Annotated in this window: 48 protein-coding genes (2 of these 48 cut by a window edge); 26 read left to right on the top strand and 22 right to left on the bottom strand. The window is 71.2% G+C overall.

Annotated features, from left to right (window positions below; translation table 11 throughout):
- A protein-coding gene (locus tag ACZ4TO_RS30935) for a lectin (protein ID WP_468025928.1) crosses the window boundary here: on the bottom strand, nucleotides 1–1,258 show its beginning. Its footprint begins 1,517 nt before the window's first position; 1,258 of the gene's 2,775 nt are visible here — the first part of the coding sequence; it begins with the start codon at nucleotides 1,256–1,258; its stop codon lies beyond the left edge, outside the window.
- A 293-nt stretch (nucleotides 1,259–1,551) separates the two neighbouring features.
- On the opposite strand from ACZ4TO_RS30935, the gene ACZ4TO_RS30940 reads away from it, so the two are divergent.
- Together ACZ4TO_RS30940 and ACZ4TO_RS30945 are read left to right on the top strand one after the other, a co-directional pair.
- Nucleotides 1,552–1,731 (top strand): DUF6480 family protein, encoded by a 180-nt coding sequence (locus tag ACZ4TO_RS30940; protein WP_382778529.1) that lies wholly within the window; start codon nucleotides 1,552–1,554, stop codon nucleotides 1,729–1,731.
- Between the two features lie 181 nt (nucleotides 1,732–1,912).
- A complete protein-coding gene (locus tag ACZ4TO_RS30945) occupies nucleotides 1,913–4,006 on the top strand; it encodes a hypothetical protein (RefSeq protein ID WP_468025929.1) in 2,094 nt (697 codons plus the stop codon).
- Between the two features lie 170 nt (nucleotides 4,007–4,176).
- Here ACZ4TO_RS30945 and ACZ4TO_RS30950 read toward each other — a convergent pair whose 3' ends face one another.
- Nucleotides 4,177–4,362, bottom strand: a complete 186-nt coding sequence (locus tag ACZ4TO_RS30950) for a hypothetical protein (RefSeq protein ID WP_468025930.1) — start codon at nucleotides 4,360–4,362, stop codon at nucleotides 4,177–4,179.
- 378 nt (nucleotides 4,363–4,740) lie between these two features.
- On the opposite strand from ACZ4TO_RS30950, the gene ACZ4TO_RS30955 reads away from it, so the two are divergent.
- A complete protein-coding gene (locus ACZ4TO_RS30955) occupies nucleotides 4,741–8,571 on the top strand; it encodes an nSTAND1 domain-containing NTPase (protein ID WP_468025931.1) in 3,831 nt (1,276 codons plus the stop codon).
- A 51-nt stretch (nucleotides 8,572–8,622) separates the two neighbouring features.
- Here the strand turns inward: ACZ4TO_RS30955 and ACZ4TO_RS30960 are convergent, their stop codons facing one another.
- Both ACZ4TO_RS30960 and ACZ4TO_RS30965 read right to left on the bottom strand, forming a co-directional pair.
- Nucleotides 8,623–9,297 (bottom strand): hypothetical protein, encoded by a 675-nt coding sequence (locus ACZ4TO_RS30960; RefSeq protein WP_468025932.1) that lies wholly within the window; start codon nucleotides 9,295–9,297, stop codon nucleotides 8,623–8,625.
- 110 nt (nucleotides 9,298–9,407) lie between these two features.
- Nucleotides 9,408–10,493, bottom strand: a complete 1,086-nt coding sequence (locus ACZ4TO_RS30965; protein WP_468025933.1) for a DUF5937 family protein — start codon at nucleotides 10,491–10,493, stop codon at nucleotides 9,408–9,410.
- A 100-nt stretch (nucleotides 10,494–10,593) separates the two neighbouring features.
- Between ACZ4TO_RS30965 and ACZ4TO_RS30970 the strand changes: the two genes are divergently transcribed.
- From ACZ4TO_RS30970 to ACZ4TO_RS30985, 4 genes are all read left to right on the top strand, one after another.
- Nucleotides 10,594–11,913, top strand: coding sequence for an MFS transporter (locus ACZ4TO_RS30970; RefSeq protein ID WP_468025934.1), 1,320 nt, complete (start codon nucleotides 10,594–10,596; stop codon nucleotides 11,911–11,913).
- 729 nt (nucleotides 11,914–12,642) lie between these two features.
- Nucleotides 12,643–13,893 (top strand): alpha/beta fold hydrolase, encoded by a 1,251-nt coding sequence (locus tag ACZ4TO_RS30975; protein ID WP_468026142.1) that lies wholly within the window; start codon nucleotides 12,643–12,645, stop codon nucleotides 13,891–13,893.
- A complete protein-coding gene (locus tag ACZ4TO_RS30980) occupies nucleotides 13,890–15,482 on the top strand; it encodes an alpha/beta fold hydrolase (RefSeq protein ID WP_468025935.1) in 1,593 nt (530 codons plus the stop codon). Before ACZ4TO_RS30975 ends, ACZ4TO_RS30980 begins: the two co-directional genes overlap by 4 nt.
- Nucleotides 15,483–15,628: 146 nt before the next feature.
- A complete protein-coding gene (locus ACZ4TO_RS30985; RefSeq protein WP_385041550.1) occupies nucleotides 15,629–15,958 on the top strand; it encodes a hypothetical protein in 330 nt (109 codons plus the stop codon).
- A 124-nt stretch (nucleotides 15,959–16,082) separates the two neighbouring features.
- On the opposite strand, the gene ACZ4TO_RS30990 is transcribed toward ACZ4TO_RS30985, so the two are convergent.
- The 4 genes from ACZ4TO_RS30990 to ACZ4TO_RS31005 all read right to left on the bottom strand — a co-directional run bounded on the left by ACZ4TO_RS30990 (nucleotide 16,083) and on the right by ACZ4TO_RS31005 (nucleotide 19,183).
- Complete coding sequence (locus tag ACZ4TO_RS30990; protein WP_385041547.1) at nucleotides 16,083–16,844, bottom strand: hypothetical protein; 762 nt, start codon at nucleotides 16,842–16,844, stop codon at nucleotides 16,083–16,085.
- A gap of 218 nt (nucleotides 16,845–17,062) precedes the next feature.
- A complete protein-coding gene (locus ACZ4TO_RS30995) occupies nucleotides 17,063–17,578 on the bottom strand; it encodes an AMIN-like domain-containing (lipo)protein (RefSeq protein WP_382778538.1) in 516 nt (171 codons plus the stop codon).
- Nucleotides 17,579–17,703: 125 nt separating this feature from the next.
- On the bottom strand, nucleotides 17,704–18,384 hold the full coding sequence (locus ACZ4TO_RS31000) for an adenosylcobinamide amidohydrolase (protein ID WP_468025936.1): 681 nt from the start codon (nucleotides 18,382–18,384) through the stop codon (nucleotides 17,704–17,706).
- Between the two features lie 223 nt (nucleotides 18,385–18,607).
- Nucleotides 18,608–19,183, bottom strand: a complete 576-nt coding sequence (locus ACZ4TO_RS31005) for a hypothetical protein (RefSeq protein ID WP_468025937.1) — start codon at nucleotides 19,181–19,183, stop codon at nucleotides 18,608–18,610.
- 369 nt (nucleotides 19,184–19,552) lie between these two features.
- Between ACZ4TO_RS31005 and ACZ4TO_RS31010 the strand changes: the two genes are divergently transcribed.
- Nucleotides 19,553–19,972, top strand: coding sequence for a VOC family protein (locus ACZ4TO_RS31010; protein WP_468025938.1), 420 nt, complete (start codon nucleotides 19,553–19,555; stop codon nucleotides 19,970–19,972).
- Nucleotides 19,973–20,156: 184 nt separating this feature from the next.
- Here ACZ4TO_RS31010 and ACZ4TO_RS31015 read toward each other — a convergent pair whose 3' ends face one another.
- From ACZ4TO_RS31015 to ACZ4TO_RS31025, 3 genes are all read right to left on the bottom strand, one after another.
- Nucleotides 20,157–21,293, bottom strand: a complete 1,137-nt coding sequence (locus ACZ4TO_RS31015; protein WP_468025939.1) for an ABC transporter substrate-binding protein — start codon at nucleotides 21,291–21,293, stop codon at nucleotides 20,157–20,159.
- A 151-nt stretch (nucleotides 21,294–21,444) separates the two neighbouring features.
- Nucleotides 21,445–24,645 carry a TIM-barrel domain-containing protein gene (locus tag ACZ4TO_RS31020; protein WP_468026143.1) on the bottom strand — a complete coding sequence of 1,067 codons (3,201 nt, stop codon included), beginning with the start codon at nucleotides 24,643–24,645 and terminating at the stop codon, nucleotides 21,445–21,447.
- Between the two features lie 466 nt (nucleotides 24,646–25,111).
- Entirely contained in the window at nucleotides 25,112–25,855 is a 744-nt protein-coding gene (locus ACZ4TO_RS31025) for a TetR/AcrR family transcriptional regulator (protein ID WP_468025940.1), read from the bottom strand.
- A 126-nt stretch (nucleotides 25,856–25,981) separates the two neighbouring features.
- Between ACZ4TO_RS31025 and ACZ4TO_RS31030 the strand changes: the two genes are divergently transcribed.
- Entirely contained in the window at nucleotides 25,982–27,205 is a 1,224-nt protein-coding gene (locus ACZ4TO_RS31030) for a saccharopine dehydrogenase family protein (RefSeq protein WP_468025941.1), read from the top strand.
- Nucleotides 27,206–27,275: 70 nt separating this feature from the next.
- Nucleotides 27,276–27,872: an RNA 2',3'-cyclic phosphodiesterase gene (thpR, locus tag ACZ4TO_RS31035; protein WP_468025942.1), complete on the top strand. Its 597-nt coding sequence runs from the start codon at nucleotides 27,276–27,278 to the stop codon at nucleotides 27,870–27,872.
- A 13-nt stretch (nucleotides 27,873–27,885) separates the two neighbouring features.
- Here thpR and ACZ4TO_RS31040 read toward each other — a convergent pair whose 3' ends face one another.
- From ACZ4TO_RS31040 to ACZ4TO_RS31050, 3 genes are all read right to left on the bottom strand, one after another.
- Entirely contained in the window at nucleotides 27,886–29,580 is a 1,695-nt protein-coding gene (locus ACZ4TO_RS31040) for an LCP family protein (protein WP_468025943.1), read from the bottom strand.
- Nucleotides 29,581–29,874: 294 nt separating this feature from the next.
- On the bottom strand, nucleotides 29,875–30,195 hold the full coding sequence (locus ACZ4TO_RS31045) for an ArsR/SmtB family transcription factor (protein ID WP_382778547.1): 321 nt from the start codon (nucleotides 30,193–30,195) through the stop codon (nucleotides 29,875–29,877).
- Nucleotides 30,196–30,242: 47 nt separating this feature from the next.
- Nucleotides 30,243–30,767, bottom strand: coding sequence for a hypothetical protein (locus ACZ4TO_RS31050; RefSeq protein ID WP_468025944.1), 525 nt, complete (start codon nucleotides 30,765–30,767; stop codon nucleotides 30,243–30,245).
- Between the two features lie 174 nt (nucleotides 30,768–30,941).
- Here ACZ4TO_RS31050 and ACZ4TO_RS31055 point away from each other — a divergent pair, with 174 nt between their 5' ends.
- Entirely contained in the window at nucleotides 30,942–32,222 is a 1,281-nt protein-coding gene (locus ACZ4TO_RS31055; protein ID WP_468025945.1) for a hypothetical protein, read from the top strand.
- Between the two features lie 172 nt (nucleotides 32,223–32,394).
- Nucleotides 32,395–33,666, top strand: coding sequence for a serine hydrolase domain-containing protein (locus ACZ4TO_RS31060; protein ID WP_385041519.1), 1,272 nt, complete (start codon nucleotides 32,395–32,397; stop codon nucleotides 33,664–33,666).
- 93 nt (nucleotides 33,667–33,759) lie between these two features.
- Here ACZ4TO_RS31060 and ACZ4TO_RS31065 read toward each other — a convergent pair whose 3' ends face one another.
- Nucleotides 33,760–34,404 (bottom strand): GAP family protein, encoded by a 645-nt coding sequence (locus ACZ4TO_RS31065; protein ID WP_468025946.1) that lies wholly within the window; start codon nucleotides 34,402–34,404, stop codon nucleotides 33,760–33,762.
- Between the two features lie 484 nt (nucleotides 34,405–34,888).
- Complete coding sequence (locus ACZ4TO_RS31070) at nucleotides 34,889–35,362, bottom strand: NUDIX domain-containing protein (RefSeq protein WP_468025947.1); 474 nt, start codon at nucleotides 35,360–35,362, stop codon at nucleotides 34,889–34,891.
- A gap of 131 nt (nucleotides 35,363–35,493) precedes the next feature.
- Here ACZ4TO_RS31070 and ACZ4TO_RS31075 point away from each other — a divergent pair, with 131 nt between their 5' ends.
- Nucleotides 35,494–35,649: a DUF6131 family protein gene (locus tag ACZ4TO_RS31075; protein ID WP_382778553.1), complete on the top strand. Its 156-nt coding sequence runs from the start codon at nucleotides 35,494–35,496 to the stop codon at nucleotides 35,647–35,649.
- 106 nt (nucleotides 35,650–35,755) lie between these two features.
- Here ACZ4TO_RS31075 and gcvH read toward each other — a convergent pair whose 3' ends face one another.
- A complete protein-coding gene (gcvH, locus tag ACZ4TO_RS31080; RefSeq protein WP_451075677.1) occupies nucleotides 35,756–36,139 on the bottom strand; it encodes a glycine cleavage system protein GcvH in 384 nt (127 codons plus the stop codon).
- A 193-nt stretch (nucleotides 36,140–36,332) separates the two neighbouring features.
- Here gcvH and ACZ4TO_RS31085 point away from each other — a divergent pair, with 193 nt between their 5' ends.
- The 7 genes from ACZ4TO_RS31085 (at nucleotide 36,333) to ACZ4TO_RS31115 (ending at nucleotide 46,594) form a co-directional block, all read left to right on the top strand.
- Nucleotides 36,333–37,031: a hypothetical protein gene (locus ACZ4TO_RS31085; RefSeq protein ID WP_451075678.1), complete on the top strand. Its 699-nt coding sequence runs from the start codon at nucleotides 36,333–36,335 to the stop codon at nucleotides 37,029–37,031.
- 101 nt (nucleotides 37,032–37,132) lie between these two features.
- Entirely contained in the window at nucleotides 37,133–39,124 is a 1,992-nt protein-coding gene (locus ACZ4TO_RS31090) for a HEAT repeat domain-containing protein (protein ID WP_468025948.1), read from the top strand.
- A gap of 915 nt (nucleotides 39,125–40,039) precedes the next feature.
- Nucleotides 40,040–42,742, top strand: coding sequence for a class III lanthionine synthetase LanKC (lanKC, locus tag ACZ4TO_RS31095; protein WP_468025949.1), 2,703 nt, complete (start codon nucleotides 40,040–40,042; stop codon nucleotides 42,740–42,742).
- Nucleotides 42,743–42,845: 103 nt separating this feature from the next.
- Nucleotides 42,846–42,983 (top strand): SapB/AmfS family lanthipeptide, encoded by a 138-nt coding sequence (locus ACZ4TO_RS31100; RefSeq protein WP_107065889.1) that lies wholly within the window; start codon nucleotides 42,846–42,848, stop codon nucleotides 42,981–42,983.
- Nucleotides 42,984–43,136: 153 nt separating this feature from the next.
- Complete coding sequence (locus tag ACZ4TO_RS31105) at nucleotides 43,137–44,897, top strand: ABC transporter ATP-binding protein (RefSeq protein ID WP_468025950.1); 1,761 nt, start codon at nucleotides 43,137–43,139, stop codon at nucleotides 44,895–44,897.
- Between the two features lie 162 nt (nucleotides 44,898–45,059).
- Nucleotides 45,060–45,692 (top strand): glyoxalase, encoded by a 633-nt coding sequence (locus ACZ4TO_RS31110; RefSeq protein ID WP_451075682.1) that lies wholly within the window; start codon nucleotides 45,060–45,062, stop codon nucleotides 45,690–45,692.
- Between the two features lie 80 nt (nucleotides 45,693–45,772).
- On the top strand, nucleotides 45,773–46,594 hold the full coding sequence (locus tag ACZ4TO_RS31115; protein WP_468025951.1) for a YwqG family protein: 822 nt from the start codon (nucleotides 45,773–45,775) through the stop codon (nucleotides 46,592–46,594).
- A gap of 147 nt (nucleotides 46,595–46,741) precedes the next feature.
- On the opposite strand, the gene ACZ4TO_RS31120 is transcribed toward ACZ4TO_RS31115, so the two are convergent.
- Complete coding sequence (locus ACZ4TO_RS31120) at nucleotides 46,742–47,452, bottom strand: hypothetical protein (protein ID WP_382778561.1); 711 nt, start codon at nucleotides 47,450–47,452, stop codon at nucleotides 46,742–46,744.
- 226 nt (nucleotides 47,453–47,678) lie between these two features.
- Here ACZ4TO_RS31120 and ACZ4TO_RS31125 point away from each other — a divergent pair, with 226 nt between their 5' ends.
- Nucleotides 47,679–48,713 (top strand): YrhB domain-containing protein, encoded by a 1,035-nt coding sequence (locus ACZ4TO_RS31125; protein ID WP_468025952.1) that lies wholly within the window; start codon nucleotides 47,679–47,681, stop codon nucleotides 48,711–48,713.
- Nucleotides 48,714–48,768: 55 nt separating this feature from the next.
- Here ACZ4TO_RS31125 and ACZ4TO_RS31130 read toward each other — a convergent pair whose 3' ends face one another.
- Nucleotides 48,769–48,990, bottom strand: a complete 222-nt coding sequence (locus tag ACZ4TO_RS31130; RefSeq protein WP_385041485.1) for a DUF7489 domain-containing protein — start codon at nucleotides 48,988–48,990, stop codon at nucleotides 48,769–48,771.
- A 191-nt stretch (nucleotides 48,991–49,181) separates the two neighbouring features.
- Between ACZ4TO_RS31130 and ACZ4TO_RS31135 the strand changes: the two genes are divergently transcribed.
- The 3 genes from ACZ4TO_RS31135 (at nucleotide 49,182) to ACZ4TO_RS31145 (ending at nucleotide 51,240) form a co-directional block, all read left to right on the top strand.
- Complete coding sequence (locus ACZ4TO_RS31135) at nucleotides 49,182–49,874, top strand: VOC family protein (RefSeq protein ID WP_468025953.1); 693 nt, start codon at nucleotides 49,182–49,184, stop codon at nucleotides 49,872–49,874.
- A 29-nt stretch (nucleotides 49,875–49,903) separates the two neighbouring features.
- Complete coding sequence (locus ACZ4TO_RS31140; protein WP_468025954.1) at nucleotides 49,904–50,425, top strand: hypothetical protein; 522 nt, start codon at nucleotides 49,904–49,906, stop codon at nucleotides 50,423–50,425.
- Nucleotides 50,426–50,610: 185 nt separating this feature from the next.
- Entirely contained in the window at nucleotides 50,611–51,240 is a 630-nt protein-coding gene (locus ACZ4TO_RS31145) for a hypothetical protein (protein ID WP_468025955.1), read from the top strand.
- Nucleotides 51,241–51,356: 116 nt separating this feature from the next.
- On the opposite strand, the gene ACZ4TO_RS31150 is transcribed toward ACZ4TO_RS31145, so the two are convergent.
- Nucleotides 51,357–52,052 (bottom strand): TetR/AcrR family transcriptional regulator, encoded by a 696-nt coding sequence (locus ACZ4TO_RS31150; protein WP_468025956.1) that lies wholly within the window; start codon nucleotides 52,050–52,052, stop codon nucleotides 51,357–51,359.
- A 103-nt stretch (nucleotides 52,053–52,155) separates the two neighbouring features.
- Here ACZ4TO_RS31150 and ACZ4TO_RS31155 point away from each other — a divergent pair, with 103 nt between their 5' ends.
- Nucleotides 52,156–53,532 carry a serine hydrolase domain-containing protein gene (locus ACZ4TO_RS31155; RefSeq protein WP_468025957.1) on the top strand — a complete coding sequence of 459 codons (1,377 nt, stop codon included), beginning with the start codon at nucleotides 52,156–52,158 and terminating at the stop codon, nucleotides 53,530–53,532.
- Here the strand turns inward: ACZ4TO_RS31155 and ACZ4TO_RS31160 are convergent.
- Nucleotides 53,529–53,981, bottom strand: coding sequence for a GNAT family N-acetyltransferase (locus ACZ4TO_RS31160; protein WP_468025958.1), 453 nt, complete (start codon nucleotides 53,979–53,981; stop codon nucleotides 53,529–53,531). The two genes, ACZ4TO_RS31155 and ACZ4TO_RS31160, sit on opposite strands and share 4 nt — an antisense overlap.
- A gap of 81 nt (nucleotides 53,982–54,062) precedes the next feature.
- On the opposite strand from ACZ4TO_RS31160, the gene ACZ4TO_RS31165 reads away from it, so the two are divergent.
- The gene (locus ACZ4TO_RS31165) at nucleotides 54,063–54,569 is read left to right on the top strand and encodes a DUF6584 family protein (protein WP_468025959.1); all 507 of its coding nucleotides are present in this window, start codon (nucleotides 54,063–54,065) and stop codon (nucleotides 54,567–54,569) included.
- A gap of 101 nt (nucleotides 54,570–54,670) precedes the next feature.
- On the opposite strand, the gene ACZ4TO_RS31170 is transcribed toward ACZ4TO_RS31165, so the two are convergent.
- Nucleotides 54,671–56,916, bottom strand: partial view of a beta-L-arabinofuranosidase domain-containing protein gene (locus ACZ4TO_RS31170; protein WP_468025960.1) — the 3' portion only. It continues 154 nt past the right edge of the window; only the last 2,246 of its 2,400 coding nucleotides appear in the window; its start codon lies off the right edge, out of view; its stop codon occupies nucleotides 54,671–54,673.

Here is a 56,916-nt window from a genome sequence, read left to right on the forward strand (position 1 = left end):
TGTCCGAGGCGACTTGGGGGGCCACCAGTGCTTCGAGCTGAGCCTGCGAACGGTAGATGTCCCAGCCGGAGTAGTTGGCGTAGGCCGCCTTGTGGCCGGCGTCCACGGTGTGGGTCCTGCCGTCGAAGCCGTAGTACTGGCCGTTGGTGTCACTGATGACGTTCGGGTGCAGCAGCGAGTGGTAGAGCGCGGTGTAGAAGGTCTGCTGCTGCGCGGCCGTTCCGCCCGCGATCTGTATCTTGCCCAGTGCGCTGTTCCAGGCGTCCTGGGCGGCGGTGCGGGTCGCGTTGAAGTCCCACCCCGTGTTCTCCGCCGCCCGGTTGGCCGCCGCGTTGGCCACCGAGACGTACGAGACGCCGACCTTGGCCTGCACCACCGGGTTGGCGGTGGTGTTGAAGGTGACGTATCCGTTCGAGGCGGCGGCTTCCGGCGCGGCGCTGTCCTTGGCGGTCTTCGGGGCCGCCGCGGTGGGCATCTTGCCGTGGAGCACGGGCTTGTTGGGCTTCTCGGCCGCGTTCTTGGACGCCGTACGGGGTTTCGCGGGGGTGGCGTCCGAGGTCTTGGCGACCGAGCTTCCCTGCGAGGCGAACGGCTGGTCGAAGACCATGTCGAAGTACACGGTGTACGTGTTCCCGGCCCCGCAGAAGCGACCGCTGGTGACCTGTCCGCTCACCTCGGTGTTCGAGACCTTGGTGAACTGCGTCGCCGAGGCGCCGTTCTGACTGCCCGTGAGCTTGAAGATCAGGTTGGCCTGGCTGGTCGAGGGGAACGTGAAGCGCGCCATCCCGCTGCGGGTCGTGGTGGTCAGCTCGGTGGTCACCTGGTTGTTGAGCGCGACCTTGTACGAACCGGCGCTCGCCGACTCGTTGGCGTGCGAGAACGCGTCCGTGGCGCCGGTGTTGACCGTGCCGACCGTCGGCAGCACGGGTACGTCCCCCGCGGCGCCGCAGCCCGGCCCGGCGATGTGGGTGAGGCTGAAGCCGGTGATGGACGAGTCGTTGTACTCGTAGCCGCCGCCGGGGGGCCGTGACGTCGTGTCGGGGCTCCACTGCACCATGCCGAACGGAACGTCGGCCCCGGGGAAGTCGTTGGCCTCGTTCGACGTGCCGATGAACGGGTTGACCACGGTGGCCGGCGAGGCGACGAGCGCGGCCTTCCCGGCCGCCGACGCGGGTGCGCACAGCCCGGCCACGGCCAGTGCGGTGGCCGCGAGTAAACCGATCGCGGCCGTTCCGGGGGGTCTCGACAGTCGTGTCACGGGGTTTCTCCTCTACTCGGGAGCGGGAGCTGAAGACTGACAACGTTGTCTTCCTGCGAGGTGCGGCATGTGGGCAGCAGTCGAGTTGGACAACGTTGTCGCATCGTCGAGACGGGGCCTGGCGATGCGAACGCACGGACGGGACCCCTGGGCCGCGAGCACCTGGGGGCACGGACGGGAAACTGTCCGTGAAGCTAGCTACAGGGCAGGGTCATGTCAACGATTCGCGCAGGGGCGACCCCGACGTCCGCCACGAAGATGCGGCGCCGATCCATCGGACGGACCGTTGATATATGACGCATCCACTCGTACCCCCGGGCGAGACCCCTCCCGTCGAGGGCTCCATCGCCGAAGCGCACCAGGAACAGCCCGACGGCGGGATATGGGAACACCCCTACCTCTGGCTCGGTTTCATCGTCGTCGGCTCAGTGATCGTGGCCGGGTACTTCGTGGCCCGGATCAGCGGGTACTGAGCCGGACGGCCAGGTGACAGAAGAGAACCGGAGGCACGGACCGGTGGAACGCCGCAAGCGGGCAGACCCGTTGAGCGCCGGGAGGACCGGGCGCGGAAGGTGATGTCAGTGCCCTGTGACAGGGTGAGTCCCGGAAGCAAGATTCGTCCGGGACGGATCCCGAAGAGCCAGGGAGCAGCACGTGACCAGCCCCGACACCGCCCCGCCCGGGCAGCGTACGACGCGGCGACACTCGGATCTCGGCACGATCAAGGCCTGGTGGCGGGATCTCGGAGGGGACGGGTTCCTCGTGCTGCCGCCGCCGAACCGGGCCCGCTACACCCAGTCCGAGGGCCACGGTGACGCGGCGGAACTCATCGAGGCGAGGGGACTGGGCGGCCCCGTCTCCTTCGCGTACTGGCACTGGCAGTCCCACCGGCACGCCTTCGACCGCTCCGGTTCCCTGACGGGCGAGCTGCTGCTGCACTGGGGCGGCGATCACGCCGCCGTCGCCGCCGGACTCGGCGAGGGGCCGGCCGGATTCCGGGTCGTCGACGGCGGTCCGAAGAGCGCCTTCCGGCTGGACCGCATCACCGCCCGGGACGAGGCGGGCCTGCCCGACCCCGAAGACCCCGACGGCGTGCGCCAGTTCCTCGCGGCGCTCGACGAACCACTGGACCGCAGCGCTCTCTCGGTCCGGTACCGGCCGCTGTCACCGGCCGAGGCCGCATGGCTCCACGAACGGCTGAGCGACTCCCTGGACCTCTCCGCCGCGATGCGCTTCGTGGTCGCCCTGGAGCGGCGGGACGCACTCACGATCGAGGAGGCGGAGCGGCTGCTGGCCGCCTGGCGACTGGAGCGTGAGCGACCGCTGACGGAGTGGAGCGCCTGGCGGGAACTGCTCCACGCGCTGCTGCGCCACGACCGCGAGGAGGCGTGGGAGATGGTCACCGGCCTCGGCGCCGGGGCGTCCGGTGTCCTGCGGCGGGTGCCGTCGGAACGTGCCTTGGCCGCCGTGCGGGCGTTCGCGCTCGCGGGCGACCGTGCTTCGGTCCACGCCTGGCTGGCGTTGCACCGGTCCATCCGCGAGCCGGACGCGGTGCTGGCCGCGGCCGACCTCGCGGCGGAACTCGCCACGTCCGCCGCCCCGGAGAATTCCCTGCGCGGGTTGTACGACGCGCTGGTCGGGGCCGTCACGGCCGACTGGCGCCGGGAGACGGGGGCGGATCACCGCGCCGGCCTTTCGTACGCGGCGCTCGCGGCCGTCCGCTTCGGCACGGACGAACGGCTGCCTCACGCCCTGCGCGTCCTCGCGGCGAGTGCTGCCCGCGACCAGGCGGATCTCGTACGGGAGGAGGCGCTTCGGCCCGGCGGCTCCGTTCTCGTCGGCACCGACTCCGCCGAGGTGCTGGCCGCCGTGGAGCGCTACGAGGCCGTCCGGGACGGGCTCCTGTCCGGTACCGGCACGGATCTCACCGCCTCCGAGGGGGCGCTGACCCGCCTGTGGCACCGGTATCGGACGCTCACCGACACCGATGTGCGCTGGTTGCGGGAGCGGGTCGCCGACCCGGCCACCGGTCTGCAGGGGCTCGGCTTCTGCCTCGAACTCCTCCTCGCCCACGGCAAGGCCACCGAGGCCGATGTCGAGGCGCTGCTGCCGGGCCGGTTCAAGGACCTCACCAAGACGTACCGGACCACGTACACCGAGTGGCGCCACCCGCTCGTCACCTTGACCTGCCTGGCCCTCGACCTGGGCCATCCGGCCGCGGGGAAGCTGGTCTCCTGGTGGAACGGAGCCCGGCCGGTGTGGAAGGACAAGGTGCGGCTCCTGACCCACCTCGGCGCTCCCGACGAGGCCAAGGCCGCCGAACTGTGGGACTTCGTCACCAGACCCTCCCACGACGTCGGCCAGTTGATGACCTGGGTGCTGGTCAGGGCCCGCCTCGACGGGGAACATCCCCTGTTCGTGGCCGACCGGCTGCTCGGCACCCCGGGCGTCAACGGTCACGTCCTGCGCCGGGTGCTGATCGGTGTGGCCGACCCCGAACAGCCGCTGTGGCACTACTCCGTCAGCCCGTACAGCCGGAGCTGGTGGCAGCGAGCCGTGGAGGTCGCCGATCACCCCGGCCTGTCGCCGGAGGCCCGCGCCATCGGACTGCACGTCGCCCGCGAACACCTCCTGATACGCAACCCGGACCAGTTGGACCCGAAGCCGACCCAGGCCGAACGCGAGGCGGCTCGGGCGTGGCTCGACGGTCACGTCGACGACCAGGCCTGGGCCACGACGTCGCGTTGACGGGATGCCTGCCCTCCAGGGGGCGCGACCGCGAGCAAGGCCTGAACGAACCTGTGCTGAACCGGCTTGCGCGGCCTTCCTTGTGGTCCAGAGGCCGGGAGGCGGCTCCCATCGGTGCCACGACGTGTCGCGGTGGGTCCACACGAGGCGCCACGGACCACCGCGGGAGGTCAATGGTTCCGCAGCCACCACGTGATCCCGGCGACCAGCGCCGAACCGGTCGCGGTGGCGATCCCGCGCACCAGGCCGAGCAGGGCCGTGCGGCCGAGGCGCAGTGCGGTGGGGCTGGCGCCCTGGCCGCGGCCCTTACCGGATTCGGCGGCCCCGTTCGCCTGGTCGTTCATTCCGTGGTTCATATTGACCCCTTTGTTTGCGGCGGCTGCCGGTCGCTGTGAAGCAACCGGCGAAAGGGAGCACGCGAAGCCCCTTTTGTGGCGAACCGAGATGCCTGAGCGGGTCCAGCGCATACGCTCCTGACGGCATCACGTGAGCGGCGGGAGGCAGAGCGTGGCTGTTGGCATTCCGTTCCACCGAACACCCGTGAACGCTCGCCGGAGTTCGGCTGGACTCAGGCTGCACCGGGGCGTGGAAGGCCGGCCCAGGTTGCGGTCGAGGCCGGAATCACCGGGTGAAGGCACAGGCGGAAGGCAGTTTCGGCGCGATCGCTCCGGAGTTCGCCGGAGCTCCGGCCGCCGGAGGAGCGCATGACGCCGCGCCCAGGCGGGAGTGACGAGGTGAGCACGCGGCGCGCCCTGCTGGGGCGGCGTCTGCGTGACCTGCGTGTCGAGGCGGGTCTGACCCAGGAGGCTGTGGCCCGCCGGAGCGACTGCGCCGGTTCGACCATCTCGGACCTCGAGAACGGCCGAGGCACCAGGGTTCCGGACCGCGCCCTGTTCGACGCGTACGTGAGCACGTGCTTGGCCCGATTGAAGATCGATCGATGGGAGAGGCAGAGCCGCGCGGAAAACCTGCTCGGCGACTATCTGGCGTTGAAGAGCCTGCTGGCCGGCCCAACCGGTTCCGAGCGTGGATCCGGCGGTACCCGAGGTCGTGCGGCCGAACGATGCCCCTATCCGGGACTGCACTCCTTCACCGAAGACACCGCCGCCTGGTTCTTCGGCCGCACCGCTCAGGTCGAGGAACTTCTCAGACTCTTGAAGAGCCGCCTCGACGGTGGACCGCCGCTCTTCGTCACCGGAGCGTCGGGGGCCGGTAAATCCTCCCTCCTGGGTGCCGGCCTGGTACCGGCGCTGCGCCGAGGGGCGCTGTCCCCACACAGCGCCGACACCTCGACAGCGCTGCTTGTCACCCCCGGCCCGCACCCGCTCGAGGCGCTGCGGCGGCTGGACGAGCTCGATCGGCCGCTGGACGACGAGAACGGTCGGACCAGTCGACCGGTGCTGATCGTCGACCAGTTCGAGGAGATCTTCACCCAGTGCGCCGACCAGGACGAACGTTGTCGCTTCGTGGCCCGGCTCATCGAGCGAGCCGCCGGCCGGGCGGACGGCCGCGGACCGGCTCCGGTGGTGGTGGCCGTGCGCGCGGACTACTTGCACCGATGCATCGCCGTACCCGGACTGGCGGGAGTGGTCGGCTCGGGCAGTCTCGTCCTGGGACCGATGAGCGAACCGGATCTGCGCGAAGCGGTCGTGGGCCCGGCGCGCACCGCGGGACTGGAACTCGAACCGGGGCTCTTGGAAACCCTGTTGCGCGACCTGGGCGTCCAGGGCGGCGGTCACGATGCCGGATCCCTGCCGCTGCTGGCGCACGCGCTGCGGGCGACCTGGGCACAGGGCGACGGCCGCCGCATGACCCTGACCGGCTACCGGGCGTCCGGCGGCATCCGGCACGCTGTGGCCAACACGGCCCAGGGGACGTACGACGCCCTCGACCCGGAGCAGCGGCGGGCGGCCCGGAGACTGCTGCTCCGGCTGGTCACGGTCGACGACGGCGGTGAGGCGCTGCGCCGCAGGGTACGCGAGGACGAGTTGGCCCACGAGGGCGGTCCGGCTCGGGTCGCTCTGGAACGCCTGGTGGACAAACGCCTGGTGACCGCTGACGACGGGGTCGTCCAGATCACGCACGAGGCTCTGGTACGGGCCTGGGATCTGCTGCGGGGCTGGCTCGCCGAGGACCGTGACTGGCTGCGGACGCACCGCGACCTCACGGCCGCCGCCGAGTCCTGGCAGGCTCTCGGACGCGATCCGGGGAGCCTGTACCGCGGCCACCGGCTCATCCGTGCCGCGGACATGGCTCAGGGGCGGGGTGCCGACCTCAATCCGCTGGAGAGCACGTTCCTGGCGGAGAGTGAGGCGGCAGCGCGAGCCGAGATCGAGGCCGCGACGGCGCGGGCCGAAGCGGCGCTGCACAGCAATCGGCGATTACGACGTCTCACATCCGTCCTGGCACTGTTGGTCGTCTCCGCCCTGACCGCCACGCTGCTGGCGGGCTGGCAGTGGCGCACCGCCGAGACGGAACGCAGGACGGCCGAGGGCGAGCGCAGGACAGCCGACGAGCAGAGTCGCACCGCCAGAGCCAGCAGCCTCGCGGCGGACTCCCGCGCGGCACTCGCGACCCGGCCCGAGCTGGCGGGCCTCCTGGCCTTGGCCGGCCTGGGTTTCCGGTCGAACGCCACGACCACCGGGAGCGCGCAGGACGCCCTGGCGGCACCGGTGCACCCTGTACGGCCGCTGATCGGCCACGCGGGCGCGGTCACCGCGGTGGCGTACAGCCCCGACGGCCACACGGTGGCCACCGGCGGCAAGGACCACACCGTCCGGCTGTGGCGTGCCGACCACGGCTGGAAGGCGACCGTTCTCGCCGGGCACTCCGGCGAGGTCACCGACGTGGCCTTCAGCCCCGACGGGAAGACCTTGGCAACGGGCTCCCTCGACGGTTCCGCCCGCCTCTGGGACATACGCACAGGTGAGAGCGTCATCCGGTTGAAGCAGCACACGGGTCCGGTCACGTCCGTCACGTTCGGCCCCGACGGGAGGACCCTGGCCACCGGCTCTGCAAGCGGTACCACGCAACTGTGGGAATCCCGTACGGGCCGAGCGCTCGCCACCCTGGCCGGACACACCGGCAGAGTGGGCTCGGTGGCGTTTAGTCCCGACGGCAACACGCTGGCAACAGGCAGTTGGGACGACACCGCCCGACTGTGGGACCTACGGAGCGGAAGGAGCATCGCTGTCCTGAAGGGGCACGGGAGGGAGGTGTTCTCTGTGGCGTTCAGTCCCGACGGCAGGACGCTGGCGATGGGCTCCGCCGACGGCGACGCCCGCCTCTGGGACGTACGCAGCAGGCGTCCCTCTGCGACGCTGCACGGGCATACACGTGTGGTGACCTCGGTGGCATTCAGCCCCGACGGTCGCACGCTGACGACCGGTAGCCGGGACGGCACCGCCCGGCTGTGGGACTTGCGCACCCGGAAGAGCTCCGTCCTGGAGGGTCATACGGACGCCGTCAACGCGGTGGCCTTCGGTGCGGACGGGGAGGCCGTCGCGACGGCCTCCTCCGACGGCACCGCCAGGGTATGGGGCATCTCGCTCCGCCGCGCGGCCAGGGAACTGACCGGTCACAGCGGCTATCTCGATGCCGTGGCGTTCGCCCCCGGCGGCGGCACACTGGCGACCGGGAGCAGGGACGGCACCGCCAGGCTGTGGGACACGGACAGCGGCCGTACGACAGCCGTGCTTCCTCATGGGCCGCATGTGCTCGCGGTGGGCTTCAGTCCCCGCGACCCCGTGCTGGCGACCGGGGACGAAGAGGGCCGTACGCGTCTCTGGGACACCCGCACCCGCCGTGCCCTCGCCACCCTGAGGGGGCACATCGCCGCCGTGGACTCGGTGGCCTTCAGCCCCGACGGGAGGACCCTGGCGACCGCGTCCACCGACGGCACGGCTCGGTTGTGGGACACCCGCACCCACCGCTGCCTCGGCATCCTCTACGGCCACGACGGCTGGGTGGACGCCGTGCGGTTCAGCCCCGACGGGAGGACCCTGGCGACCGCGTCCACCGACGGCACGGCCCGCCTGTGGGACCTGCGGACTCACCGCACGACCGCGCGCTTCGATGCCGGCGCCATCGTCAACGCGGCAGCGTACAGCCCTGACGGCAAGACCCTGGCCACGGCCGCAAGCGACGGCACCACACGCATGTGGGACATCGAGACCCACTCCGTCCTGCGTACCCTCGCGAAGCAGAACGACCCGGTGACAGCGGTGGCGTTCAGCCCGGACGGCGGCACGATCGCGATCGGAAGCCGGGACGGTGCGGCGCCCGCACGCCTCTTCGACACCCGGGACGGACACCTCTTGACCACCCTCGGCGCCACGGCCGGCTGGGTCACCTCGGTGGCGTTCAGCCCGGACGGCAGGCTCCTGGCCACGGCATCCTGGGACAGGGCCGCGAGGATCGTCCCCGTACCCGGGCGATGGGCCGGCGAACTGTGCCTCAGGGCGGGCCGCAACCTCACGCACCAGGAATGGAAACGACACGTCGGAGACACACCGTACCGGCGCCTGTGCCCGCAGTACCCGCCCGGACGCACCAAGATCCGGTGACCACTCCGGGCTCAACGAGCTTTCGCGACACCGACTTTGGGCCAACGGCCCTCAGCGACGGTCTCCCGCCTGCCCCTGTCGACCCGCCGGGTCCTGGCCCGCGCGGAGCAGCAGCTCGGCGGCCTGCAGGGTCCCGGCTGCCTCCGCCGGGTTGAACCTGCTGTCGATGAGGCCGGCCACGGACGCCGCGGCGGTGGCGTAGTCGCCGGTGCCTCGCCGCAGCGTGCTCAAGGCGATGTTCAGCCTCTCGTTGAGGGCGGCGATCCGGAAGCCGCCGCCCAGCTTCCAGGGTTCGGCCAGGGCCATCGCGGCCAGGTCGGCCACGTACGACGCGTCGAACTCGGCGCGGCACTCGTCGACGGTTTCGAGGAGGCGCGGGATGCCCCAGACGACGAAGGTGAAGTCCTGGGTCCCCGTGTGCACGGTGATCTGGCGTGTGGCCGCGAACGAGGAGTCGCGGACCTCCTCGACGCACGGCAGGAAGATGCTGAACGAGCCACGCACTCGGTTGAAGCGGTGGGAGGTGAAGACCAGGCGGTAGTTGGTCAGGTAGAGCCGACCGCCGATGGCTTCCTTGTTCCGCATCCCGACGAGCCACATGAGGTCGTCGAAGGCGAAACGGGACAGGCCGGCCTGCCGGACGTCGATGACCGCGTTGGCGTTCTTGCGAAGGATGATCCCCTCGCCGGGCAGCAGGTCCTCGGGCTTGAACGGCGCTATCGCCACGACTCCCCCTTCATGTCGGTTGCGCAGCGGAGAGGGCATCGTAGGTGTACCGGCCACCGGCCCGTGCACCCGGGGGCCCCATGACGGCTGACCGCGGACGCCTGAGCCGCTCAACGCAGCACGGCCGCCAGCAGGTCGGCTCCCAGCGCCGTCAGATCGGGCAGGTTGAGGGTGTAGCGGACGTAGCGCCCCTGGCGTCGGGACGTCAGCAGACCGGCGCGCCGGAGGACGGCCAGGTGCCGGGAGACCTCGGGGGGTGTGAGTTCCCAGGCGTGGGCCAACTCGCGGGTGGTGTGCGGGCCACGGGCCAGGGTGCGCAGCAGCCGGAGCCGCACGGGATGACCGAGTGCCTCCAGTCGCAGGGTGACCGTTTCCAGCGAGACCGGCTCCGACGGACGTGGTTCGGCGACCGGATACTGCACCACGGGCTGCCAGCCGGGCGCGTGAACCACCGCAAGGTGCGGGCTGCCGAACACGCTGGGGATGAAGGTGACTCCGGTGTCGTGGGCGGAGGTCGCCTTGTCCTGGACCTTGTCCACCACGATGCACCGGCCGTCCGGCGCCAAGGTGATCGCGCCGGAGACCGACGCGAGCGTCGACTCGAGGCCCTGGCGCCTCAACAGGTCGTGTTTCAGGCGCAGATCGGTGGCGAGCCGTACGGCGACGTCCGACCAGGCCGTGTCGAAGAACGCCTCGGCGCACTGTTCGAGCGTGTCGCGCACCCGTGCCCGCACCGCGGCGGGATCCGCGAGCAGCCGTTCCGCGAAGGCCTCTTGCCGGACACCGCGGGCCTGGGCCACGTCCAGCGCCCGCTCCCGCGCGCTCGCGTCGGTCAGCGGTGAAGGCGTGCCGAAGTAGAGCCGGTTGCTGCCGCACGTGGTGACGAGCGCGGCGGTCACATAGGTCTCGTCGTCGATTCCGTCCACGTCGTCCAGTTCCTCGGCGAGGGTGGGCCGGGGCCGGGCGGGAAGCAGGAAGTCGGCCTGCGAGGAGCGCCACAGGAAGTCGGCCTCCCGCAGCCGCTCGGCCAGTTCCGGCCGCATCGCGGCCCAGACCTGGCCGGCCCAGTCGGCCAGGTGTGGATGGTGTCCGGGCTCGGCCAGTACGTGCAGCATCGCGGTCAGCTCGGCCAGCGGGGACGCGGCGAAGCGCAGGCGCTCGTACGGCAGTCCGCCGATGTCGATCCTCAACGTCACGTCCTCAGGATCCCCGACGAGGAGGCCGGCGGCCCCGCCGGTTGACGATCTCCGTCAACTCACGTGCCCAACCTTCCCGACCGGCCCTCCTCTTGACGTCATGGCAATCACCGGCAAGACCCGTTACCGGGCGTTCGTCCGCGCCTCGGGAGGCCCCCGCTATGTCGTCGCCCTGACGGTGGACGCCCTGGGCACCGGCCTGTTGCGCCCCTTTCTGCTGCTGTACGGGGTGACGGTGTCGAAGTTGTCGGCACCGGTCACCGGCACGGCCATGACGGTCGGTGTCGTCGCGGGTCTGCTGTGCATGCCCGCGGTGGGCCGGTGGCTGGACCGGGGAGCACGCAGCACGGTCGTCGCGGCGTCGATGCTCGTGCGCGTGCTCGGTGTCGTCCTGCTGCTGGCCGACTCGGCCGGGCACGCATGGCTGTTCGCGACGGCGGCCCTCTTCCTCGGCATCGGCAATCAGGCCTGGCCGGCCGCGCACGCGGCTCTCGTGGCCACGGTCGCCGACGGCCGGGAACGGGACGCGGCACTGGCCGCGGGCCGCGCCCTGCGCAACGCCGGACTGGGCGCGGGCGCGCTCGTCGCCACCGCGTGCCTGACGGGCGGCGTCGAGGCGTTGCGGGTGCTGGCGGTCGTCACCGGACTCGCCTATCTCGTGGCCGCGGCGCTGGCCTGGTCGGTTCACGTTCACGCACGTCAGGCACCTGCTCCGGCCGAGGTCGGGAGGCGCGAGTCCGTGCCCCGGATGGGCGCGCTGCTGGCCGCGAACGTCGTCTACGTCTTCTGCCTCAACGTCCCCGAGATCGCGCTCCCGCTGATCCTGGTGACGCAGTTGCACGCGTCCCCCGTATGGTCGGCAGCCGTCTTCGTGGCCAACACGGTGCTGGTCGTCACCCTGCAGATTCCGGTCACCGTGTTCCTGTCCCGTTTCCCGAGGAGATCGGTTCTGGGGCTCGGCGGGGTGGTGCTGACCGTGTCGTACCTCGGCTTCCTCACGGCCGCTTCCCTGGGGGCCGGATGGGGTGCCCCGGCGGTCGCGGCGGTGTCCGTGGTCTGCACCGTCGGCGAGATCGTCTACGCGGGCAGCGCGACCGCGCTCGTCACCGCTCTCGCCCCGGACCGGGTCCTGGGACGCGTCCTCGCCCGCTTCCAGCTCTCCACGGGGTTCGGCCTCGCCGTCTCCCCCGCGGCCATCACGGCGCTCGCGCCGCACGGTCCCGCCGCCCTCTGGGGCAGCCTCTCCGCCGCGACGCTCCTCGCCGCCGGCGCCGTGGTCACCGAGAAGGGCCCGGTGAAGCCGCCGTCGGCCGGCGTGTCCGCCGCGAAAGCGGGCTCCGTCCCGAGCGGAGGCTCCGTCGCGGCCTCGCGCGGGGGAACGCGCTCCTCGATCAAGGACTGCTCCGAGTGGAGCCCATGAGTGGTGGACGTCTGTCCACGCACCGAGGCTGACCCACGTGGTGCCCGCCCGCAGCAGGCAGTGGCGGGCGGAGCCCTGCCTTGCGCCGCGACATCGGCGTGGTCGGGGACGTCAGAGAAACGGGATCTCATGAGGGAACAGCGCATCAGAACGGGCTGTCCGCCGACCGTTCGCGGGAGCGGTGACGGCGGGAGCGCACGGAACGGCAGCGGTGGCGGACGCGGTGGCGGTGGCGGTGGCGTTGGCGTTGGCGGGGAGAACCGCAGTAGCCGGCACGGCGGCCCCGGGCACGGCGACGGCGGTGACCGTCGCAAGGGGGATGACGACGGCCGTCGAAGCGGCGATGGCGGCGGCCCTGGCGAGGGTGGAGGACACCGCGGCGGCTCCGCATTCGACCCCGGGCGGACGCCGCCGTACCCCTCCACCCGCCGACGCTCCCGCCAGGCCCGTACCAGGGTGGCCGTCGCCGCGGCGGGCCTGGCCTTCGTCGGGGTCCTCGCCCCGACACCCGGCCACGCCGCGACGGCCCCCGCGAGCGGGCCACGGCCCGGAGCGCACTCACGGTTCGTGCCCGGCCCGTGCCCCGCGACGCCCGAACCGGTCCCGGGACGGTGCGGGTTCCTGGAGGTTCCCGAGAACCGTGCCCGCCCCGGCGGCCGGACGATCCGGCTGGCCGTCGCGATCATCCCGGCCGTCACGCCGAAGCCGGGCGCGGATCCGGTCGTGTTCATGGCCGGTGGTCCCGGGGGTGACGCGTTCGGCGACATGCCGTTCGTCATCGGCGCGGGCGTGAACCAGGACCGCGATCTGATCGTCATGACCCAGCGCGGGACGCTCTACGCGGAGCCGAACCTCGCCTGCCCGGAGATCGACCGCTTCAGCGCGGAATCCGTCGGACTGCGTTACGACGCACCGTCGACCGGACGGCGCCTGGTGCGCGCGACCGGACAGTGCCGGGACCGTCTCGCGGGCGAGGGCGTCGACCTGAGCGCCTACAACACCACCGAGAACGCAGCCGACTTCGCCGACCTGCGCACCGCGCTCGGCATCCACCGGTGGAACGTGTACGGGTACTCCTACGGCACGGACCTGGGCCTCACCTACCTCCGCCGCCACCCCCAGGGCGTCCGCTCGCTGGCGATCGACTCGGTCGTACCGCCGCAGATCGTCAGTCTGCCGTGGACCTGGGACAGCGCCCAGGAGGGCATCGACACCATCTTCGCCGCCTGCGCGGCCCAGCCTGCGTGCAGGAACCGCTACCCGAACCTCTCGCGCACGCTGACCCAGCAGGTGCGACGGCTCGAAGCACACCCTCTGACGGTGATGACACCGCCTCCGGCGGGAGGTGCGCCGGTCAGGGTCGTGCTCGACGGGGGCGCGCTCGTCAATCTGCTCGTCGGCAACGCCGTCCCGGCCGTCGACGTGCCCGCGGCGCTCGACGAACTCGCCCACGGCAACCCCGAGCGCTTCGCGCGGGCCCGCGCCGCCGGCGCCACACCCGTCATCGGCGAGTTCGCGCACGGTCTCACCCAGTCCGTGGCCTGCAGCGAGTGGGTGCCGGGCTATTCGCAGGCCGACCTGCTGGCGGCCGGCCGCCGGGCCTTCCCCGGGTGGCCCGACTCGGTGCTCGCCCAGGCACCCCAGCTCCCCTTCCAGCACGAGGCGTGCCGCGTCTGGAACGTCCCGGACCGCACTCGGGCGCAGCGGGTGACGACGGTGAGCAACGTGCCGGCGCTCGTGCTCTCGGGAACCTTCGACGCCAAGACGGGGGCCCGCTGGGGGGCGTACGCGGCCCGCACGCTGTTCCGCTCGACGACGGTGCTCATCCCCGGAATCGGCCACTGGGTGGTCCCGCAGTCACCGTGCGCGGCAAGCGTCCTGACCTCGTTCCTCACGCGTCCCACGGCGCCGGACACCCGCTGCGGCGCGGGCCTGGCACCGAAACCGTTCACCATCGTCCCCGCCCTGGAGAAGTCATGATGTCCATCCGTCCGCCGCGCCACCGCGCCGCCACGCGACGGCTCCCCGCCGCACTGGCGGGGGCCACGGCCGGCCTCCTGGTCGCCGGTCTCGCCGCGGCCCCCGCCGAGGCCGAGCCCGGCGCCTCGACGACTCCGGGCACGATCGCCCGGACCGCCGGCCACTCCCGCTTCGTACCGGGCCCCTGTCCACGGACCGCGGACCCCGTCCCCGCTCTGGACGGGGCGAACTGCGGCACGCTCACCGTGCCCGAGAACCGCTCCCGGCCCCGGGGACGGAAGATCACCCTCTCCGTCGCCATCGTGCCGGCCGCCACCCGCAGGCACCCGTCCGACCCGATCGTGTGGTTCGCCGGCGGGCCCGGCGACGACGCCGTCTCCGAGGCCCAACTGGCGGTCGACGGCGGCCTGAACCGCGACCGGGACGTCATCTTCATGTCCCAGCGGGGGACCTACTCCGCCGATCCTGTGCTCACCTGCCCGAACATCGACGAGTTCAACGCCCGCGTCGTCGGCCTGGTCTACGACGCCCCCTCCACCGGACGTCTGCACGTCCAGGCGACGCGGGCCTGCCGCGACCAACTGGTGCGGCGCACCTCCGACCTCGGCGCGTACAACACCACCGAGAGCGCCGCCGACTACGCCGACTTGCGCGTCGCGCTGGGCATCAAGCGCTGGAACGTGTTCGGCATCTCGTACGGTACGGACCTGGCCCTGACCTATATGCGTACGCACCCGCAGGGCGTGCGGTCCGTCGGCATCGACGGAGTGCTGCCGCCGTCCCTGGCCGGGGGCGCCGTCACCTGGAAGGCCGCTCGGGAGGGCTTCGACGGCCTGTTCGCGGCCTGCGCCCAGGAGCCCACGTGCAACCAGCGCTATCCGCATCTGTCGCGGACCTTCCAGGGTCTGGTGAGCAAGCTCGAGGCCCATCCGGTCACCACTCATGTCACCGTCCCCGGTCAGCCCGGACCGGTGAAGGTCGTCATCGACGGCGGCACGCTGGTGACCTGGCTGACCTCCGCCACCCACCTGGCGTCCGGAGTGCCACGCTCCATCGACGAGTTGGCGCACGGCAACCCGCAGCGGATCGCCGAGCAGTGGGCCGGGGGAAAGCTGAGCCCGCAGGCCATCGGCCGGGTCGCGCACGGGCTCGCCTTCGGCGTCTTCTGCGGCGAGTGGACTCCGTACGAGAGCCAGGCCGAGGTGCTCCGGGCGGGACGGCGCGTGTTCCCCACGTTCCCCCGCTCCGTCCTCGCCAACGCCCCGCAGCTCCCGTTCCTCCACGACGACTGCCGTGCCTGGAACGTGCCCGCGCAACCGCGTGCCGTCCGCAGCGTGGTGCGCAGTGACATCCCCACCCTGGTCATGTCGGCCGGGTTCGACGCGCAGACCGCGCCGAGCAACGGACCCTACGTGGCCCGCACCCTGCCTCGTGCCACGACTGTGACCGTCCCGTACGTCGCCCACGTGGCCTTCGCCGAATCGCCCTGCGCGCAGTCGATCACCCAGTCGTTCTTCGACACGCCGACGGCGGCGGACACGTCCTGCCTCGCCGGCCTCCAGCCCCCGCGGTTCGAGATCGCGCCGTAAGGACAGGCCCAGCACGCCGCCCGTCGCACCCGGGGCGGGCGAGCAGCCGACGGACCCGGCGCTCGCCCGCCCCTCGCGCGAGCGGCCGAGGGTTCGCACGCAGCGGTCGTGATGAGGCCGCCCAGCCCACCGAAAGGAGGAACCCGATGGCTCTGTCCCGTCAGGCCCTCGAGTTCGCCGCCGAGATCTTCAACCACGACTGGTCGGACGCCCCCTTCAAGGCGGACCAGGCGGGACACCGGCGGAGCACCGACCGCGCCGGCGAGGTCCTCACCCGGGAGGAGACGAGCCACGTACGGGCGAACGTGATGCTCGTCGTCGCCCAGGTCCTCGGGCACCAGGACCCCAACTTCGACCCGCTCGAGTTCGCCGAGGCCTGCGGCGTGGAGGACTTCACCGAGGACTCGATCCGGACTGGCCTGCGGATCAGCCTCGCGGGCCAGTACGCCACCCCGGGCACCTGGGACCACATGTAGGTGCGGCGGGGGTGCTCCCGTACCGGACATCGTCCGGATCCGGGCGGCGTTGTCCGTCACGGAGCGGGCGCCGGCGGTCCTGCCGAAGCACCCTCGCCGAGACCTCGGGCCCGGCCCGCCGAGGTCAGACGGGGCGCGTCGCCGGGGCGGTGCGGGTGGCTCGGGTCTGGGTGAAATGGGCGGCCGCCACGACCTCGGGCCGGCGCACGTACCCGCCGACACTCTCGACGCGCACGACGAGAGCCAGCGGTGACGTCGTGTCGTACGCCTTGGCCAGGGCGCGGATCTCGCCGCGGGCGAAGAGCTGGGTCGCCCCCGAGGTGGCCAGGAGGGCGCAGCCCGCGATCATGATCAGGCGGCTCCCCGCCGCGAAGGGATTGTGCGCCAGTACGACGATGGCGTGGTCGACGAGGGTCGCCGTGTCCACGTCCGACTCGCCGTACTCCTCGCCGCTGTCCACGGCGACGATGCGGTACTCCTCGGGGAACTGCCGGAACACATAAGGCGGTTGGAGCCGGTCCGTCAGCAGGGTCCACATGCCGTTGTGCACCGGCCCGCCGATCACGACCAGGTTCTCCTCGGCGTCCGACGCCATCGCGAAGGCCCTGGCCCGGACGGTCGCCGCCTCGTGCAGGCCCAGGTCCTGAGAGAGGAACTGCCGCAGGTTCATGGCCGCGAGGGCGTCGGTCTCCGGGATCTTCGGGTACGCGGAGGTCGGCCCGCCCGACTCCCCCACGACCATGACCACTCGCCGGTCGCGATCGAGCCGCCACACACGCGCCGCCGGCATCCTCGTCCGATAGGAGTGGAGAAGCGTACGGCCGAGCCAGCCCACGCCGAACGCCAGCAGCGAGGCCACGAGGTTGAGCACCAGATCCTGCCGCACGACCGGCTCCCCCCGCCCTCGCGTCCACGTCAACGAGCAGTCTGCACGACGGAGTTGACCCACGAGAAGAAGACGGCGGGACGCGGCGGGACGCGCGGAGGGCGGGGTGCCGGGACTCACCGCCGACGAGCAGAGCGTGAACCTCGGCGAGCCCGGACCACGACCACGGCGAGCCCGGACCTCGGCTCGAGGTCCGGGCTCGCCGTGCGAGTCGGCCGTCAGCCGCAGCGGTTGGTGTGGCTGAAGTCCACGACCACACGCTCGGGGCTGTGCAGCTTGAGCACCTTGTACGAGGGCTTGGTCTGGAACGCGGTGCCGAAGGAGACGACTCCTTCGAAGTCACCGGTCAGGGCCAGTCCCTTCAGCTTGTACAACGGGATCTTCACCAGTCGGGGCCCCCGGTACACGGAGTTGCCCGCGCTGTTGTGCGCGACCGCGGGCGAGAGCCTGATGTTCAGGAAGTACTTCCCCGCGAGCGGGACCTTCCTGCCGGAAGGGTCGTAACGGAGGGTGCTGACCCGGCTCACGGCGACGGACGGGGTGCCGCCCTGGATGTCGATGACGAGCCGGTCGTAGGTGCAGTGCCCGGCCCAGCGGGCGTTGACGACACGGGCGGGCGAGGTAGGCGTGGCGGCGGCCGTCGGCTGGGCGGCCGCGGAGGCGGGGATCGTGGCGCCGACGGCGGCGAGAATCGTGCCGGCGACTATGGCTGCGCGGGATGGGTGATGGTGCATGACGCCCCCAGTTGCTCCTGGTGAAGGGGACACACTATTTCACTAGCGTAGACATCCTGAGGGGCCGAACGGTTGCACTGCCGGAGACTTGTCGTGGCCGCCCGCCCGCCGCCCGGCGGCCCGGATCACGCCCCGGCGGCGGCCGAGCGCACGGCCGCGTGCACGGCCCTCGCGAGGCGGGCACCCCACAGCGAGCGGGGCCCGGCGAATGCGTGCACTTCTTCGCCGGGACGCGGGGTACGGGCCGCGACGCACACGGCGTCGGTGGGCGTGCCGGAGCAGTCGTACCCGGCGTCGAGCAGCGCCTGCACCTTGGCCTCCGTGACCGTGCTCACCGCGTTGACCAGTGCGGCGTCACCGAGTGCCACGGGAAGCGCGGCCACGATGTTGATCGTGCCGGGCGCGGCGGGACGGCGTACGGACTCGGCGGGGGCCGCGGCCCAGCCCCGTACCCCCAGACCTGCCGTCACGACGGCCTCCGCACCCCCGTCGTGGGCGTCGGCGTACCGGCTGACGTCGGCGGCCGTCATCAGTCCCACCCCCGGCCCGTGCGCGCCGACGGCTCGGGCCAGTTCGGCGAGGTGCCGGGCCGGATCGGTGCGCCGGTAGCCGTGGGAGACCTGGGCGTTCAGGACCCACCCGTGTTCCGCGATGCCGCCGCCGAGGACCGCGCTGCTGACCATCCGCCATCCGGCGCCCGCCCGCCAGAACAGCGCGTTCAACTCCTCACCGTCCTCGACGCGGGTGAGCCGCTCCACGCGGATCAGACCGGCGACGGGTCGCGGCGGCGGGACGAGGGCGGTCACCGGGCAGAACTCCTTGCGAGGGGGAACGGGCCGATCGTACGCGCGACCCCACTCCGACGCCGCCGCCACCCTGCCCGACCGGGAGTCCCCCCCTTCGCGAGTCCCCCGATCACAGCGCCCAGCACGCCAACACCTCGCCCCACGCGGCCACCGGCCGATGACCGTGGCTTCGACCGCGGTACGCGGCCACGGACCCAGCGGCTGCGGGGGCGTTGGGGGTGTCTCAGGAGATGACGACGATGACGTTGAACCACGGGGTGCCGAGGGATCCCAGAGGCGAGGTCAGCTTCTGCATTTCGAGCCGGTAGGTGCCGGCGGGCAGCATTCCTCCGCCCGGCAGGGGTCCCAGCGGCAGGAAGCGGCCGTTGGCGACACCGGCGCGGTTGTACGTCCACAGTCCGGCGCCGGTGTGCATGACCGTGTACGGGCCGCTGAGCAGCGAGGGGTTCACCGCGGACCGGTGATTGCGGTCGAGGCCGAAGGCCGCGCCGGCGTACGAGGGGCGGCGCGCCGGACGCGTGAGCGTGAAGCTGAAGAAGCGCCTGGTGTAGAACGCACCGGAGGTCAGCGGCGGGCAGTTGACGGCGATCACCGTCCGGCCGGTGACGTTGCCGAGGGCGAGAGGACGACTGTAGGAACCGTCCCCGAGGAGTCGGCGGCAGTCGTACTGGTACGTCGCCGCGGAGGCCGGAGGAGCCAGCGCCACCGCCGAGACGATCGCCGTGGCGAGGGCGGTGGCCAGCAGCCCCGTGCGCCGCGCCAACCGGGCGATGGATCTATGGATGAGTCTCACAGGCATTCTCCCCCTTCGCGGGCCCGGACACCCGGGCCTCGGTGAACGCGGGCATGCGGCGGCACACCCGTCCGCCGGCCGCGGTCGGGTCAGGTGAGCCACGGCCGGCGGATCACTGTCGACCGTAGGAGGGCAACGGACCGCTCGTCAGGCGGTGATCGATCCACTCCGGGAAAGGATCAGTGATGACCACGACGGGAGAGAACCCGCACAGCACCTGACCAGGAAGTTCGCCACTCGTCCCGGAGGAACCGCGGCCCGCGGAGTCCGCCTAACGTGCCCGAACCAGCGCGCGCCGTCGGGCTCGGATGCCTCGCTGCCGAGCGCGTCACGGCTAGGGTGCATCTCTGACGTACCGTCACGAAAGGATCTTCCGTGGGCTCTCGTCTCAATCCCTACATCAGCTTCTCCGGTGACGCCCGGCAGGCCCTGACCTTCTATCAGGAGGTCTTCGGCGGCGAACTGGCGCTCAACGAGTTCGGCGCCTTCGGTTCCGAGGCGCCTCCCGGATTCGCCGACAAGATCATGCACGGCATGCTGGAGGCCCCCAACGGCTTCACCATCATGGCCGCCGACGTCCCGCCGGGGATGGAACGCAAGGCGGGCAACAACTTCGCCGTGAGTCTCAGCGGCGACGACGACGCCGACCTGCGGGGTTACTGGGCCAAGCTGTCCGCCGACGGCAAGGTGTCGGTCCCGCTGGAGAAGCAGATGTGGGGCGACACGTTCGGGATGTGTACCGACCGGTTCGGCATCGAGTGGATGGTCAACATCACCGGGGCTCCCTCGGCCTGACCCGTCCCGGCACCACCTGATCGGCCCGGCACCACCTGACCCGTCCCGGCCGTGCCGACCATCCCGCCCGGCCCGTCCCGGTCGCCGCCCTGCCCGACCCGTCCGGTCCCACAGCGGGTGCCGGGTGCGGCACTCGACCGCCGCACCCAGCACCCAGCACCCAGCACCCAGCACGCAAGTGCTCTCACCCGGAGTGCAGCACTCGGAATCGATCGGGGTCGGCCGGATCTCGTTCCACGACCTGAACCGGCGCCCACGACCACTGCCAGACGCCGATGCCCGGCACACGCGAGAACCGGATCCGCCCGCGGGTCCCCTCGACGTCGACGCCCGGCCACGCCGCGGCGATACGTGCCCGGTCCGCGCCCTGCGTGCGCAGGACGTCGGCGAGGACGGTCACCGTGTCGTAGCCCTCCAAGGCGACGAAGGAGGGCTCCCGGCCCAGCCCGTCCCGCAAAGCCCTCTCGACCCGCGCGCCCAGGGGACTCGGACGCTCCGGCAGGTAGCGCAGGAACGGGACGCCGGCTCCGTCGGCGCCCGACCGCGTGACCCATTCGGTGAACTCCGGCTGCCCGGCCGGGGCGCCGATCAAGATCTCGGACAACCGCCGGTCGCGGCGGACCGCTTCGACGATCGACACGGCGGGCTCCGGAAACCCGACGAGGAGGAGCAGCGCCGTCGCGCCATGACCGACGAGTTCGTCGCACACGGCCGCGGGAGTGAGCGCACGCATGTCGAGTTCGAGGACCGAACCGCCGTGTGGGGCGAGGCGGTCGCGCAGGATGCCGGCCCCGGACGCCCAGTAGACGCTCGGTTCGGCCGCCACGGCGATACGGCTGTGGCCCGCGCCGAGGAGGAAGTCGGCGTAGATCCTCCAGCCGTGGGACTGCGCCGGGGCGAGCCGTGCGACCCATGACGTCGGCTGCTCGGTCAGCGTGTCGAGAACCGCCGACGAACAGAGGAACGGCACACCGAGGACATCGGCTCTCGCGGCGACGGCCCGCGCGACGACGCTGTGGTACTCCCCCGCCAGGGCGGCCACACCCAGCCCGGCGAGTTCGTCCACGGCCGCGGCGGCTTTGCCTGGGTCGGCCGCGGTGTCCCGGACGACCAGTTCGAGAGGTCTCCCGGCGATCCCGCCGGCGCCGTTGACCTCACCGACGGCCAGTTCGAGTCCGGCGAGCAGATGACGGCCCGCCTCGGCCCAGCCGGGTCTGGTCAGCGGGACGAGCGCGCCGATGCGTACGGACGATCCTTCGGTCGGTGTCCCGGCGGACGTCGACTCCGACGGGGAGACGGGCTGTGGCGGTGGCGGCTGCATGGGTCGGTGTCTCCCTGGGACCTTGTACTGCGCTCCATGGGCGCCAGGTCGGGCCGTCGGGGACGGCCGGCCGCGGAGCGGTGTGGTGCGAGGCGGTGTGCTGCCGCTCCGCGGCCGGACCTGGGTCGCTCCAGGAGGTTACTTGCCCTCCCTACTGGTAGGTGACGGTGATCGGGGCGCGCACGTTGTGGCGGGGCAGTGTGATCGTCAGCAGCTTGGAGGCGGCATCCCAGTGGTACGCACTCGGCGACAGGTTCACGCCGGTCGCCGAGACCTTCGTCGGTGCGTGCGCCGCCATGAGGGCGATCGTCCACCGGCGGTTCTGGACCTGACCGGGGAAGGAGCCCCGTGCCGGACCGATCGACACCGTGTGACGCTCCCCCTTCTGCCGGTACAGGATCGTCGTCGTGGCGCTCCGGCCCTTGTGGCTGCCGACTCCGTCGTCCTCGTACAGGCTGAACGATCCTGCCCGGCCGGCGGCGACGGTGAGCGTGACGTCGGTGAGCGGGTTCTTGTCGTTGCCGCTCACGTCGTGGGTGCGGGTGGCGAGGATGCCGCCCGCCCTGACGAAGACCGGCATCGAGTCCAGGCCGGTGGTGATGTCCCGGGTGCCGCCACCGGTGTAGGTCTCACCGGTGAAATAGTTCGTCCACTGGCCGGGCGGGAGCCAGACCGAGGTGGTGGCGGAGGTTCCCGGCGTGGTCACCGGCGCGACGAGGATGTCGGAGCCGTAGAAGTACTCGCTGCCGGCAGTGGCGTAGGCCTGGGGTTCGTCGGGGTACTCCAGGTAGGTGGGCCGGACGATGGGCACGCCGGTGCGGTTCGCCTCCTCGGCGAGCGTGTACGTGTAAGGCACCAGGTTCTCGCGGAGGTTGAGGAACGTGTCGGCCGACTGCCGTGCCGCGGGCCCGTACTGCCAGGGCAGCCGGTCGCTGTGGTTGCTGTGCAACCGGTCGACGGGCTGGAACGTGCCGAACTGGACCCAGCGTGCGTACAGGTCGTCGGGGAGTTTGCGCGTGGTGCGGGTCTGCCCGCCCTCGGTGTACTTCTCCGAACCGGTCAGCCCTGTCGTGTCGTTGTGGCCGCCGATGTCGTGGGTGATGGACGCCATGCCGGTCGCGGCGGACTCCCCGGGCGTGTAGCCGACCTCGAACTTCAACGCGCCCCAGGTCGAGGAGGTGTCACCGGTGAAGTGGACGGTGCTGCGTTTGTCGGCCCAGGGCCCGGTGGGCAGCCCCTGCTGGCCGCTGTACCCGGCCGCCTGCAAGGAGCCGTAGGCACGGGAGAGGACGAAGCCGCGGCCGAGACCGGCGGAACTGGCGGTGGCGTACTGCTGGTTGATCCACGCGTCGGGTGTGACGCCCCGCAGGGACGACTGCGAGGCGTCGCAGCACCAGTCGAGCCACCAGAAGTCGTTGCCCTGCTGATCCATGGTCCGGTGCAGGTCCATGTACGCCTTGAGCTGGTCCGGGTCGCCGAAGTCGAAGGTGTAGCAGTTGTCCTCGACGGCGGCACCCGAGGCACAACCCCCCCTGGTCAGCCTGCCCTTGGCCGTGGCCTGCGTCTGGGCGAACTGGGGGTCGGAGGCGAGGATGCTGGGGTGCACGTTGAGTGTGTTGTGCAGTCCTTGCGCGGCGGACCAGTCGAAGAAGCCCTTGGGGTCGGGGAACTTCGCCGGGTCCATCTCCCAACCGCTCCAGGTGTTCACGGCCTTGAAGTCCGTGTCGGTCACCAGGACGTCCAGCGGGGTTCCTTCGGCGCGGAACGCCGGGAGGATGGCGTTCTCGTAGTCCGCCGCGGTGCGGTCGATGTACTCCGAGTACCAGACGCCGTAGGCCCATTGCGGCAGGAGCGCGGGCGGGCCGGTCAGCGTGGCGAGGTCGGTGAGTCCCCGCTTGTAGTCGTGTCCGTAGCCGAAGACGTAGCCGTCCTGGTAGGGCGTGCCGCCGTGGTCGGGGCGGGGTGTCGCCCGGTGGGCCGTGGCGTCGTACACCGCTGAGGACGTGTCGTCGAGGAGGTACCAGCCGTCCCGGTTGAGCAGTCCGGGCGTGGTGGGTACGGACTTCTCGTTGCCGGTCACGCCGTCGAGGCCGCGGCGGTATCCGCCGAGCGCGAGGTGCGGCTGGGGTGCGGCCGTCCCGGCGGCGGTCACCGAGACGGTGTCCGCGTTGATGTGACAGCTCGCCGTGTCGGGGCAGTTGAGTGTGATGTCGTCGGTGCCGGCGGTGAGGGTGACGGGCAGCGAGGCCGTCTGCCAGTCGTCCCAGTCCTTCGTCGTCGGCAACGAGAGGGTGGTGTTCGTGCCGGCGGCGGACACGGTGGCGGTGCGCTGCTGGTGGAGGCCGTCGCCGCCGACGCCGTTGGCGTACCGGACCCGGAGGGTGTAGACGCCGTCGGCGGGCACGCCGACCAGGTGGGTCGTCAGACTCGATCCCTGGTGGAGGTCGCCGACGAAGCCGCTGCCGGCGTATCCCTGGTGGTCGGTGGCGGCGACGGCCGTACCGCCGACGCGGCCGGCTTCCGCCTCGCAGCTCGTGCCGTACGCGCAGTCCAGGATCGCGGTGCTGGAGACGGGCGGATAGGGGTCGCCGGGGCGGACGAGGGCGACGCTGTCGACGTTGACGTCACCGGAGTCCGCGGCAGTCCGGGTCAGCGCGAGGGTGTGGTGACCCGCGCCCAGTCGCACGCTCGCCGACGTGGTGTTCCAGGTGTCCCAGTTCGCCGTGACCGGTAGGGAGATCGTCTGCGGCGCGCCGCCGTCCACGGTGAGGGTGAGCGTACGGGTGCGGGTCTGGCCGTCTCCGCCGCGGGAGTTGGCGTAGCGCAGGTCGAACTGATAGGTCCCGGCGTCCTTGACATCGATGTCAGAGGATGCCGAGCTGCCGGTGCCCTCGAATCCGGCGGCGAAGCCGCTTCCGGTGTGGCCGACGTGGTCCGAGGCGACGGAAGCCCCGTCGAGACGCAGGCTCTCGGCCTCGCACAGGGCGCCGAGCGCGCACGTCAGGCGCTGCCAGGGGGCCGCGGTCACGGGGGTGCCGCCCGCCACCGACCGCGTCGAGAGGTTCTGTGCGTCGAAGGGACCCGAGCCGACCTTGTAGCGCAGGCTCATCGCGCTCGTCCTGATGGTGAGCCAGCCGTCGGAGGTCGTCGCGCTGTACGCGGCCGGCTCGAACCCGTCGCGGCCGATCGCGTTGAACGTCGGTGCGTCGGTGAACTTCCGATCCCCGGCGTACTCGGTACGGATCAGCGTGGGTGAGAGGATCTCGAATCGGGCGTTCCCCGAGGTGACGGTCGGGACGCGCAGGGTGTGCGGGTCAGCGGCGGCCGGTAAGCCGGCGCCGGTCAGTGTCATGGTGGCCGACACGGCGAGGACCGCGGCGAGGCTCGCCTGCCGTCGCACCAGTCTCAGCCGTCGTCGTTTCGACGCCCTCGACGCCCTCGACGCCCTTGCCGTTCGTGCGGTCTCTGATGTCCTTGACGCGGTCGTCATACGCGCATCCGTTCTGCTCTCAGCAGGGAGGCTCGCCCCCTGTGCCGGTCGAGACCCGGAGATGCCGTGCCGCTCGCGAGCGGGGTCGGGCTGCGGCATCGTCCGGCGGTACGGCAGTGCGGCGGTACGGGAGTGCAGCAGTGCGGCGGTGGTGGAGTGCGGCGGTACTGCGGTGCGGGACGGCACGGGCGTCGGCCCGCGCCCGAGGAGATCAACCCGGGAATCAGAGCATGTCCGCTCCGGCGGTGTCCATAGAGCCCACGACGGAGATGTCGGCCGAAACAAGCCGCTCACGGCGTTGGCATAAGCGTCGGCGCAAGCCTCCGCGTCAGGGATGTCGCGTGTTCGTCGGGTCCGGGTAGCGGCGGGCGCGGGACCAGGCGAGTTGTTCGGCCGCGCTGTTCAGCAGTGTGTCCAGGACGACGGGGTAGGCGCTGTGGGTCATCCGGCCGGCCAGGAGCCGCGCGGTGGCCGCGATGTGCGGGTGGGTCTCCGCGGGCAGTTCGGCGTACGTGGACTGCCACATCTCCTCGTCCGCCACGCGGGCCTCGTCCGTCAGCGCCAGCGACCCGGCGTCCAGGGCCGCGAAGGCCAGGGTGAGGTCGATGAACGCGTGGTAGACGACGACCGCGTCCACGTCCGGGAAGCCCGCGCCGCGCAGGATGCCCAGGATCGTCTCGTCCACCGCGATCTCCCGCGGCCGGCCGGTGACGCGGCTGGCGGTCAGCACGGCGGCCTGGGGATGGGCGAGGTAGGAGGCGTGAATGGCCTGGCCGAGCGCCCGCAGGTCGGCCCGCCAGTCCCCGGTGGCCGTCCAGGTGTCCAGCGCCCGTCCCGTCAGCTCCTCGCCGATGGCCCTGGTCAGGTCGTCGAGTCCGGCGAAGTAGCGGTAGAGGGTGCTCGGGTCGGCACCGAGTGCCGTACCGAGTCTGCGTGCCGTCAGTCCGGTGCTGCCGTGCTCCCGCAGCATCCGCAACGCCGTCTCCACGATCAGTTTCTCGGACAGCACCGTGCCCTGCCGGGTCGGCCGCCGCCTGCGCCGCTCCGTCTCCGGCACCACCTGTTTCGCCATGCCGACCCTTCCGGCTCACCGCGCGCCGACACCCCTTATGCCAACATGATTGACCTTAACCGAGGACATCCCGTTGCATCTGTCCAGGCCGGTGACGTTCGTTTCCGGCGACGAAAGGTGTGTGACATGCGAGTACTTCTCGTGGGCGCGGGCGGCGTGGGCACAGCCGTCACTCGGATCGCGGCCCGTCGCGACTTCCTGACCCACATGGTCGTCGCGGACTACGACCTCGCCCGCGCCGAGGCGGCCGTGGCGGCCCTCAAGGAGCACGGGGACCGGTTCAGCGCGATGCGCCTGGACGCCACCGACGAGGACGCCGTGCGCCGTGCGCTCACCGAGGAGAGGTGCGACGCACTGCTGAACGCGACCGATCCCCGGTTCGTGATGCCGCTGTTCGACGCGGCCCGCGCCGCGGGAACCCACTACCTCGACATGGCGATGTCCCTGTCCGCGCCGCATGCCACGGACCCGTACGAGCAGTGCGGTGTCAAGCTCGGCGACGCCCAGTTCGAGCAGGCCGACGCCTGGGAGGACTCCGGTCGGCTGGCGCTGGTCGGGATGGGCGTGGAGCCGGGTCTGTCGGACGTCTTCGCCCGGTACGCGGCCGACGAACTCTTCGATGAGATCGAGGAGATCGGGGTGCGCGACGGCGCGAACCTTACGGTCGAGGGATACGACTTCGCCCCGTCCTTCAGCATCTGGACGACGATCGAGGAGTGCCTCAATCCCCCGGTGGTCTACGAGAAGGACCGCGGCTGGTTCACCACGGCCCCCTTCAGCGAGCCGGAGGTCTTCGACTTCCCCGAGGGCATCGGCCCGGTGGAGTGCGTGAACGTCGAGCACGAGGAGGTCCTGCTCATCCCCCGCTGGGTCGACGCCCGCCGGGTGACGTTCAAGTACGGCCTCGGCGACGACTTCATCGCCAAGCTGAAGACCCTCCACGAGCTGGGTCTGGACTCCACCAGGAAGGTCACGGTCCCCTCGGCGAACGGGCCTGTGGAGGTCTCGCCGCGGGATGTGGTCGCCGCCTGTCTGCCCGACCCGGCCACGCTGGGCGACCGCATGAGCGGCAAGACCTGTGCCGGCACGTGGGTCAAGGGGACCAAGGACGGCTCGGCTCGCGAGGTGTACCTCTACCACGTGGTCGACAACCAGTGGTCGATGCGGGAGTACGGATCGCAGGCCGTGGTGTGGCAGACCGCCATCAATCCCGTCATCGCCCTCGAACTCGTCGCGACCGGAGCCTGGTCGGGAACCGGCGTCCTCGGCCCAGAGGCCCTGCCGCCCCGCCCCTTCCTCGACCTGCTCAACGAGTACGGCTCGCCGTGGGGCCTGCGCGAGGAGGGCTGACACCCGGGCGTGGTCCATGGCACACGGCGGGGGCGTCGTCACCGGTGGAGGGTGCGGTATGAAGTCTGGTGTGCATGATCAGACTCCGCCCGCGACCGTCCGCGTGTTCATCGCCCTCGCCCCGCCCGACCACGCGAAGGAGGAACTGGCCCGGGAGCTGCGTCCCGCCTACGGCACCCATCCGCAGATGCGGTGGAACCGCATCGAGGACTGGCACATCACCCTGGCGTTCCTGGGCGAACTGCCGGTCGAGACCGTTCCGCTCCTGCGGCCGCCTCTCGCCGGCCTCGCCGCGGCGCGTCGGCCGCCGTCCCTGGCCCTGCGCGGGAGCGGCGACTTCGACGACCGTGTGCTGTGGAGCGGAATCGACGGAGACCTCGACGAACTGCACGCGCTCGCCATGGATGTGCGGACGACCGTGAAGGACTGCGGAGTCGTCTTCGAGGAACGGCCCTTCCGTCCCCATCTGACGCTGGCCCGCGCCCGCAGGGGAGACCGGACCTCCACGGGCGAGATCGCTCACGGGCTCGCCGGGTTCACCGGCCGCGAGTGGCCCGCCGAACGCCTGCACCTGGTCGGCAGCAACGCCGGCCGCAGCAGCGGGCCGATCCACTATCGCGACATCGAGTCGTGGCCCCTCGGCGACGGGAACTCCCCCGGCTCCTGAGCGGCGGGTCCCCTCACTCGTCGGAGTCCGGCTTGTCGCGCGCCGCCGCGTAGGCCTGGGCCGGAGTCATGGGGACGCCGTTGAGGCTGACCGTCTTGTAGGGGCTGACCGCGGCGCAGGTCTTGGCCTCGTCGGCGGTGGAGGCGTGGGCGTCGGCGACCGCACCCTTGCCGTCGTCGGTGCCGGACGACGATCCGCCGGGGTAGGTGGTGCCGCTGGGCCAGTCACTGCCGACCACCAGGACCAGACCGGGGCTCGTGCCCTGCTTCAGATGTGAGGCGGACAGTCCGAGGGCCTTGGCGGCGGTCTGGGCCGCGCCCTTCTGACCGGTGCCGTAGGTGAGGGTCGTGGTGGTCGCCGAGACCGGGGCGTTGGTCGTGGTCGTCGCCGGGCTGAAGCCCTTCCCGGTGAGGGCGGCCGCGACGACGGAGGCGCGGCCGGTGATCCCCGTACCGTTCTCCACGGTCACGGCGACCCGTGAGGCGGGCACGGCCGAGGCGCCGGGCTTCTTCGTCGCGGAGGCCGCCGCGGACTTCTTGCCCGACGCGGTGGTCAGCGACTTGTCGTCCGCGATCGTCGCGAACAGGCTCTTCGCGCCGGCCCCCACCACGACACGGTTCTTGTCGGCCGGGTCGGGAGCCGTCTGCATCGTGGTGAACGTCATCCGCTTCGTCGGCACCTTGTCCAGGTCCGAGGCGAGCCCGATCAGCTTCTTCACGGAGCCCAGGCCCTCGTCCACGGTCAGCGCCTTGGTGGCGGCGTCCGCGAGGTGGTAGACGGCACCGGGGTCGGTGAGGGTGCCCGCGCTCTTGAAGTTGCGGATCATCGCGCTGAGGAAGATGTGCTGGGAGACCGTACGGCCCAGATCGCTGCCGTCGCCGAACCCGTGCCGGGAGCGGACGAACTGCAGGGCCGCGACGCCCTGGAGCGTGTGGCTGCCCTTGGACAGTTTCAGGTGCGAGTACGTGTCGTAGACGTCGTCACTGACGCACACGGAGACGCCGCCGACGGCGTCGGACATCTTGACCACGCCGGAGAAGTCGAGTTTCACGAAGTGGCTGATCGGGATGCCGGTGAGCTGGTGGACCGTGGCCACCTGGCAGGCCGGGCCGTACTGGAGCGCGCTGTTGATCTGACCGTAGTAGCCGGCCGTCGACTTCCCGGTCTCACCGTCCTTGCAGGCCGGGACGCGGGTCATGGTGTCGCGCGGGATGCTCATCACCGTCGCGTTGGAGCGGTCGGCGGACACGTGCACCACCATCTGCACGTCGGCGTTGCTGCCCGTCTGCACCCCGGTCCGGGCGCAGCCGCCGCCGAGCTTGCAGTCCGCCTTGCTCGTCCGGCCGTCCGAGCCCATCACCAGGATGTCGATGGGGGTGCGGCCGAAGGCGTCCGCCTTCTCCGTGCCGCCCTTGCCGTCCAGGGGGACGGTGTCGAGGTTGCCGTTCAGGTGATCGTAGAACCACCATCCGACGCCCGCCGTGCCCAGCACCAGGAGCGCGACGCATATCCCTGCGGTCCTCAGCACCCGCCTGCCGCGGCCCGACCTGTGCGCCCGCTTGCCGCCGTGTGAGTGGGCGCCGCCTCGGGACGTGAACCGGTCGCCCGGGAGTCCGGCTCCGTCAGGTCGCGTCGTGCGTTGTCCGGGCACCTGGGACCTGCGGTTGCGTGTCGCCTGGCCGCCCGAGCCGTCCCACGGGTCGCTCATCTCCCACTCCCATGAACAGTCGGGCCCGTCAGCCCCGTCCCTCGGAGGTACGGCGGCATGTCCTGCGGTCTACGGGCGAGTGAAGCGGGCGTCTTTCCGGCTTGCGTAGTTGCGCAATCTAACAAAGTGATGGCCCGGTCGGCAGGAGCCCCCCGGCGTTTCCCGGGTGAGGCATCTCATGTCACGCGTGGGGCCCTTGATGGAACCGTCTCGTGAAGGGAGACGTCGGATCGGGCCTTCCCGTTCCGCGGCCGTCCGGAATCCGGCCACGCGGGCCTCGGTGGCCCCGCGCCTTCACCGCGAGCGCGCGGTGAGCTGCCGGATCATCACCCGGACCACGGTGACGATGTCGGGGTCGTCCACGTAGTAGACCTGCCGCCGTCCCTCGCGGCGGGACCGCACGAGGCCGGCGAGCTTCAGTTTGGCCAGATGCTGGCTGACCGCAGGCAGCGCGCCGCCGACCCGGTCGGCGAGATGCGTGACGTCGCATTCACCCTGCGACAGCGCCCACATCAGATGCAGCCGGGCCGGGGAGGCGAGCAGCCCGAACGCGGCGGCCGCGTCGGCGAGAACCTCGGCGGACGGATCCTCGACACCACCGGCGTTCCCGGTCACAGCCTTCACCCGCTCACTTCACGGCCTCACTCGTGCGCCGCCCCAGTCTAGGACCGGGGACCCGGCGAGCTCCGGAAGGTTCGCCAGCGCGGTGCCTCGTCGTCGGGCACGTCCGGGGAAGCGAAGTGGAACGGCACCCCGAGCAGGTCCGCCAGCGCCCGGCCCGCCTCCGCGGCGGCGGTGCCCGGCCGGGGCCCGCCGCGCCGCTGGAGGACGGTCGCCAGGTGTCCGTCACCGGCCGGGTCGTCCAGGACCGCGACGAGCACCACGAACCAGTCGTGCACGGTGTCGCCGTCCCACAGTGCCTCGATCGCGGCGATCCGGCCCGGAAGCTCCTCGGCGCGGGCCGCGAGGGAGGGGGGGTCGAGGGGATCGGGCGGTCGGTACCGTACGCGGTCACCGAGGGCCTCGTAGCGCGCGTGCACCACTTGTTCCGCCTGGTGCAGGCCCAGCCCGAGGGGGCGCAGCGCCACCCATACGTCCCGCACCGCCGCGATCCGGTGATCACGCAGCACGTTCGCGTCGACGTCCTGGCGGGTCCGCTCCTCCAGGTAGGCCCACCAGCCGCTCATGGGCGCTCGGGACGGGGCGGGGCGGGGTGCGTCCGGTAGGTCATGGCCCGAATGTACGGCAGGACGCCGCGGCGGAATCCGCGAGCACTCGCCCCCGCCGGGACACCGCGAGGGAAGCCCCTCGCCGGCGAAATCGCCTGGCGATCCGTCAGGCGTTCAGGCAGGGTCGAGTCGATGAGCGATGAGCACGAGATGGTCTACGCCCGCATCGAGTCCTTGGAGGGCCTGCTGCAACGGGGGCGCGGCCTCGGCGCGGTACGGGCGCTCCGGGACCCGCAGGAAGCCGCCGCGTTCGTGTACGACGGGATCCGCCGTGACTGGCGCTGGGACTCGACCGACGACCGCTGTCTGTATCTGGCCCGGCTCGTCCGCGATCTGGACCTGTCCCTCACCCCGGTCCTGCGTCGGCTCGCGGGGGACGAGGAGACCTGTCTGCGGGCGTGCGACGTCCTGGAACTGCTGGCCCTCTCGGGCTCGGAAGCGGCCAGGGATGCGCTGCGTACGTACATCCGCGAGGGCGCGCACTGGGCGAGGGTCCTTGAGTCGGTCTCGATCGGCTGGCCGACCGAGTGGTGGGACGACCTCGGTGACGTCGCGCGCGCCCGGATCGGCGAGGAACCGGAACTCCCCCGGCAGCCCGAGCCGTGGAGCCGGTTCGGGATCGAGGTGCGCAACCGCCCGCCCGTACCCAGGCCGTCCCTGGACGGGCTCGGCACCGGCGAACTGCTCATCCTGCTCCGCGACGAACGCACCGTGGAAGAGGACAAGTTCGACGCGCTGCGTGCGCTGAACCGCAGGGAGCCCGACGAGGGGCTGCTCCCGCTCGTCCCCTCTTTGGGCACCTCGGACGGCCGGCGGCCCCTGCCGCTGCTCAGGCGGGCGGTCGAACGCCTCGACGCCCTCGCCGTACCGGCGGCGCGCGGCTGGGCGGAGGATCGGCGTCCGTGGCTGGCCGAGCTCGGAGCGGACGTGCTGGCCGACCATCCCTCCGCCGAGGACCTGCCGGGGCTCGTACGAGAACTGGCGGGGCAGTGGTCGGCGCGCGCCTGGTGCGGTCCCGACCGGACGGCGCGGCGTCTGGCCCGGCTCGGTCCCGATGCCGCCGAGGCGTTGCCCTACCTGCGGCGCTTCTGGCTCCACACCCCGCACTCGTACGAGCGGACCGCGTATCTGGAGGCCTTGGCGGCCATCGACCGGAGCGGCCTGGAGCACGTCTACGCCGAATCGCTGTGGGACTGCGAGGAGACGGCACGGCTGGCCGCGATCGCGTCGGTGCCGGCCGCCCGGGAGGCGCTGGAGCGGATCGCGGCCTTGCGGGACGATCCGATGGAGACGCCCGAGGTACGGGCCGCGGCGCGAGAACGTCTGGCATCCACCGAGTCCACGGACGGCACCGGCACCCGTACGGGCACTGGCATAGGTACGGGCATGAGCGCGGGTACGGGTACGGGCTGACCCGGCCGTCGGTCCGGCTGACGGTCCCGTCGACCTGACGGCATGTCACTGTCCCATGAGGCAAGGCGAGTCGTCGTGGCGGAAACGCCCACCGGTGGCCCAACTGGGCGCCGACGCCGAGGGCGGGAGGTATCCCTGGGGACGTCGATCCACCGGACGAAACGGACCCATCATGCCGACCCGGCTCCCCCGCTCCCTCGTCCGCCCCCGGCGCGCCTCCGCGCCGACCCGGCGGCGTTCCCGGCTCACCGTCCTGCTCTCCGCCGCCGTGCTGGCCCTGACCCCCGTCGCACCGGCGCTGGCCACACCCACCGCCGTCGGCGACGTCCACCACCCGAAGGCGGGTGCGCCGCCCTTCGCCAAGAGCCTGACGCCCGATCTGATCGCCCTGATGCAGCGCCTGCGCATCCCCGGAGCGGTGGTGTCGATCCGCACTCCGCAGTGGGGCACCTGGACCAAGACGCTCGGCACCGAGTCCCTCAAGACGGGCAAGCCGATCGCGGCCGACGAGCACTTCCGGATCGGCAGCATCACCAAGACGTTCACCGCCACGGTGATCCTGGAACTCGTCGACGAGGGCCGGATCAAGCTGGACGCCCCGGTGTCGCGCTATCTGCGCGGTGTACCGAACGGGCGCAACATCACCGTCCGCCAACTGCTCCAGATGACCAGCGGCCTCTACAACTACAGCGAGGACCTGCGCTTCAACCAGGTGCTCGACGACCGCCCCGAGACCCAGTGGAGGCCCGAGGAACTCCTGGCGATCGCGTTCCGCCACCAGCCGTACTTCCCGCCGGGACAGGGGTGGCACTACTCCAACACCAACTACATCCTGCTCGGGCTGATCGCCGAGAAGCTCACCCACCGGCCGCTCACGTCCTTGCTGCGTGACCGTGTCTTCCGCCCGGTCGGCATGCCGCACACCAACCTGGCCACCGACACGGCCTTCCCCGCCCCGCACCCGCGCGGCTACCAGTTCATCAGCAACGTGGACAGTCTCACCGCTCCGGTGCTCACCGGGAAGGACGCCGCCTGGGCCGACTGGTCGGCGGGCAACCCGATGGACGTCACCGACGTGAACCCCTCGTGGGCCTGGGCGGCCGGCGGCGGCATCTCCACGCTGTCCGACCTGCTGCGCTGGGCCCCCGCACTGGCCGACGGAAAGCTCCTCAGCCCGCAGACGCAGCGCCAGCGGCTGCGTTTCGTCCCCACCTCGGACGTGCCGGGCACGCCCACGTACGGTCTGGGGATCGTCGACTTCTCCGGCTTCCTCGGCCACGACGGTCAGATCCCCGGCTACAACAGCTTCGTGGGGTACGACCCGAAGCGGAAGGCGACCGTCGTCGTCCTGGTGAACCTCAACCAGTCACCCGACGGCACCGCTCCCTCAGACGAGTTGACGAAGTTGATCCTCTCGGAGGTGTTCGGCGTATCGCCGTCCTGAGCGGCGGCGTGTGACCACGCGAGGCCGGGCCGCGTCGGCGGCCCGGCCTCGTACGTCTCCGCAGCCCGGTCACTGAGCCCCCATCAGGCCCCATCAGGCCACGAGTTGGTAGATGCTCCGGGCCATGAGGTACAGACCGAGGAGCAGTGAGAGCGTGACGATCAACTGCTCCTGGTGCTGCTCCAGCCAGCCGCGCAGCGCGTTCAACCGGGCGTTGGCGGCCGTGGGCGCCCAGACCGTGTACATCTCCATGACGATGAGGCTGAGCGTGGCCAGCAGGCAGTAGCCGGTCAGCGCGAGCCAGTCGGTGAGGGTGGAGAGGTCCGCGTCGACGGCGGTCGCGGCTCCGGCGCCGACCATGGCCCAGGGCTGCAGCAGCCAGGCCAGGCCCGCTGCCGTGGCCGGGGAGGCGTTGTCGATCCGGGCGGTCCAGCGTGGAGGGCCGTGCGGTTGGGGCGGTCGGCGGCGCCGGTGCGCGCTGTAGAGCACCAGCCCGACGCCGATGGCGAGTTTCGCGGCGATCGTCGCGGTGGAGGGCACGGTGTGACGGGCGGGAGGCTGACCGCCCGTCAGCAGCACCACGCAGACAATCACCACGATCAGGTTGGCCAGCCACGACAGCAGGAACGCCAGGCCCTGGCGAACGCCGCGCCGCGAGGAGAGCAGCAGGATGAAGGCGCTGTTGTGCAAGGGCCCCAGGGTGATGGCCAAACCGATCACGAGCAGGTCGAGGACCATCGGATGCGTCGCTCCTGAGGATCAGGACCGTCTACCACCTGGGACGGGCGGGTCGGTCGGCCGGGTCGGGCGGCGCCCTCACGGCGCCGCATCCCGACCCTGCAGGGGGGCGACCCGGCCGGTCAAGCAGACCACGCCCACGTCCTCGTATGCACCAGGCCCGGAACTCGACCGCCACGGCCCGGACTCCCGCTTTCCGCTGCGTCGCTCCCTCGAGGAGGGCCGACGTTCATCGTGGACCGCGCGGAGAACGGGCGTGGATCAGCGGCGGCGCAGCATCATGACGACGGCGACGACCACGATGATGAGGACGACGGTACCCAGGCCTATGTACACGGGTTTCTCTTTCCTTCGAGGGAGAGGCGCCGACCGGCGCCGCAGGAGCCGAGTGCCCCCACCGGCGACTTTCAGACCCCTCTGGAAGGTCCTGTTGCCTGGGGGTGGTCCAGGCGATGGCCGACGGAGTCGGAATCCCTCCGTCTCCTCATCCCCCCGTCTCCTCCATGCCGTGCACGCCATCCACGGCGGCCAGCAACCGCGGCCATGTGGCGGCGAATCCGGGGTGCAGGCGCAGCGAGTCGATCTCGGCGGGGGCGCACCACCGGTAGGCGGACCCTTCTCCGTCCCCACGGAGCGGGGAGAACGGCCCGGTGACCTCCGCGACGACGGTGTGGTAGGCCCATCCACCGTGATCGTCGACGAAGGTGTGGATCCTGCGGAGTTCCGGAACACCGCCCAGTTCCTCCGCGAACTCCCGGCGGGCCCCGTCCCACGGACTCTCGCCGGCGTGCAGCGCCCCACCAGGAGTGCTCCAGGTGCGGCCGTGATGGACCCGCCAGGAACGGCGCTGGAGCAGGAACCGGCCGTCCTGGCGCAGGAGCAGTCCCGCCGCGCCGTGCGGGCCCCAATGGCGGCACCCACGGCTGTCCCTGACGTATCCGCGACCGGTGTCGGCCATACTTTCTCCCTCGCTGCGCAGGACGCGACGCGTCCTTCATCGTCGGTGGGCCCGTGTTTAGGTCGCACGAGGCGGGAACCCGGCAGGAGAAGGGGACGCCCGCAGACTACGTCCCGCCACCGGAGGACGCCATGATCATCCTCGGAGTCATCCTGCTTGTCATCGGCCTCATCGCCGGTATCGGAATTCTTTGGACCATCGGGATCATCCTGGTCGCGATCGGCGTCGTGCTGTGGATCCTCGGAGCGGTGGGCCGCGAGGTCGGCGGACGACGTCACTACTACTAGGCGGGACCACTGACCACTGGGCGGGCGCGCGACCGGCGGCTCAGCGCGCCACTCGGGGCCCGGCATCTGCCGGGCCCCGGGCGTGCCACCGAAGCGATCGGGACCGTCAGTCGCCGATCAACTCCGCGTACTCGGCGGCTGAAAGCAGATCCCCTGCGGAGTCGCCCTCTCCCGGCTTGATCTTGAACAGCCAGCAGCCGTAGGGGTCGTCGTTGACTTCCTCGGGCTGCTCGAGGACGTCGTTGTTCGCCCCGGTCAACTCGCCGCCGACCGGAGCGAAGATCTCCGTGGCGGCCTTGACCGACTCGATGGTGCCGACGGGTTCACCGGCGTCGACCTTCTTGCCCAGCATGGGCAGATCCACGAACACGACATCGCCGAGCTGCTTCTGCGCGTGGTCGGTGATGCCGACCGTCACCGTCCCGTCGGCTTCGAAGCGCGCCCACTCGTGGTCGTCCGTGTACTTGAGGTCCTTCGGGATGGTTGACATGACAGCCCCTTTCGGAACACGAAGTGATCACCGAGTGGCAGATTGTCACGCCGTGACGCGTGCGAACGGCTTCCACGCGGACCGGCCGCCGAAGGATGGTTTCGCCAGGTCCGGCCGCGCCCGTGTCCGTTCGGGGCCGGTCCCCGCCACCCCGTACTCGGATGCGGACACGCCCCTGGAATGATCCGGTGACATGACCGCGAGACCCTCCGACGACCTGGCCGCCGCCTTCGCCCGTCTGGGCGGTGAGGACGACGGACAGGTCTGGATCGAACTGTGGGACGACCTGTGCCATCAGGGCAGCGTCTACGCCGACAGCTTCCTGGCCCTCCCCCACCTGGCCGCCGTCGCGGACGGCCGCGCCCCCGGCGAACCGCACGAAGCCGTCGAGCTGGCGGGCCTCATCGCGTCGGCGGCCGACGAAGAGCACAGCGCGCGTTACGCCGGAGAACTCGCCGTCCTCCTCCCCGTGGCCGACCGCCTGCTCGACGCGGCAGGCGAGGACGCCGTGGTGTTCGTGGACCTTCTCCAGTGCCTCCTGGCCTTCGAGGGGGAACGCGTCTGGAGCGCCGGGCTGCTGGAGGGCCTGTACCAGCAGGAGTACGAGATCGAGTGCCCGGAGTGCGCTTCGGAGCTGTTCATCGCCTTCGGCGACCGAGGGACGTTCGCCTCCGCCGGCGACTACGTGACGACCGACCCGCCCACGGCGCCCTTGCTGCCCGCCGACCCGGCCGACCTCGCTCCCCTGCCCGCGCGGCTGCACCGTACGGCGGCACAGGCGGGTCACGGGGACGTCGCACGCGGAATCCTGCACCTCTTCGGCCGGGCCACCTGCCCGGACTGCGACGACGTCTTCCCGGTCTCGGAGCAGGTGGAGGCGGCCCGGATATGAACGAACGAGACTCGGGCGAGCGGGACTTGAGCAGGCGGACCCCGGGCGAGCCGGACACGAACGAACGGGACTTGAACGAACGAAGGTTGGGCGAGCGGGACTTGAGCGTTGCGTCCACGTCGATCGAAGCCGTGGACTGGGCGGCCCTCAAGCACGCCTACGGAACCGCCGACGACGTACCCGCCATGCTGCGGAACCTTCGGCACCCGGAGAAGGCCGCCGACGCGGCCGAGGACCTGCTGACGCACGTCCACCATCAGGGCGGTGGAGTCTATTCCTCGGCGCCCCCAGCCCTGCCCCACGTCATCGCGGCCGCCGCGGACCCTGCCGTGGCAGCGGAGGTCAGGGGCGAACTCCTCTACCTCGTACGGTCCCTGGCGCACTCGGGAAACACCGCACAGCCCCGCTTCGTCACCCGCGGCTGGGCCGGCGCCTGGAACCTGGCGGTCCCGGACCTGCTGCCCCTCCTCGACGCCCCCGTGGCGGAGCACCGTACGGCGGTCGCGCACTGTCTGGCCGAGGCCCACGGCCGGGCCGACGAGGTCATCGCCGCACTGCGGGCCCGCTGGGAGGTCGAGACCGCGCCACGGACCCGGCTCCAGCTCGTCGATTCGGTCGGCGCGCTGACCGCCCACGCGCGTGAGCAGCGCGGCGCCTCCCTCGACTGGCTGCGCGCCGAGATGAACGACGCCGCGCCCTCCGTACGACTGACCGCCGCGCAGGCCTTGCGTCGCGCGCTGCCGGGGCAGGACGCCGTCGACGGCGTGCGGGCGGTGTCCGACGTGCTGTCCGGCAGCGAACCGGACACATGGCGCCCGGAAGGCATCACCACGGGGACCGTCGTCTGGGCGGTCGGCCTCCTCGGAGACGCCCCGGACGCCGTGGCCGGCGCGACCCGCGAGCTGCTCGGACACCGGGACCCCACCGTACGCGCGGGAGCGCTGCGGGTCGCCGCCCAGGCGCTCAGCCGCCGACGGTCCGCGGTCGCCGACCTGCTGCCGGACGTGGCTCGTTCGCTCGGCGATCCCGAAGCCGACAACCGGCTCTTCGCCACCCGGGTCCTCGGGATGTGCGGGCACGCGGCCCACCCCTGGGCGGACGCCCTGGCGGCCATGAGCACGGAGGCCGACGAGGCGGATCCGCGGGTCCGGGCCCACGCGCTCTGGGCACTGTCGCGGCTCGGCGATCCGCGCTGCGTCCCGCCCCTGGCGCGCCGCCTGGCCGACGCGGACCCCGGCTTCGCCCTCCACTCGTCCCACGCCGACGGCTGGTGGACGTACGAGCTGAGCCTGAACGACGTCGCCGCGGATCTCGGCGCCCACGCCGAGGTGCTGCTGCCCCCGCTGCGGGCCCGTCTCGCCACCGCCGCCGGCCTCGACGAACGCCGGGCGCTCTGCCAGTTGCTGACCGCGTGGGGTGACGCCTCCGCCCCCGCGATCCCGGAGCTGCTCGCCCTCCTGGACACCGATGCCGTGGTCTGGGCGCTGGACGCCCTCGCGGCGATCGGGCCGGCCGCGGCGCGGGCCGTCCCGCGTGAGCGGCTGCGCGCCTTGCTCGAAGCCCCGCCCGCGAACCAGTCGTTCGCACCGCGCAGTCTCGCGGTCGCCTACGGACGACTGACCGGCGACCGCGAGCCCGCGCTCACGCTGCTCCTTCCCGAGCTGGAGGGGCGCTACGGCCAGGAGGGCGCCGCCGTGCTGCTGGGCGAACTGGGTCCGGCGGCAGCCCCGTACGTCGGGCGGCTGCGCGAACTGCTGCCCCGTCATCCGCACGGCTGGCTGCCTTTGCGCGTCGGCGAGGCGCTGTGGCGGATCACCGGGCGGACCGACGAGGTGGTCCCGGCCCTCGTCTCGGCGATCGCCCCGTTCGCCGAGGAGGGTGGCGCCTATCCGGCCGTCATCGACACGGTGGAGCTGCTGGCGCGGATGGGCGCGGACGCCGCTCCCGCACGGCCGGTCCTGAGGGCGTTCCTCGACGCCGACGTACGCCCCGTGCGCCACGGCACCTGGCGTTCCGTCCCTGAGGACGACGCACTGTGCGCCGCCGCACACGCCGCACTGCTCGCCATCTCCGTGGCGGGTGCTGCCGACTGACCTCATCGGCGCGGGCCCCGATGCCGGGGCCCGCCGCGGGGATTCGGCTGCCCCGGACGACAAGAAACCCCGTCCCGCACATCGCGGGACAGGGTTTCGTCAGAGCGCCGGGCAGGCCTTGCACCTGCATTTCCCCGCAGGAAGCGGGGCGTCTTTCCTTGGACCACCAACGCATCACCCATCAGAGTGACTTCCTCCGACCGGCTCTGAACAAATAGTAGCGCACAGGTGTACGGGCGATGTCCCCCGCACCGTACGGCGGCTCCGAACCCGGGCTCGCGGCGGAGTCGGACCGATGCGTGGGGGCGGATGTTCACCTCTCTTGCCGGTACGACTAATCCATCATCACGAAGCCGTCGGCAAGCCCGGGTCATACTCCGACTCGCCCCGCACCCGGCATATGCCGTTTTAACCATGCCTTCAGGGCCCAATTGCGCGACACGGCCGATCCGGCCCGCTCCCGCGAAACACCCTGTTCACAAACCCGGAGGGGCCGCGCCACACCTGGCCGGGCGCGCGGCGGCGCGGCGCACCGGGCCGGGCCGGTGATCCGGTGTACGCCTCGGCGCTGTCGACGATCTGCGGTCTCATCATCACGCCGGGGGCGAATATCTTCGGAAAAGACTTCTTTCGCGCCGTTGTGGTCGAACTATCGCTTTCCCAATACTTCGAGTGGCCGGGGACCTCCCGAGGGATCCGGCCGGCACCGAAGCCGCGCAGCCCGCTCCCGCTCCCCGGGCCGGCGCACCTCCCCGCTCCCCGCTCCCCGCTTCTCGTTCCTCGCGCTTCGCTCCCCGCTGCTTGCTCCTTGCTCCCCGCTGCTCGCCGCTTCCTCTCCGCTCGCCAGGCCGGTCGGATCCCAGCTCCCCCTGGGCCCGACCGCCGGCACACGTCCCTGCCCTGAGGAGAAGTCCGATGGACAACCGCTACGAGGCCTACGCCTACGCAGACCCGATCTTCTACGACTCGCCCCGACGCTGGGGCGCTCAGGAGGAGTTCGCGGCCGTCACCCGGCCGCTGCCCGCGGGCTGGGAGCTCGGCGACCTGGAGATCTGGGCGGTGGTACGCCCCCAGGACGTCCAACTGCCCTCACAGGGCTGGAAGATCCACGTGTCCTCGTGCGCCGAGGACGCCGAGGCGGTACTGGAAGCGGTCTACGACTACTGCCTGCGTGAGCACATCACGTTCAAGTTCCTGCGCGGCCTGCCCATCCTGCAGATGCAGAACTCGAAGTACTCGCCCCGCGGTTCGAGCGGGAAGTTCTGCACGATCTACCCGGTGGGCGACGCCGAGCTGCGGCGCTGCCTCGAGGGACTCGGACCGCTGCTCGCGGGCCGCCGGGGCCCGTACATCCTCAGCGATCTGCGCTGGGGCGAGGGACCGCTGTATCTGCGCTACGGGGGATTCGCCGAGCGCCACTGCCACAACGACGCCGGTCAGCGGGTGCTGGCGCTCGAAGACCCGGACGGCCGACTGGTCCCCGACGTCCGCGGCGCCGGCTTCTCGGTGCCCGACTGGGCGCCCGTGCCGGACTTCGTGGAAGAGGCCATCGCCGAACGCAACGCCCCGCAGGCACCCGCCCTGCCCTACAGCGTCGAGCGGGTCCTCCACTTCTCCAACGCCGGTGGCGTCTACCTCGGCCGGAAGGACCCGGACAGCCCTCAAGTGGTGCTGAAGGAGGCCCGGCCGCACGCGGGCCTCGACCAGCGCGGCGTCGACGCCGTCACCCGGTTGCAACAGGAACACGACATGATGGTCCGTCTGGCGGGACTGCCCGGAGTCCCCGCCATGCACGAGCTGCTGACCGTGTGGGAACACCGTTTCCTGGTGCAGGAGTTCGTCCAGGGGCAGTCACTGAGCGAGTGGCTGACCGCGAAGTATCCGCTCATCCATCCGGACGCCGACGACACCACGGTCGCCGAGTACACCCGCGAGGCGATCGCGATCGTGGACCGGATCGAGCACATCCTGAAGGGCATGCACGACCGCGGGGTCGTGTTCGGAGACCTCCATCCCCGCAACCTGATCATCCGGCCGGGCGGCGACATCTGCTTCATCGACTTCGAACTCGCCAGCACCGTCCAGGCGTTCGTGCGGCCAGCCCTGGGAGCCGCGGGCTTCACCGCTCCGAGGGGATACACGGGCCCGGAGATCGACCTGTACGGACTGGCCGCGATCCGGCTCTGGTTGTTCCTCCCGCTCGCCCAACTGCCCACCCTGGACGCGGGCAAGAGCACCGAGCTCGCCGATGTCATCGAGCGCCGGTTCCCCGTACCGCCCGGATACACCGACGAGATCCGCCGCATGCTCGCCCCCTCCCCCGAGGACGGCCGCACCCCCAGGCCCGAACTGGGCCTGCGCAGGGCCGAGACCCAAGCCCTGCTCAGCGGGCCGCGGGCCGACTGGCGGGCCATCCGGGACTCACTCGCCGCCGGCATCCGGGCCATGGCCACCCCCCACCGCGGCGACCGGCTCTTCCCGGGCGACATCGCCCAGTTCACCCAGGGCAGCCTGGGCCTGGCCCATGGAGCGGCCGGCGTCCTGTACGCCCTCCACGCCACGGGCGCCGGAACCGACGCCGAACACGTCCAGTGGCTCATCGAGGCCGCCCGCACCCGCCCGGCACTGCCGGGTCTCTACACCGGCGGACACGGCGTCGCCCACACCCTCGACCTCCTCGGCGAACGGGACGCCGCGCTCGACCTGCTGGAGCGGCTCACCCGCACCCCTTCGGACAGCCCCCCGGGCCCCGACCTGTCGTCGGGCCGCGCAGGCATCGCCCTGACCCTGTCGCACTTCGCCTCGGCCACCGGCGACGACCGGCTGCTGGACAGCGCCCTCACCCACGCGCAGACCGCGGCCGACGAGCTGGAGAAGGAGGGGCCGTCGAGCGGGCGCCGCAAGGCCGGCCTGATGAACGGGGCGTCCGGCGCGGCCCTCGCCCTGATCCGCCTCTACGAGCACACCGGCGATCACGCTCTCCTCGAACGGGCCCAGACCCTGCTGGAACTGGACCTCGAACGCTGTGTGACCGCGGCGGACGGCACCGTCCAAGTCCTCGACGAATACCGGGTACTTCCCTACATCGAGACCGGCAGCACCGGCATCGGACTGGCTCTGGAGGCCCTCCTCCGCCATCACCCCGACAGTCCGACAGCCCGTTTCCGTACGCCGATCAGCCGGGCCGCCGAACCCGAATTCATCATCCAGCCCGGCCTGTTCAACGGCCGCGCGGGGCTCATCGGCTACCTCGCCCTCACCCGGCCCCAGCCGCACGCCCCCGGCCCGTGGCACTCCCCGCGCCCGCGCACCCCGGACGACGCGGAAGCGGCCGCCGATCGCCAGACCGCGCTGGACCGCCACCGCAGGCTCCTGACCCTCCACCAGATCTCGTACCAGGGTCACCTCGCCTTCCCCGGCGACCAACTCCTGCGGCTCTCCGCGGACCTGGCGACCGGCTCCGCGGGCGTGCTCCTGGCCCTGGGCACGGCCCTGGCCGGCACGCCTTTCCTCCCCTGGACCGGCGGACCCGGATCGGCCCAGGAGAGCCCGAGCCTCCCCCCGGCCGCGGCCGGCCGGCGCCAGACCTCCGCCGGGCACACGGCCGGCCGTCCCTGACCACGTCACCACAAGTCGCGACCGGATCAGCCGAGTCGCGCCCCAAAGACTCCCGGCCACCCGGCCGGGTGATCCACCCGTCAGTGAATGAAGGAGAACAGCCATGATGATCCTCGACCTGCAGACGATGGACCTGCCCGAGACCGAGGCCACCCCGATCGACGACACCCTCGCGAGCACCAGCTCCCTGAGCGTGCTCAACTGCGGCACCAGCACGGTGAGCACGATCCTCTGCGTGTAACGGGCACCGCCCTGTAGGGGGCGCACGCAGCACAGCCGGCCGGGCCGCCACCAGCGGCCCGGCCGGTCGCCCATCAGCTCCCAGCAGCCCCTCCCTCCGCCCGCCAGGTGCGTGCCCCCGCGCGACGCCCCCTCGCAACCAGAGAGGTTCCCCGTGGCCGACGAGTCCGCCCCCCGCGCTCACCCGAACAAGGGCCCCCTGCGGCTGCGCCGTGAACTGACCGCCGAACCCGGCCCGCTCACCGCCGCACTGTTCCTCGCACTCGCCGCCACCGCCGCCACCCTCGCCCTCCCCCTCTTCCTCCAGGACGTCATCACCGACTTCTCCAGCCACCGTCCGCTCACCGACCACATCGCCCTGATGTGCGCCGCCGCGGCGGCCGGCGCCCTCACCCAGGCCTGCTCCGGCTTCCTGCTCGCCCGCATCGGCGAACGCATGGCGTACAGGCTGCGCATCACGCTGATGGAACACGCGCTGCGGCTGCCGCTGCCCGTCGTACGGACCCAGGGCACCGGCGAACTCGCCGCCCGGATCACCTCCGACGCCCTGTTGCTGCGTCAGATCGTGGACGTGGCGAGCCAGTTGCCGCTCGCCACCGTCACCATCGCCGCGACCCTCGGCGTGATGGTGTGGATCGACTGGGTCCTGACCGTGGTCACCCTGATCGCCCTGTCCGCCCTGACCCTGATGGTGATGCTGGTCCTTCGCCGCATGCGGGCCAACGTGAGCGGCCAGCAGGACGCCGTCGGACACATCGCCCAGCGCTTCACCGCGAACCTGGAGGCACTGACCACGATCAAGGCCAACCGGGCCGAACCGCTGGCCACCCGCGCCCTCGCCGAGGACGCGGAACGGCTGCGCTCCATCTCCCTGGAGGGCGCCCGGCTGGGCACGCTGATCCCCGCCGTGCTCACCCTGGGCAACCAGCTCGCCATGATCGCCGTCATCCTCACCGGAGGCGCCCGCCTGGCCGCGGGCGACATCACGGCGGCCGCGTTCGCCGCGTTCCTCCTCTACCTGCTCCAGGCGATCCCGTCCGTCAACACACTGGCCACCGGCCTCGGCCGGCTGCAGTCGGGGCTCGCCGCCCGCGACCGCTGCAACGACCTGCTGCTCCTGCCGCCCGAGGACGACACGACCGAGGACGGCCGGGGCGCTCCCACCCCGCTGCCCGACGCACCCGCCGTCGCCTTCGACTCCGTCTCCTACACCCACGCCGGAGCCGGCCGGCCCACCCTGCAGGGCATCTCCTTCCGTACCGCCCGCACCGGGCTCACCGCCGTGGTCGGCGCGTCGGGGGCCGGGAAGACCACCACGCTGTCCCTCATCGACCGGTTCATCCGGCCCTCCTCGGGCACCATCACGGTCCTCGGTCACGACATGCGGCACTGGCCCCTGGACGCCCTGCGCACCCGTATCACGTACGTCGACCAGGCCTTCACCCTGCTGGAGGCCACCGCCCGCGAGAACCTCCAGCTCGGCCGCACCACCCCCGCCACCGACGAAGAGCTCGCCACCGCCCTCGACGCCGTCGGACTCGCCGACGACATCACCCGCCTCCCCCAGGGACTCGACACCCTGCTGGGCCGCGAGACCGACCTGTCCGGCGGCCAGCGGCAGCGCATGGCGCTCGCCCGTGCCCTGCTGTCCGACGCCGACATCGTGCTGCTCGACGAACCCACCAGCCAGCTCGACGGCCTCAACGAACAACGCTTCCGGACCGTCATCGAAAAGCTGGCGACGACTCGCGCGGTCATCGTCGTCGCCCACCGGCTCACCACCGTGCAGCACGCCGAGCACGTGATCATGCTTGACCAGGGAACCGTCACCGACACCGGCAACCACCCCTCGCTCCTGGCTCGCTGCGCCCCGTACCAACAGCTCATCGCCAGCCAGGCGATCACCGGATCGTGATCGGGCAGATCCCCGCCGCAGGGCGAGGACCCCGTCAAGGCCGACCGCCTCGCGCCCGATCACGTCGAGCGGGACGGCATCGAGCGGGGCGGCATCGAGCGGGACCGCATCGAGCAGGATCGGAGAAGCCATCGCCGGCCGGCCGCGGCTAGCGTGATCCGCATGACTTCCATCGCATCCATCACCCTCGAAGTGGACGACCCGACCGCCGCCGAGCAGTTCTACGCCGGCGCCTTCGGACTCGGCGCGGGGCTGCGCCTGCGCGCCTCCGAGGCACCCTCGACCGGCTTCCGTGGGTTCACGCTGGCGCTCACCGTGTCCCAGCCGGCCGACGTCGTGAGCCTCATCGACGGCGCCATCGCGGCCGGCGCCACATCGCTCAAGCCCGTGTCGAAGTCCCTGTGGGGCTACGGAGGCGTCGTCCAGGCCCCGGACGGGACGATCTGGAAGGTCGCCACCTCGGCGAAGAAGGACACCGGTCCGGCCACGGGCACCATCGACGAGCGTGTGCTGCTGCTGGGCGTCGCCGACGTCAAGGCGACCAAGCGGTTCTACGTCGAGCAGGGGATGACCGTCGCGAAGAGCTTCGGCGGCAAGTACGCCGAGTTCACCGCGGACGGGCCGGAGCAGTTCAAGCTGGCGCTGTACAAGCGCGCCGGGCTGGCCAAGGACCTCGGCGTCACCGACGACGGCAGCGGATCGCACAGGCTCGCGCTCACCGGCACCGCGACGGCGTTCACCGACCCGGACGGCTTCACCTGGGAAGCCTCGTCGCCGGCACACACGAAGTCCTGACCGCAGAACCGGGCACTCCGCCCGTCAGGCAGGCACCGCTCGCGCCGGTACACCGCGGAACCGGGCCGTAGTCTGTCGTCGTGGCCCGTCACACACCACCGCGCCCCGTGGACGTGGAGAAGCTGTTTCCCGAGCTGGCCCCCCTCCGCAGAGTGACCGTAAGGCTCCACCCGCGGGCGGGTGAACCGACCTGCCGGGACAGCTCGGTGGGCGGCCCGCTGCTCTGGCCTGCCGAGGAGGCGTGGCCGCTGTGTCCCGAGCACGAGGGTTCGCCGATGGTGCCGGTCGTCCAGATCTACCGCGCCGCTGTTCCCGACATCGTCCCGTTCCCCGAAGGGTGCGATCTGCTCCAGGTCCTGTGGTGCCCGCGCAAGCACGGCGGTGGCCGCTGGGTCGTCCCTGAGGTGCGCTGGCGCGAGGCCGGCGCGGTCGGCGAGGTGCTGTCGGCGCCGCCGAGCCCGGCCGAGTACTGGGAGAACTACGTCCCGCGTCCGTGCGTCGTGCATCCGGAGCGGGTGACGGAGTATCCCCACTGGGATCTGGACGACGACCTCTGGGACGAACTGGAGTTCAGGTTCCTGGACTTGGACCAGGAGACGGGCTGGGACCACCAGAGCCACCTCTCCACGGCGCCGGGCACGAAGCTGGTCGGATATCCCGGCTGGAGCCAGGACCCGAGGTGGCCGGACTGCGCGGTCTGCGGGAGGCGCATGGAACACCTCCTGACCGTGGAGAGCACCGAGGGCGACGCGCTGTCCCGGCGCACCTGGACACCGGTCGAGGACATCGACGTACGGTACGAAGGACCGGGTCTGGTGCTCGGCGACCTCGGTGGCGTGTATCTCTTCGAGTGCCACACCTGTCCCGGGCGCCCCTTCGCCCACCGCTTCGACTGCCCTTAGCAGTAGAGGGCTTGGCACCCGGAGCACGCGAGCGCCGTCGAGTCCTCCGTGTCGAGACCTGCCGGCGGGCAGTCGCGGAACCCTGTCCTCGAACGGCTGGGGAGGTCGTCGCGGACCGGGCACTCGTGCTGCTCTCCCCGACGCCGGTCAGGCGACGCGTTCCAGGCCCGCCTTCACCGACTGCCGGGTGCCGTCCCGCTTGGTCGACTCGTAGGCGAAGTCCACCGTGTCGCCCGGGCGCAGTGTCAGGGTGATGCGGCCGTTCGTGACGCAGTTGCCGGACTGGATGCTCTCCCCGAGGATCACCTGCTCCGTGCCGCCGACCGCGGTCAGGCTCACGGTGCCGTAGCAGTCGGAGGACTCCATCGCGTAGTGGACGCTGCCGACCCGCTCGCGCAGGGTGCCCTGGTCGAGCTCCACGGTGACGCGGTAGTGGTCGGTACTGGAGGCGTCGACCTCCTCGGCGTAGCCCTGCCAGCGTCCGAGGAACTTCTCCGGCACGCCGACGGGCGTCGGAGCGGTGGGGGTCGGGACGACCCCGGCCCCGTCGGCTTCACCGGGCGCTCCAGACCCTCCGGACGCCACGGACGTGCTCGGCGGAACCGAGGGAGCGACGGACGTCTCGGGCGTGCCGGGAGCCTCCGATACGGACGACGCGCCGCCGGGCGACGGACCCGAGGCGCGTTGCTCCACATCGCCGCTCAGTTGCACGAACAGTCCGATCAGAGCGGCGACGATCGTGGCCGCGGCACCGATCAGGGCGACGACGAGCGCGCTCCGGTGGGAGTCGCCGGAGGCTCGAGGGACCGGGCGCTGCGGCCTCGCGTAGGGATCCGGCGGGGACTGCGGTCTGGTCATGGCGCGGCCTCTGATGCGTGGTTCAGGGAAGATCAGGCCATATTGCCGTCTAGGCACCGCACTTGTGCGACTTTCAGGCAAATCGACCGAATAGATCATGCCAAATCGATTCGCCACACCCGCTGTTCCTGCGCGACGCACATGGGTTGCTCGGCGACAGCCCCATCCGCTCCCAGCCCTCCGAAACTCGCTGGTGGGTCCCGGCCGGATGCCCGATGCTGTCGGGATGATCACCCGTGTGTCCGCCGTCTCCCGAGTCGAGACGGAGTTGGAGCGTGCGTACCTCGAGGAGCTCGCGACCTACGGCCGATCCGTCCCTGCGCAGGTGACCCTGGTCCGTGAGCACGCCCTGGGCTGGATCGTCTCCTGGGACGCGGAGGACTACGTCCGCACGGGCGACCCACGCCGCTCACTGCTGGGCAACGGCCCCTATCTGGTGGACAAACAGGATGGCGGTCTCCACCAGATCCCGGTCGTGGACGTGGTCACGGGAGCCTGGGAGAACGACTATCTGACGCGGGTGAAGGGGCGGGAACCGCCCGGCCCGGTCGACGCGCTGCACGACGAGCTGCGGTCGACCGCCGAGACTCAAGGCAGGGCCCAGGCCCTGCGTCTCATCCGACGGCGGGTCTCCGCTCTCGGCATCCGCGCCGCGACGGCCTACGTGGACGCGTTGATTGCCGGGGAAAGCCCGCCGGCCGACCTCCTCGCGTTGACTGCCGAAGCACTCCCCCGCCCCAAGGAGCCCGTCGCGCTCGGCGTGCGAACCATCACCGAACCCCGTACCCCCATGGCAACGCCCAATCCGCCGTACGAGCCGTCGGGCACCGCACCACATCGCCGCAGGCAGACCCCTGAACGGTGCTCGACCAGATACCTCGGTGACTACCGCGAACTGTCGCCCGATCAGGCCGACGCACCGAGCATCCATGACTCCATCGCCACCGAAGTCCGCCCTCACGAAGCGGAACTGATCGCCTATCTGCGTTCCGGCACGCGGTTGGCCGTATGCGGCACGGGCTCCTACGACGAGCTGCGTGGCGACAAGACGTACATCGGAGAGAACTCGACGCGGACCGACGGAACTTGGTTCTGGAACGCGCATCTCGCCTACTACGTCGAGACCTACCACCTCGCGCTCGACGACCGCTTCGTCGCCCATGCCGCCAACTCCGGCTGGAGACCGCGCCACCTCGACGACACCGAAGTGCTCGCCCTCAGTGATCGCCTCTACGACGCCGACGACCCGTGGGCATGGTGACAGCTCCGAATCGCCAGGGTCATCGCGTGGCATCCTCGGTCCGGCACCCTGACGGTCACGCCTTGACCGGGCCGCTTCCCGGCTCCTTCACGATGCGATCGCCGACCGCGATCGACTTCCACAGCCTACGGTCGACGCGCACCTTGACGGACTGGCCGTCCGCACGCCTCACCTTGACGAAGTGGTACATGTTCGCGCCGTCGAGCATGCCCCGCGACTTGTCCTCGACGGTGCCTTCCCAGGCGTCGTCCGGTCCCGATTTGTGAGATGTGAACATGCCCCAAGCCTACGAAGGCCGACGCGCGTAGTGCAGGGTCAAGAGCCACACATACCGCGGTACAGGTGTCGTGCGGGAAGCCGTACAAATGTCCCGAGCAGCGCCATGACGACAGTCCCCGGGAACCGAACGGGCGGACGCGCCGTGTACCGGCAGGCGCTGCTGGCAGTGGCGGCTGCGAGGATGCGCCCATGGAGCAGACATTGAGTCGGCAGGAAGCATCGACGGCGGTCCAGGACCACGGGTGGCGCTTCTTGCTGGGCACCTTGCGCACGTCGGTCCGGGTCGGATCGTTGGCTCAGGCGGTGGGCTTGGCGGCGGACGCCGTCGGCGCGTGCGGCGACGACGCCGACCGGCACCTTCAGGTCGACGTGCGCCCCGATCGGGTCGTCTTCACCCTGCAGTCGGCGGACCGAGCGGCGGTCACCACCCGGGATGTCGAACTCGCGCGTCAGATCTCCGCCACCGCCGACAGGTCCGGGCTTCTGACAGAGCCCGAGATCGGAGCGGAGGCACAGCGATCGGTCCAGGTCCTGGAGATCGCGATCGACGCGCTGGACATCGCCGGGATCCGGCCGTTCTGGAAGGCGGTGCTGGGCTATACGGACGAGGCGGGCGCCGCGGGACCGGAGGACGCGCTCGTGGACCCGGTCGGGCAGGGCCCGGCGATCTGGTTCCAGCAGATGGACCAGCCACGCCCCCAGCGCAATCGCATCCACTTCGACGTCTGCGTTCCGCACGACGAGGCATCTCAGCGGATCGAGAACGCGCTGGCGGCCGGAGGCCACCTGGTGTCCGCGACCCGCGCCCCCGCCTTCTGGGTCCTCGCCGACGCGGAGGGCAACGAAGCGTGCGTGACCACATGGCAGGGTCGGGACGGCTGAGATCGTATGACGAGTCTCAGGAGACTTCCGTGAGCGTGCGGGGCCGGTGCTACAGATACGTCGGACCCGCCGAGCTGAAAGCCGCGGTCCTGCCAGGGAGCCGCGGATTCCGCGTCAGCTCGGCGGCCGACTTCGACAGGTGGATCGCTGAGCGACCGAGGCCGGAGCAGGCCGAACCCTTCACCTTCGTGGTCGACATGGACGGTGCGCTGCGACTGGCGCCGCGACGAAGCGAGCACGTGGCCTGTGCCGGCGGAGACAGGGTTCTGGGCGCCGGCGAGATCGGATTCGTGCGCGAGGCTGACAGGTGGGCCGTGAGCGAGGTCAGCAACCAGTCCACCGGGTACTGCCCGGACATCAGCTCCTGGCAGGCGGTCGCCCGCGCTCTGGACGACCTAGGACTCGGGCGGCCTTCCGGCTTCACCCACGAAGTGGTGTTCCGGCGCTGTCCCGGCTGCCAGGAGCACAACATCGTGCGCGAGGACGACTTCGTCTGTGTCTTCTGCGGCGGTGATCTGCCCGCGACCTGGAACGTGGATCCCACGGCGTGACGCTCGCGGAGGTCGGCCCAGAGGCGTCGGCCCCCGCGCCACGGGCTCGTCCGGCGATACGGCGACCGGGACCCGTTCCATAGCGGAGAAGCAGTCGTGCGAAGATTCGGCGCCAGTATCCGACCCACCGGGCCGACCAGGCCGAACACAGCGCGACCAGCAGTCCGCGCGCCGAGAAAGTGCACATGCGTACGAACACGATCAGCGCCACCCACACGGCCCTCGTCGCCGTGGTGGCGATTCTCGCCACCGGATGCGGCGCGGGCGCCGGAGCTGCCGCCTCTGCGGCAAGTACCACCCCCGCCCCTTCCGCATCGGCGCCCTTCGGCCAGAAGGACGTTCGCAGGGACCTGCGAGCGGCCATCGCGGCAGCCGGGCTGACGGGCGGCAAGGTGGAGGCCGGGCAGGGCGCATCCAAGGGGGCCGATACCCCCACCAACGCCGAACAGGGAGACAAGGCCGCCGCTCTCGCCGACCGGCTGACCCCTTGCGTGGTCTCCTGGTCGTCCACCGAGAAGGGCGACCGCTCCACGAACCCTGCCGATCCGGCCGGCGCGCGGCGGCAGATGAAGGCCATGGCCTCCGGCCTCGTGGCGCGAGGCTGGAAGCAGAGCACGCCGCCACAGGACGCACCGGTCGGAGGCGACGCGACCTACTTCATGGCTTCGTACAAGAAGAAGGGGTGGGTCCTCTACGCCCGGCATCTGGCAGCACCCACGCTCGGCCACATGACGGTCATGGCCACGGACGTGGCCTGCTTCAACCGACTCACCACCCCTGAAGAGCGAGCACTCATCGAGAAGCGAGGGCTGTAACACCAAGCCGAGTCCCCCGAGGTCGGAGCGGATGACTGGAACGCCCGCTCGTCATGTGAGGGCGACCGTCTTCGGGGGCGTCGGCGAGGACGAACCCGCCGCAGGACCGGACGCGGTCAGCGGGCCTCGCCCGCGGACCCGGCCGCCAGGCGGGCCTCGAACCCGTCGAGCAGGGACCGGAGTCCGAACGTGAAGGAATGGTCGGGGGCCCCGGCGTACTCCGTGGCGGCCGTGGTGTCCAGGCGTTGCCGTAGGTGCGGGAATTGCCTGGCGGTGTCGGTGGCGCGCCTCATGGCGTCGGCCATCAACTCCTCGGCGTTCTCGCCGCTCTTGTTCAGCCTGCGGTTCAGCGACACCTGCGCGGCGGGGCCGAGGGTGCTGCCGAGCACGAACGCGAGGGCCGCGGCGGCCGCCCGGTCCGCGTCCGCGGCGGCGAAGCCGGCCTTCTCGTAGACGGCCAGGCTGAAGTCGTTGTGCCGGGCCTGGGCCGATCCGTAGAGGAGATGACTGCCGAACGCCTGGACGAGCCAGGGGTGGCGGTTCAGCATCGCGTACACGCCCGTGGCATGGGCGGTCGCGGCCGTGCGCCAGTCCAGGGCGTCCAGGTCGGGCACCTCGACCTCGCCCCAGACCGCGTCGCTGGCGAGCCGGACCAGGTCGTCCTTGTTCTTGATGTGCCAGTAGACGGCCGTGGCGGCCGAGCCGAGCCGTTGCGCGAGGCTGCGCATGTTGAGGCCGTCCAGCCCCTCGTCGTCGAGCAGCTCGATGGCGGCACGAACGATCCGGTCTGCGGTCAGCGTGTCTCGCGGCATGACGGCCACCTTACTTGAACTTAGTTCATGGGATCCCTTGCACTTTGTTCAAGTCTTCTTCTACGCTCCTGCTTGTACTTAGTTCAAGAGTCGAGGGGGAGACATGTCGCAGGAGAAACTGTCGGAGTTCGTCGCGTCGCGGGCCACGGAGCTCGGCATCCCCGGTGCCGCCGTCGGGGTCCTCTTCGGGGGCCGGGAGACGTACGTCTCGCACGGTGTGACCAGCCTCGCGGACCCGTCGCCGGTGGACGAGAATACGCTGTTCCCCGTTGCCTCGGTCTCCAAGACCTTCACCGCGACCGCATTGATGCGTCTGGTCGCCGAGGGAAGGGTGGACCTGGACGCACCGGTGCGGCACTACATCCCCGAACTGCGGCTCGCCGACGAGCAGGCGGCGGCGCGGATCACCGTCCTCAACCTGCTGAACCACACCGCGGGCCTGGACTGGAACCTGATCGACGACGGCAAGGGCGACCGCTCACTGGCCGGCCTGGTGGCGAAGCTTCCCGGCCTCCCGATGATCGCGCCGCCCGGCACCCGGGCCTCGTACAGCCAGGCCGGTTACAACCTGGCGGGCCGGATCGTTGAGAAGGTCACGGGGCAGCCGTTCGAGCAGGCCATGGCCTCGCTCGTCCTGGAGCCCGTGGGCCTGACGGACACCGTGTACGGGCTGGCCGAGGCGATGGTCCGCAAGTTCGCCGTGGGCTACAACCGTGCCGAGGACGGCGAACTGCGCGCCGCCCGGCCCTGGAACGCGTTCAAGGAGGGCGCCCGCGGCGACAACCCCGGCGGCGGGCTCGCCTCCTCGGTGGGCGACCTGCTGCGCTGGGCCCGCTTCCAGCTCGGCGACGGCGCGGGTGTGCTGCCCGCCGCCGACCTGCACCGCATGCGGGAGCGGACGGTGGAACTCCGCGGCAGCACCCTCGGCGACGGCTTCGGCATCTGCTGGTTCCTCCACGACCTCGACGGTCTCCGCGGGATCGGCCACGGCGGTTCGGGCAACGGGCAGTTCGCCGAACTGCTCATCGTGCCCGAGCGCGATTTCGCGGTGGTCTCGCTGGCCAACCTCGGTCCGGACGGCCACCCGTTCAACCAGTCCGTCGTACGGTGGGCCCTCGAGCACCACCTCGGCGTCACCGAGAAGGCGGCGCGACCGCTCCCGTACGACGAGGGAAGGGCCCAACAGGTCGTCGGCCGCTACGAGATCGACGCCATGAACCTCGACATCGCCGTCGACGGCGCCCGGCTCACCCTGGCGGTGGGGATCAAACCGGAGATCCGCGCGGCATCCGACGAGGAGATGCCCCCGGACCACCCGGCCGCGGTCATCGGCTTCCTCCCCGGAGACGGCGACGAGTACGTCGTCACCGAGGGCGGCCTCGAAGGCCAGCGCGGCTACTTCTCCCGCGACGCCCACGGAGCGGTCACCGGCATCGACATCGCGGGCCGGCTGTTCAACCGGGCCACGGTGGCCTCCTAGGACGCGAGGGGCAGATCCCGCCGGAAGACGGCCATGGGGCGACCCGGGCCGTTGTAGTCCTCGGCGATGCTCACGTCGAAGCCGACGCTGCGGTGGAAGGCGATCGAGCCGGTGTTCGCCACCGACGTGATCGCCTTCAACCGCCGCGCGCCCTGGAGTTCGGCCGCTTCGGCGAACGCCGCGTACAGACGGCGCCCGAGACCGCTGCCGCGGGTGTCGTCCCGGGTGGCGATGAGATGCGCGTAACCGGTGCCGTCGGGCGTGACGAAGCCGAAGGCGTAGCCACGGATCCCGTCCTCGGCACGTGCGACCAGGCAGGTGGCCCCGAACTCCTGCACCAACGCCAGAAGATGCAGCGAGCGAAGGTCCCGCTCACCCCAGTAGCGGGCGTGATCGGCCAGGATCCGGTGGAAGTCGGCCACGCCGGCGGGAGTTATGTCGATCTCCATGAACGACGATCCTGGCACACGCTCCGCGCCGGTCACCAAAAGGAGTCGACGCCGGTCGACGCGGCAGTCGATCATCGGTGCATGTCACTGAGAGACACCCTGGCGCGCGTCGACGCGGACCTGGCCGCGGGCCGGGTCCCCGTCGCGCGCCAGCGCCTGCGCGGGCTCGTGTCGTCGTTCCCGAACGACCTGACGCTGCGACGCCGTCTTGCCGAGACCTACCGGCTGTACGGAGAGCCCGCGGAGGCGGGCCGCTGGATGTATCTCGAATCGGATCGCGACACGGCCGAGACGGCGGCCTTCGAGGCCAGGTACGACACCCCTGAGCGGCGCATGCGCGCGCTCGCCTGGAGAGGTTCCGAGTCGCTCGCCCCAACGGCCTTCGCCAGAGGGCAGTTGGAGGCCGTGCGCGTGGCGTGCTCCGACTCCATGGGGCATCCCGTCGCATGGGACACCGTGCCGGACGGCAAGAAGGCCGAGAGTGCGAACCATCCCTTCACCGACTTCCTGGCGGGAGCCGGATGTCTGCTGGCGGTCGTCGCGTTCCTCGCGATCTGGGTGAACGGCCTGGTGGCCCTCTTCGACTGAACCCAACGGCCGTTGACCCGCGCGGCGTGCGCGGCGTGGGCCGGATCGGCGGCGGGCCGGACAGAGCGTCGCCGATCCGCCGCCGGGCCGGGCTCAGGCACTCACAGGAAGCGCCACAGGTGGTCGGCCGTGCCGTTGTCGTCGTACTGGACCACCTGGGCGCTGTTGGCGGTGGACATGCGGTCGACGCCCAGGACCTTTCCGCTGTTCTTGTTCCGGATGCGGTACCAGCCGTCGCCGTTGTCGACGAGCGTCCACAGGTGGTCGTCCGTTCCGTTGTCCTCGAACTGCACGACGATCGCGCTGTTGTCCATCGACATGTGGTCGACGCCGAGGACCTTGCCGCTGTTGCCGTTGCGGATCAGATGCCATCCGTCGCCCCGGTCGACGAGCTGCCAGGCGTGGTCGCCCGTGCCGGTGTTGTCGAACTGCACGACGCGTGCGCTGTTCTCGGTCGACATGCCGTCGACGGCCAGGACCTTGCCGCTGTTCTTGTTGGCGAGTCGGCGGAAGGGTGGTTCCGGGGTCCAGGGCCGGCCGTCCGGAGCCGCCGTGGGGAAGGACGTGATGCGAAGGCGCGCGGCCCCCATCGGGATGAGGGTGACCGTCTCGACCGGCGCGTCGCTGCGGGCCGGGGAATCCTGCAGCGGCGCCACGACATGCTCGTCGTCGGCGATCCACTCCGGGATCCTCCGGGCCTGCGCCGAGAGGGACACCGGCGTGGTGCCGGGTGTGAAGGGCTGGTCCGGGACGACGGTGCCGGTCCCCGCCGGAGTCAGTGAGGTCCCCGGCAGGAGGCCGTAGTTCCATCCCGTGGTCGCGTGGACCTCGTACGCGGGGAACGCGTCGTCTCCCGCGTAGCGGTCGTAGCGTTCGCCGATCTTCAACGAGTAGGTGAGGGGGCCTCGTTCGACGCTGACCGCGCCGTGCTGCCCCGGCCATGAACGCAGTCGGGCCTGCTGGGGCAACCGCAGGCGCACGGTGTCGCCGTCGCGCCAGGTGCGGTCGATCCGTGCCCAGGACGGGCCGTCCGAGGCGGTGACCGCCGTTCCGTTGACCTGCAGTTGGGGCCCTGTGCACCAGCCGGGCACGCGCAGTTGCAGGGGGAAGCGCACCGGACGGGGTGTGGAGAGCGTGAGGGTGATCGTGTCCTGGAAGGGGTATCCCGTCTCCTCGGTGACGGTGACCGTCGTTCCGCCGGCGACCGTGGCCTTGACCCGGCTCGGGGCGTAGAGCGCGGCGACCAGGCCGCCGTCGGCACCGGCGAGCCAGAGCTCCTCGGTGAAGTAGGGCCAGCCCATGCCGTAGTTGTGGGGGCAGCAGCGGTACTGGTCGACGCCGGCCTGGAAGGCCTGCATGGCGAAGCCGTTCTGGAACTGCCCCTGGGTCTTGGGCCGGTTGTCGAGGTCGACGCTGTTGGCGCTGGTGATGTAGTGGACGGACCTGCCGTCGGGATCGAGGGAGGCCGGGAGCATGTTGAAGGCCAGGTCCTCACAGCGGTCCGCCCAGACCGGGTCCCCGGTGATCCTGGTCAACAGCTCGTGGCTGGCCATGAATTCGACGATGCCGCAGGTCTCGAAGCCCTGCCGCGGGTCGGCGAATCCGGGCCGGTAGTTCTCGTCCCCGGCCAACCCGCCGCCGGGGAACCGCCCGTAGGCACCCATCACGGTGTCGTAGGCCCGGTACGTGGCCCCTACGAGGTCGGCGGAGCCGGTCAGATGCCCGTACTGGGCGGGCTCCCGGAAGCCCTGGGCGATGTTCACGTTGTGCCGGCTCGGGGTGGCGCCGGTCCAGTCGGCGCCGTGACCGTGCATCTTCGCGGCGAGATCGAGCAGGAAGGCCTCGCCGGTCCGGCGGTGGAGCCATACGGCGATGTCGAGGCCGTCGCCCCAACGGTAGGACACCCAGCTCGTGTTGAAGGCGCCCGGACCCTGGGCGTTCATGTAGCGGAGGAAACGGACGAGGAACGGCACGATCCGCTGGTCGTGGGTGTACTCCTCGTGCGTCCGCAGCGCTTGCAGGAGCGGCAGGAAGGGCCAGAAGTCGGGCCCTCCGTTCAGTGACGTACGTAAGCCGCGGGGCCCGAAGAAGCCGTCGCTCTGCTGGGTCGCGAGGATCCCGTCCACCCACTGGCGTGATCGCGCCAGCGCGTTCTGGTCGCCGGTGGCGATGGCCAGCGGGATGTAGCCGCGCAGCCAGTACGGCACCTCCTCCCAGGCGTCGCGCTCGGGATGCACCCAGCCGGTCGCGGAGAAGTCGAGGAAGTGCGAGCCGTTCTCGTACGTGCCGCACAAACCGGCGAGCTGCAGCCGGAGTTGGCCGGCGAGCCACCCGCGGGCGACCACGC

This window comes from Streptomyces sp. NPDC028298 (assembly GCF_055565895.1).

Coding starts and splice junctions, on each gene's coding strand:
- ACZ4TO_RS31165 (WP_468025959.1), top strand. CDS start 54,063: ATGTCACTGAGAGACACCCTGGCGCGCGTCGACGCGGACCTGGCCGCG.
- ACZ4TO_RS30970 (WP_468025934.1), top strand. CDS start 10,594: ATGGCAATCACCGGCAAGACCCGTTACCGGGCGTTCGTCCGCGCCTCG.
- ACZ4TO_RS31150 (WP_468025956.1), bottom strand. CDS start 52,052: ATGCCGCGAGACACGCTGACCGCAGACCGGATCGTTCGTGCCGCCATC.
- ACZ4TO_RS31130 (WP_385041485.1), bottom strand. CDS start 48,990: ATGTTCACATCTCACAAATCGGGACCGGACGACGCCTGGGAAGGCACC.
- ACZ4TO_RS30975 (WP_468026142.1), top strand. CDS start 12,643: ATGGCCGGTGGTCCCGGGGGTGACGCGTTCGGCGACATGCCGTTCGTC.
- ACZ4TO_RS31125 (WP_468025952.1), top strand. CDS start 47,679: ATGATCACCCGTGTGTCCGCCGTCTCCCGAGTCGAGACGGAGTTGGAG.
- ACZ4TO_RS30950 (WP_468025930.1), bottom strand. CDS start 4,362: ATGAACCACGGAATGAACGACCAGGCGAACGGGGCCGCCGAATCCGGT.
- ACZ4TO_RS31025 (WP_468025940.1), bottom strand. CDS start 25,855: ATGGCGAAACAGGTGGTGCCGGAGACGGAGCGGCGCAGGCGGCGGCCG.
- ACZ4TO_RS31020 (WP_468026143.1), bottom strand. CDS start 24,645: ATGACACTGACCGGCGCCGGCTTACCGGCCGCCGCTGACCCGCACACC.
- ACZ4TO_RS31030 (WP_468025941.1), top strand. CDS start 25,982: ATGCGAGTACTTCTCGTGGGCGCGGGCGGCGTGGGCACAGCCGTCACT.
- ACZ4TO_RS30985 (WP_385041550.1), top strand. CDS start 15,629: ATGGCTCTGTCCCGTCAGGCCCTCGAGTTCGCCGCCGAGATCTTCAAC.
- gcvH (WP_451075677.1), bottom strand. CDS start 36,139: ATGTCAACCATCCCGAAGGACCTCAAGTACACGGACGACCACGAGTGG.
- ACZ4TO_RS31110 (WP_451075682.1), top strand. CDS start 45,060: ATGACTTCCATCGCATCCATCACCCTCGAAGTGGACGACCCGACCGCC.
- ACZ4TO_RS31040 (WP_468025943.1), bottom strand. CDS start 29,580: ATGAGCGACCCGTGGGACGGCTCGGGCGGCCAGGCGACACGCAACCGC.
- ACZ4TO_RS31120 (WP_382778561.1), bottom strand. CDS start 47,452: ATGACCAGACCGCAGTCCCCGCCGGATCCCTACGCGAGGCCGCAGCGC.
- ACZ4TO_RS31160 (WP_468025958.1), bottom strand. CDS start 53,981: ATGGAGATCGACATAACTCCCGCCGGCGTGGCCGACTTCCACCGGATC.
- ACZ4TO_RS30940 (WP_382778529.1), top strand. CDS start 1,552: ATGACGCATCCACTCGTACCCCCGGGCGAGACCCCTCCCGTCGAGGGC.
- ACZ4TO_RS30995 (WP_382778538.1), bottom strand. CDS start 17,578: ATGCACCATCACCCATCCCGCGCAGCCATAGTCGCCGGCACGATTCTC.
- ACZ4TO_RS31015 (WP_468025939.1), bottom strand. CDS start 21,293: ATGCAGCCGCCACCGCCACAGCCCGTCTCCCCGTCGGAGTCGACGTCC.
- lanKC (WP_468025949.1), top strand. CDS start 40,040: ATGGACAACCGCTACGAGGCCTACGCCTACGCAGACCCGATCTTCTAC.
- ACZ4TO_RS31050 (WP_468025944.1), bottom strand. CDS start 30,767: ATGAGCGGCTGGTGGGCCTACCTGGAGGAGCGGACCCGCCAGGACGTC.
- ACZ4TO_RS31005 (WP_468025937.1), bottom strand. CDS start 19,183: ATGCCTGTGAGACTCATCCATAGATCCATCGCCCGGTTGGCGCGGCGC.
- ACZ4TO_RS31100 (WP_107065889.1), top strand. CDS start 42,846: ATGATGATCCTCGACCTGCAGACGATGGACCTGCCCGAGACCGAGGCC.
- ACZ4TO_RS31065 (WP_468025946.1), bottom strand. CDS start 34,404: ATGGTCCTCGACCTGCTCGTGATCGGTTTGGCCATCACCCTGGGGCCC.
- ACZ4TO_RS31070 (WP_468025947.1), bottom strand. CDS start 35,362: ATGGCCGACACCGGTCGCGGATACGTCAGGGACAGCCGTGGGTGCCGC.
- ACZ4TO_RS30980 (WP_468025935.1), top strand. CDS start 13,890: ATGATGTCCATCCGTCCGCCGCGCCACCGCGCCGCCACGCGACGGCTC.
- ACZ4TO_RS31060 (WP_385041519.1), top strand. CDS start 32,395: ATGCCGACCCGGCTCCCCCGCTCCCTCGTCCGCCCCCGGCGCGCCTCC.
- ACZ4TO_RS31155 (WP_468025957.1), top strand. CDS start 52,156: ATGTCGCAGGAGAAACTGTCGGAGTTCGTCGCGTCGCGGGCCACGGAG.
- ACZ4TO_RS31135 (WP_468025953.1), top strand. CDS start 49,182: ATGGAGCAGACATTGAGTCGGCAGGAAGCATCGACGGCGGTCCAGGAC.
- ACZ4TO_RS31085 (WP_451075678.1), top strand. CDS start 36,333: ATGACCGCGAGACCCTCCGACGACCTGGCCGCCGCCTTCGCCCGTCTG.
- ACZ4TO_RS31145 (WP_468025955.1), top strand. CDS start 50,611: ATGCGTACGAACACGATCAGCGCCACCCACACGGCCCTCGTCGCCGTG.
- ACZ4TO_RS31075 (WP_382778553.1), top strand. CDS start 35,494: ATGATCATCCTCGGAGTCATCCTGCTTGTCATCGGCCTCATCGCCGGT.
- ACZ4TO_RS31055 (WP_468025945.1), top strand. CDS start 30,942: ATGAGCGATGAGCACGAGATGGTCTACGCCCGCATCGAGTCCTTGGAG.